51 protein-coding genes (2 of these 51 only partly in view) are annotated in these 57,671 nt (G+C 58.5%); 34 read left to right on the plus strand and 17 right to left on the minus strand.

What is annotated here, in order from left to right:
- Window positions 1-226, plus strand: partial view of a D-glycero-beta-D-manno-heptose 1,7-bisphosphate 7-phosphatase gene (gene gmhB / locus M5G26_RS15685; RefSeq protein ID WP_273915895.1) — the end only. 314 nt of this gene lie to the left of the window's left edge; only the last 226 of its 540 coding nucleotides appear in the window; its start codon lies off the left edge, out of view; its stop codon occupies window positions 224-226.
- An 83-nt stretch (window positions 227-309) separates the two neighbouring features.
- The gene (locus M5G26_RS15690; protein WP_122596849.1) at window positions 310-1,089 is read left to right on the plus strand and encodes a lysophospholipid acyltransferase family protein; all 780 of its coding nucleotides are present in this window, start codon (window positions 310-312) and stop codon (window positions 1,087-1,089) included.
- 168 nt (window positions 1,090-1,257) lie between these two features.
- Here M5G26_RS15690 and M5G26_RS15695 read toward each other — a convergent pair whose 3' ends face one another.
- Complete coding sequence (locus tag M5G26_RS15695; RefSeq protein WP_273915896.1) at window positions 1,258-2,790, minus strand: sensor histidine kinase; 1,533 nt, start codon at window positions 2,788-2,790, stop codon at window positions 1,258-1,260.
- Between the two features lie 168 nt (window positions 2,791-2,958).
- Here M5G26_RS15695 and M5G26_RS15700 point away from each other — a divergent pair, with 168 nt between their 5' ends.
- The gene (locus M5G26_RS15700; RefSeq protein WP_034152192.1) at window positions 2,959-3,678 is read left to right on the plus strand and encodes a response regulator transcription factor; all 720 of its coding nucleotides are present in this window, start codon (window positions 2,959-2,961) and stop codon (window positions 3,676-3,678) included.
- A gap of 134 nt (window positions 3,679-3,812) precedes the next feature.
- On the opposite strand, the gene gyrB is transcribed toward M5G26_RS15700, so the two are convergent.
- Genes gyrB through dnaA form a run of 4 tightly spaced genes read right to left on the minus strand, consistent with a single transcriptional unit; the run spans window position 3,813 to window position 10,023 of the window.
- On the minus strand, window positions 3,813-6,230 hold the full coding sequence (gene gyrB, locus M5G26_RS15705; protein WP_007911885.1) for a DNA topoisomerase (ATP-hydrolyzing) subunit B: 2,418 nt from the start codon (window positions 6,228-6,230) through the stop codon (window positions 3,813-3,815).
- A gap of 5 nt (window positions 6,231-6,235) precedes the next feature.
- A complete protein-coding gene (gene recF, locus M5G26_RS15710) occupies window positions 6,236-7,339 on the minus strand; it encodes a DNA replication/repair protein RecF (RefSeq protein ID WP_003220208.1) in 1,104 nt (367 codons plus the stop codon).
- A 14-nt stretch (window positions 7,340-7,353) separates the two neighbouring features.
- Complete coding sequence (dnaN, locus tag M5G26_RS15715) at window positions 7,354-8,457, minus strand: DNA polymerase III subunit beta (RefSeq protein ID WP_007911887.1); 1,104 nt, start codon at window positions 8,455-8,457, stop codon at window positions 7,354-7,356.
- Window positions 8,458-8,496: 39 nt separating this feature from the next.
- Window positions 8,497-10,023 (minus strand): chromosomal replication initiator protein DnaA, encoded by a 1,527-nt coding sequence (dnaA, locus tag M5G26_RS15720; RefSeq protein WP_134176503.1) that lies wholly within the window; start codon window positions 10,021-10,023, stop codon window positions 8,497-8,499.
- Between the two features lie 566 nt (window positions 10,024-10,589).
- On the opposite strand from dnaA, the gene rpmH reads away from it, so the two are divergent.
- The 5 genes from rpmH to mnmE all read left to right on the plus strand — a co-directional run bounded on the left by rpmH (window position 10,590) and on the right by mnmE (window position 14,517).
- Window positions 10,590-10,724 carry a 50S ribosomal protein L34 gene (gene rpmH, locus M5G26_RS15725; protein WP_003213577.1) on the plus strand — a complete coding sequence of 45 codons (135 nt, stop codon included), beginning with the start codon at window positions 10,590-10,592 and terminating at the stop codon, window positions 10,722-10,724.
- A gap of 16 nt (window positions 10,725-10,740) precedes the next feature.
- Window positions 10,741-11,142 carry a ribonuclease P protein component gene (rnpA, locus tag M5G26_RS15730; protein ID WP_016984072.1) on the plus strand — a complete coding sequence of 134 codons (402 nt, stop codon included), beginning with the start codon at window positions 10,741-10,743 and terminating at the stop codon, window positions 11,140-11,142.
- Window positions 11,135-11,380 carry a membrane protein insertion efficiency factor YidD gene (gene yidD, locus M5G26_RS15735; RefSeq protein WP_010465488.1) on the plus strand — a complete coding sequence of 82 codons (246 nt, stop codon included), beginning with the start codon at window positions 11,135-11,137 and terminating at the stop codon, window positions 11,378-11,380. Before rnpA ends, yidD begins: the two co-directional genes overlap by 8 nt.
- 2 nt (window positions 11,381-11,382) lie before the next feature.
- A complete protein-coding gene (gene yidC / locus M5G26_RS15740) occupies window positions 11,383-13,065 on the plus strand; it encodes a membrane protein insertase YidC (protein ID WP_134176502.1) in 1,683 nt (560 codons plus the stop codon).
- Window positions 13,066-13,146: 81 nt separating this feature from the next.
- Entirely contained in the window at window positions 13,147-14,517 is a 1,371-nt protein-coding gene (mnmE, locus tag M5G26_RS15745) for a tRNA uridine-5-carboxymethylaminomethyl(34) synthesis GTPase MnmE (protein WP_134176501.1), read from the plus strand.
- Between the two features lie 43 nt (window positions 14,518-14,560).
- Here the strand turns inward: mnmE and M5G26_RS15750 are convergent, their stop codons facing one another.
- The 3 genes from M5G26_RS15750 to M5G26_RS15760 all read right to left on the minus strand — a co-directional run bounded on the left by M5G26_RS15750 (window position 14,561) and on the right by M5G26_RS15760 (window position 18,569).
- A complete protein-coding gene (locus M5G26_RS15750) occupies window positions 14,561-16,996 on the minus strand; it encodes a TonB-dependent siderophore receptor (RefSeq protein WP_273915897.1) in 2,436 nt (811 codons plus the stop codon).
- A 119-nt stretch (window positions 16,997-17,115) separates the two neighbouring features.
- On the minus strand, window positions 17,116-18,063 hold the full coding sequence (locus tag M5G26_RS15755) for a FecR domain-containing protein (RefSeq protein WP_273915898.1): 948 nt from the start codon (window positions 18,061-18,063) through the stop codon (window positions 17,116-17,118).
- Window positions 18,063-18,569, minus strand: coding sequence for a sigma-70 family RNA polymerase sigma factor (locus M5G26_RS15760; protein ID WP_273915899.1), 507 nt, complete (start codon window positions 18,567-18,569; stop codon window positions 18,063-18,065). The genes M5G26_RS15755 and M5G26_RS15760 overlap by 1 nt, the downstream gene beginning before the upstream one ends.
- A gap of 572 nt (window positions 18,570-19,141) precedes the next feature.
- Here M5G26_RS15760 and mnmG point away from each other — a divergent pair.
- From mnmG to M5G26_RS15855, 19 genes are all read left to right on the plus strand, one after another.
- Window positions 19,142-21,040 carry a tRNA uridine-5-carboxymethylaminomethyl(34) synthesis enzyme MnmG gene (gene mnmG, locus M5G26_RS15765; protein WP_016984066.1) on the plus strand — a complete coding sequence of 633 codons (1,899 nt, stop codon included), beginning with the start codon at window positions 19,142-19,144 and terminating at the stop codon, window positions 21,038-21,040.
- Complete coding sequence (gene rsmG / locus M5G26_RS15770) at window positions 21,037-21,681, plus strand: 16S rRNA (guanine(527)-N(7))-methyltransferase RsmG (protein WP_007911906.1); 645 nt, start codon at window positions 21,037-21,039, stop codon at window positions 21,679-21,681. Before mnmG ends, rsmG begins: the two co-directional genes overlap by 4 nt.
- Before the next feature lie 18 nt (window positions 21,682-21,699).
- Window positions 21,700-22,497 (plus strand): ParA family protein, encoded by a 798-nt coding sequence (locus tag M5G26_RS15775; protein WP_008084406.1) that lies wholly within the window; start codon window positions 21,700-21,702, stop codon window positions 22,495-22,497.
- A gap of 9 nt (window positions 22,498-22,506) precedes the next feature.
- Window positions 22,507-23,379 (plus strand): ParB/RepB/Spo0J family partition protein, encoded by an 873-nt coding sequence (locus M5G26_RS15780; RefSeq protein ID WP_034152184.1) that lies wholly within the window; start codon window positions 22,507-22,509, stop codon window positions 23,377-23,379.
- A gap of 148 nt (window positions 23,380-23,527) precedes the next feature.
- The gene (locus tag M5G26_RS15785; RefSeq protein ID WP_003229783.1) at window positions 23,528-23,935 is read left to right on the plus strand and encodes a F0F1 ATP synthase subunit I; all 408 of its coding nucleotides are present in this window, start codon (window positions 23,528-23,530) and stop codon (window positions 23,933-23,935) included.
- 16 nt (window positions 23,936-23,951) lie between these two features.
- Window positions 23,952-24,821 carry a F0F1 ATP synthase subunit A gene (gene atpB, locus M5G26_RS15790; RefSeq protein WP_007911917.1) on the plus strand — a complete coding sequence of 290 codons (870 nt, stop codon included), beginning with the start codon at window positions 23,952-23,954 and terminating at the stop codon, window positions 24,819-24,821.
- A 133-nt stretch (window positions 24,822-24,954) separates the two neighbouring features.
- Complete coding sequence (gene atpE, locus M5G26_RS15795; protein WP_003097235.1) at window positions 24,955-25,212, plus strand: F0F1 ATP synthase subunit C; 258 nt, start codon at window positions 24,955-24,957, stop codon at window positions 25,210-25,212.
- A 59-nt stretch (window positions 25,213-25,271) separates the two neighbouring features.
- Window positions 25,272-25,742 carry a F0F1 ATP synthase subunit B gene (locus M5G26_RS15800; protein WP_003229781.1) on the plus strand — a complete coding sequence of 157 codons (471 nt, stop codon included), beginning with the start codon at window positions 25,272-25,274 and terminating at the stop codon, window positions 25,740-25,742.
- Window positions 25,743-25,754: 12 nt separating this feature from the next.
- Complete coding sequence (locus M5G26_RS15805) at window positions 25,755-26,291, plus strand: F0F1 ATP synthase subunit delta (protein ID WP_007911956.1); 537 nt, start codon at window positions 25,755-25,757, stop codon at window positions 26,289-26,291.
- A 21-nt stretch (window positions 26,292-26,312) separates the two neighbouring features.
- Window positions 26,313-27,857: a F0F1 ATP synthase subunit alpha gene (gene atpA / locus M5G26_RS15810; protein ID WP_016984064.1), complete on the plus strand. Its 1,545-nt coding sequence runs from the start codon at window positions 26,313-26,315 to the stop codon at window positions 27,855-27,857.
- Window positions 27,858-27,907: 50 nt separating this feature from the next.
- Window positions 27,908-28,768, plus strand: coding sequence for a F0F1 ATP synthase subunit gamma (gene atpG / locus M5G26_RS15815; RefSeq protein ID WP_007911960.1), 861 nt, complete (start codon window positions 27,908-27,910; stop codon window positions 28,766-28,768).
- A 27-nt stretch (window positions 28,769-28,795) separates the two neighbouring features.
- On the plus strand, window positions 28,796-30,175 hold the full coding sequence (atpD, locus tag M5G26_RS15820; RefSeq protein WP_007911961.1) for a F0F1 ATP synthase subunit beta: 1,380 nt from the start codon (window positions 28,796-28,798) through the stop codon (window positions 30,173-30,175).
- Window positions 30,176-30,220: 45 nt separating this feature from the next.
- The gene (locus M5G26_RS15825; RefSeq protein ID WP_007954164.1) at window positions 30,221-30,646 is read left to right on the plus strand and encodes a F0F1 ATP synthase subunit epsilon; all 426 of its coding nucleotides are present in this window, start codon (window positions 30,221-30,223) and stop codon (window positions 30,644-30,646) included.
- A gap of 118 nt (window positions 30,647-30,764) precedes the next feature.
- Window positions 30,765-32,132 carry a bifunctional UDP-N-acetylglucosamine diphosphorylase/glucosamine-1-phosphate N-acetyltransferase GlmU gene (gene glmU / locus M5G26_RS15830; protein ID WP_273915900.1) on the plus strand — a complete coding sequence of 456 codons (1,368 nt, stop codon included), beginning with the start codon at window positions 30,765-30,767 and terminating at the stop codon, window positions 32,130-32,132.
- Window positions 32,133-32,292: 160 nt separating this feature from the next.
- Entirely contained in the window at window positions 32,293-33,069 is a 777-nt protein-coding gene (locus M5G26_RS15835; protein WP_007911964.1) for a DeoR/GlpR family DNA-binding transcription regulator, read from the plus strand.
- A 2-nt stretch (window positions 33,070-33,071) separates the two neighbouring features.
- Window positions 33,072-34,904 (plus strand): glutamine--fructose-6-phosphate transaminase (isomerizing), encoded by a 1,833-nt coding sequence (gene glmS / locus M5G26_RS15840; RefSeq protein ID WP_134176496.1) that lies wholly within the window; start codon window positions 33,072-33,074, stop codon window positions 34,902-34,904.
- A gap of 75 nt (window positions 34,905-34,979) precedes the next feature.
- Window positions 34,980-35,906, plus strand: a complete 927-nt coding sequence (locus M5G26_RS15845; protein ID WP_273915901.1) for a LysR family transcriptional regulator — start codon at window positions 34,980-34,982, stop codon at window positions 35,904-35,906.
- A gap of 105 nt (window positions 35,907-36,011) precedes the next feature.
- On the plus strand, window positions 36,012-36,638 hold the full coding sequence (locus M5G26_RS15850; RefSeq protein ID WP_273915902.1) for a glutathione S-transferase family protein: 627 nt from the start codon (window positions 36,012-36,014) through the stop codon (window positions 36,636-36,638).
- A gap of 45 nt (window positions 36,639-36,683) precedes the next feature.
- Complete coding sequence (locus tag M5G26_RS15855) at window positions 36,684-38,714, plus strand: pyridoxamine 5'-phosphate oxidase family protein (RefSeq protein WP_273915903.1); 2,031 nt, start codon at window positions 36,684-36,686, stop codon at window positions 38,712-38,714.
- A gap of 137 nt (window positions 38,715-38,851) precedes the next feature.
- Here M5G26_RS15855 and M5G26_RS15860 read toward each other — a convergent pair whose 3' ends face one another.
- Genes M5G26_RS15860 through M5G26_RS15895 form a run of 8 tightly spaced genes read right to left on the minus strand, consistent with a single transcriptional unit; the run spans window position 38,852 to window position 47,858 of the window.
- The gene (locus tag M5G26_RS15860; protein WP_273915904.1) at window positions 38,852-39,982 is read right to left on the minus strand and encodes a glycosyltransferase family 4 protein; all 1,131 of its coding nucleotides are present in this window, start codon (window positions 39,980-39,982) and stop codon (window positions 38,852-38,854) included.
- On the minus strand, window positions 39,983-41,113 hold the full coding sequence (locus M5G26_RS15865; RefSeq protein WP_273915905.1) for a glycosyltransferase family 4 protein: 1,131 nt from the start codon (window positions 41,111-41,113) through the stop codon (window positions 39,983-39,985).
- Window positions 41,097-42,482 carry a glycosyltransferase family 4 protein gene (locus M5G26_RS15870; RefSeq protein ID WP_273915906.1) on the minus strand — a complete coding sequence of 462 codons (1,386 nt, stop codon included), beginning with the start codon at window positions 42,480-42,482 and terminating at the stop codon, window positions 41,097-41,099. The genes M5G26_RS15865 and M5G26_RS15870 overlap by 17 nt, the downstream gene beginning before the upstream one ends.
- Window positions 42,479-43,732 carry an ABC transporter ATP-binding protein gene (locus M5G26_RS15875; RefSeq protein WP_273915907.1) on the minus strand — a complete coding sequence of 418 codons (1,254 nt, stop codon included), beginning with the start codon at window positions 43,730-43,732 and terminating at the stop codon, window positions 42,479-42,481. The genes M5G26_RS15870 and M5G26_RS15875 overlap by 4 nt, the downstream gene beginning before the upstream one ends.
- Complete coding sequence (locus M5G26_RS15880) at window positions 43,732-44,529, minus strand: ABC transporter permease (protein WP_150694335.1); 798 nt, start codon at window positions 44,527-44,529, stop codon at window positions 43,732-43,734. The genes M5G26_RS15875 and M5G26_RS15880 overlap by 1 nt, the downstream gene beginning before the upstream one ends.
- Window positions 44,530-45,972 (minus strand): mannose-1-phosphate guanylyltransferase/mannose-6-phosphate isomerase, encoded by a 1,443-nt coding sequence (locus M5G26_RS15885; protein WP_273915908.1) that lies wholly within the window; start codon window positions 45,970-45,972, stop codon window positions 44,530-44,532. It abuts the gene before it with no gap.
- A gap of 3 nt (window positions 45,973-45,975) precedes the next feature.
- Window positions 45,976-46,947, minus strand: coding sequence for a GDP-mannose 4,6-dehydratase (gene gmd / locus M5G26_RS15890; protein ID WP_038359517.1), 972 nt, complete (start codon window positions 46,945-46,947; stop codon window positions 45,976-45,978).
- Window positions 46,944-47,858: a GDP-mannose 4,6-dehydratase gene (locus M5G26_RS15895; protein ID WP_273915909.1), complete on the minus strand. Its 915-nt coding sequence runs from the start codon at window positions 47,856-47,858 to the stop codon at window positions 46,944-46,946. The genes gmd and M5G26_RS15895 overlap by 4 nt, the downstream gene beginning before the upstream one ends.
- 417 nt (window positions 47,859-48,275) lie before the next feature.
- Here M5G26_RS15895 and M5G26_RS15900 point away from each other — a divergent pair, with 417 nt between their 5' ends.
- From M5G26_RS15900 to M5G26_RS15925, 6 genes are all read left to right on the plus strand, one after another.
- On the plus strand, window positions 48,276-49,856 hold the full coding sequence (locus M5G26_RS15900; RefSeq protein WP_273915910.1) for a glycosyltransferase: 1,581 nt from the start codon (window positions 48,276-48,278) through the stop codon (window positions 49,854-49,856).
- Window positions 49,850-51,154, plus strand: a complete 1,305-nt coding sequence (locus tag M5G26_RS15905; protein WP_273915911.1) for a glycosyltransferase — start codon at window positions 49,850-49,852, stop codon at window positions 51,152-51,154. Before M5G26_RS15900 ends, M5G26_RS15905 begins: the two co-directional genes overlap by 7 nt.
- Window positions 51,151-52,080: a class I SAM-dependent methyltransferase gene (locus tag M5G26_RS15910; RefSeq protein ID WP_273915912.1), complete on the plus strand. Its 930-nt coding sequence runs from the start codon at window positions 51,151-51,153 to the stop codon at window positions 52,078-52,080. Before M5G26_RS15905 ends, M5G26_RS15910 begins: the two co-directional genes overlap by 4 nt.
- Window positions 52,070-53,218, plus strand: a complete 1,149-nt coding sequence (locus M5G26_RS15915; RefSeq protein ID WP_273915913.1) for an acyltransferase family protein — start codon at window positions 52,070-52,072, stop codon at window positions 53,216-53,218. Before M5G26_RS15910 ends, M5G26_RS15915 begins: the two co-directional genes overlap by 11 nt.
- A 143-nt stretch (window positions 53,219-53,361) precedes the next feature.
- Entirely contained in the window at window positions 53,362-54,546 is a 1,185-nt protein-coding gene (locus M5G26_RS15920; protein WP_273915914.1) for a DUF3142 domain-containing protein, read from the plus strand.
- A complete protein-coding gene (locus tag M5G26_RS15925; RefSeq protein ID WP_273915915.1) occupies window positions 54,533-56,671 on the plus strand; it encodes a hypothetical protein in 2,139 nt (712 codons plus the stop codon). The genes M5G26_RS15920 and M5G26_RS15925 overlap by 14 nt, the downstream gene beginning before the upstream one ends.
- Here M5G26_RS15925 and M5G26_RS15930 read toward each other — a convergent pair.
- Window positions 56,668-57,297 (minus strand): LysE family translocator, encoded by a 630-nt coding sequence (locus M5G26_RS15930; RefSeq protein ID WP_150694326.1) that lies wholly within the window; start codon window positions 57,295-57,297, stop codon window positions 56,668-56,670. The two genes, M5G26_RS15925 and M5G26_RS15930, sit on opposite strands and share 4 nt — an antisense overlap.
- Window positions 57,298-57,441: 144 nt before the next feature.
- On the opposite strand from M5G26_RS15930, the gene M5G26_RS15935 reads away from it, so the two are divergent.
- Window positions 57,442-57,671, plus strand: the 5' end (the start) of a protein-coding gene (locus M5G26_RS15935) for an Lrp/AsnC family transcriptional regulator (protein ID WP_007960832.1). It continues 244 nt past the right edge of the window; 230 of the gene's 474 nt are visible here — the first part of the coding sequence; the start codon lies at window positions 57,442-57,444; its stop codon lies off the right edge, out of view.

Genomic DNA, 57,671 nt, shown 5'->3' on the forward strand with positions numbered 1-57,671 from the left:
ACCGGGGATGTTGAAAACCATCGCGGCGCATTACGACGTAGCGTTGACGAATGTCTGGTTCGTCGGCGACAGCCTTGGTGACCTGGAGGCCGCCAAAGCCGTCGATTCACAGCCAGTTTTGGTAAAGACCGGAAAAGGCGCAAAGACTCAGGGCAAAACCCTGCCGGTTGGCACTCTGATTTTTGACGATCTGGCGGCGATTGCCGCAGAACTTATCCACAACTAGAGTACTTCTGAAGTTCCTGACCAGGGATTGATCGGGAGTGCGCTTGAACACTCGGGCATTGCCCCGTAACGGTAAACGTCACTATGTCGATACTGCGGGCCATCAGGATTTTTCTCTTTTACCTGCTGCTGGGCACCACCTCCCTGCTGTGGTGCAGCTTGAGTTTTTTCATCGCGCCGTTTTTGCCATTCAAGGCGCGTTATCGTTTTATCAACGTGTACTGGTGCCGCTGTGCCTTGTGGTTGACCAAGGTGTTTCTCGGTATCCGTTACGAAATCAAAGGCGCGCAAAACGTGCCTGACCGGCCCTGCGTGATTCAGTCGAACCACCAGAGCACCTGGGAGACGTTTTTTCTCTCCGCTTATTTCTCGCCGCTGAGCCAAGTGCTCAAGCGCGAATTGCTTTACGTGCCGTTCTTCGGCTGGGCGATGGCCATGTTGCGGCCGATCGCGATTGACCGCGACAACCCGAAAGCCGCGCTTAAACAAGTGGCGGCCAAAGGTGATGAACTGCTCAAGGACAACGTTTGGGTGCTGATCTTCCCTGAAGGTACTCGCGTTCCCTACGGCACTGTCGGCAAATTCTCCCGCAGTGGCAGCGCTTTGGCGGTGAATGCGGCGCTTCCGGTGCTGCCGATTGCACACAATGCCGGCAAGTTCTGGCCGAAAATCGGCTGGGGCAAAAAGTCCGGAGTGATCACCGTGGTCATCGGTGAGCCGATGTATGCCGAAGGCACTGGCCCTCGCGCCGTCGCTGAGTTGAACGACCGGGTACAAGCCTGGAACGAGAAGACCCAGCGCGAAATGGGCTCACTGCCACCGGCCCCGCAGGCACCGGCCGCAAGTGATCAGATCGCTGTCTGAGATTTTGTGGATAACCTGTGTACGGTTTTGTTGAAAACGCTTGAATATTGAAATTAAGTGATTGATTTACTTATATATTTCTCAAGCTCATAAAACACCGTAAAAGGTGCATAAGTTTTTTTCGGAAGTAAAAAAACCGGCTGATATAGCCGGTTTTTTTGTGCCTGATCATTCGGGGATCAGCGGTAACTCAAGCAGGAACGTGGTGCCTTGATCAACCACGCTGCGGCATTCGATTCTGCCACCATGGTGATCGACCACCGCTTTGACCATCGACAGGCCGAGGCCAACGCCGTCGATGCCTTGTGCCGAAGAAAAACGTCGGTACTGGCTGAACAGGTCAGGCAAGTCTTGTTCGGCGATGCCTTTTCCCTGATCGGTCAGTTCGCAACATAGCCACTCCTCGTGGCAACTGACCCGCAGTTGAATCGTGGTGTCTGCCGGGCTGTACTTGATCGCATTCTCCAGCAGATTGAACAGCGCACGCGTCAGTAATCCCTGATCAGCCATGATCAGGCGCTCTTGGGATTGCTCATCCATGTCGTGCAACAGTTCGATGCGTTTCTGCTGGGCGATGGGCAATGCCTGATCCAGCACGTCCAGCACCAACATCGCGAACAGGCTCGGCTGGAACTGATAGGCCTCGGACTCGGCCCGCGCCAGCAAGACGAAACCATCGGTCAGATCCAGCGCGCGACGCACCTGCCGCTCAATCTGTTCGAACAACGGTGAATCCGCCCCGGCCTGATGGCGGTGAACATCGAGCAGGGCGAGGATTGCCGAATGCGGGGCGCGCAAATCGTGGGAAAGAAAGCGTAGCAATACTCCGCGTTGTTCCTCGGCAGCCCGTTCGGCGCTGAGATCGGTGAGGCTGAGCAGCCAACCGATCGGCGTGTCTCCGTCAACCGGCAGCAGGGCGGCACGCTCCAGACGCAGGCTGCGCTCCTTGAGATCACGAAACTCCAACAGCGGTATGGCCGACAGTGACGGGCGCAGCTCTGTGGACAACTCCGGGTAACCGAGGTTGGCCAGTTGATCGAGGACGTCATCCCCCACCAGGTTGTGATCGAATAGCTGGCGAGCCTTGCGATTGCCCAGCAGGATCTGACCTTTGGGATCGCTGATCAGCGTAGCGACGGGCAAGTACTCCAGACCGTCCGCAATAAAGCGCCGGGTATCACGGGTGCGGCTCATGGCCTGTTCCAGTGCCATGATCTGGCCCTGCAGGCGATCAGCGCCGGTGAATCGCGCGCGACGGCGTTCGGGAAACACTTTCGGCTCACTGTCCAGGCGGGCCAGTTCCCAGCCGAAATACGTCAGCACCACACTCAGACGCCGCCAGTTCCAGATCAGATAACCGAACAACATGCCCAGCACCGCCGGTGTCGGCGACCACCAGCGGCGCATTTCGGCCAGTCCGGCACTGACCAGCAGCACGCACGCCATGCCGATCAACGTTAACCAGAGTGCCCATCGCGGTCGCCAGAGCAGCAAGCCAAGCACGCAGGCCACCAACCCTACCGATAACAACGCCCCAGCAACGGGAGACACATCGTGCAAGTTGACCTGCGCGCGATACGACAACAGCGCAGTCACCGGCAATAGCACTAGACTTATCCACAACCATTCACGCACCAACTGTCGAAACAGTCGCTGCACTTGGCTCGGCTCTCGGCTTTCACGCCGACGATGATTGTTCATAGGGAAAAAGGGCAGGGCAGGGTGAATGGTTTCATGGGCCACAGGTCTGAGACGTAGACCCGAAGAATCATAGCGGACGTCGTCCAACGGCGGCCGCTTACTTTCAAGGCGATGACCAAGCGACTATGGTTGACGCCCAACTGTTCAAGCAACAAGGAACCATCGCGTATGCGCGTTGCGATACTGGACGACGAACCCGCCGAACTGCGCCGGGTCGAGCAAACCCTGCAGCAAATGGCCGATGCCGGCGAACAGCCGTGGTCACTGCACAGCTTCGAGCGTGGTGAAGACCTGCTGCGACAGCTACGCCGGGAAACCTTCGACCTGCTGATCCTCGACTGGCAATTGCCCGACCTCACTGGTCTGGCCCTGCTACGCTGGACCCGCGAACACATGGAAGCGCCTCCGGCGGCGATCATGCTGACCAGTCGCGATGGCGAGAGCGATATCGTTCAGGCATTGAATGCCGGGGCTGATGATTATGTGAGTAAGCCGTTTCGGCCGAATGAGTTGAAGGCGCGGGTGGCTGCGGTGTTGCGTCGGCATAGCCAGCAACGTGCGGCGGCGACGGAAGTGCTGAGTTTTAATGACCTGACGTTTGATGACGCCGAACTGACCGTTACTCGCGAGGGAAAGCCGATTGTCATGACCGAACGCGAGTATCGACTGGCTCGGTGTCTGTTCAGCAATCTCGGCCGGCCGTTGTCGCGGGATTATCTGTATGAGCGGTTTTGGCCGCATGAGGAGATGGCGTCGTCGCGACCATTGGATACACATATCTATCGGCTGCGTAACAAGCTGGGGCTGACTGCGGATCGGGGTTGGCAGTTGTTGACGATTTATGGGTATGGGTATCGGTTGGAGAGTGTGTCTGCAGCCTCTGAATAAAAGATCAAAAGATCGCAGCCTGCGGCAGCTCCTACATCGATCTCTGTAGGAGCTGCCGCAGGCTGCGATCTTTTGATCTGCCAATAAAAAGGCCAACGCAATGCGTTGGCCTTTTTGTTTGACGCAAACCGGGATCAGAAATCCAGGTTCGAAACCGCCAGCGCATTGCTCTCGATGAAGTCACGGCGAGGTTCGACCGCATCACCCATAAGGGTGTTGAAGATCTGGTCCGCGCCAATGGCGTCTTCGATGGTGACTTTCAGCATACGGCGCACGCTTGGGTCCATGGTGGTTTCCCAGAGCTGATCCGGGTTCATTTCGCCCAGACCTTTGTATCGCTGGATGGTGTGGCGCTTGGTGCTTTCCGCCATCAGCCAGTCCAGTGCTTCCTTGAACTCGGTGACCGCTTTTTTGCGCTCGCCACGCTGGATGTACGCGCCTTCGTCGAGCAGGGTGCTCAGTTGAGCGCCGAGGGTCACGACGGTTTTGTAGTCGTTGCTGCCGAAGAAGTCGCGGTTGAAGGTGACGTAGTTCGACAGGCCGTGGGAGATCAGTTCGACCTCTGGCAGCCAGACGCCACGTTCACGATCTTCACGCAGGCTGGCCTTGTAGACCAGACCGGATTTTTCCACGGTGCGCAGACGTGCTTCGTACTGGGCCAGCCACTCTTGCATCGCTGCATGGTCGCCGAGCTTTTCCAGGCTCACGGCCGGCAGGTAGATGAAGTGCTCGGTCAGTTCCTGCGGGTACAGGCGCGACAGACGCTTGAGAGTCTTCATCACCATGCGGAAGTCGTTAACCAGACGTTCCAGCGCTTCACCGGAAATGCCCGGGGCTTCTTCGTTCAGGTGCAGGCTCGCATCTTCCAGGGCCGACTGCGTCATGTACTCTTCCATGGCGTCGTCGTCTTTGATGTATTGCTCTTGCTTGCCTTTCTTGACCTTGTACAGCGGCGGCTGGGCGATGTAGATGTAGCCGCGCTCGATCAGCTCCGGCAACTGACGGAAGAAGAAGGTCAGCAACAGGGTACGGATGTGCGAACCGTCGACGTCAGCATCGGTCATGATGATGATGTTGTGATAACGCAGCTTGTCGATGTTGTACTCATCGCGACCGATGCCGCAGCCCAGCGCGGTGATCAAGGTGCCCACTTCCTGGGAAGAGATCATCTTGTCGAAGCGAGCTTTCTCGACGTTGAGGATCTTGCCCTTCAACGGCAGGATGGCCTGGGTCTTGCGGTTACGTCCCTGCTTGGCAGAGCCGCCCGCGGAGTCACCTTCCACCAGGTACAGTTCGGACAGCGCCGGGTCTTTTTCCTGGCAGTCAGCGAGCTTGCCTGGCAGGCCGGCGATGTCCAGCGCGCCTTTGCGGCGGGTCATCTCACGGGCCTTGCGCGCGGCTTCACGGGCACGGGCGGCGTCGATCATCTTGCCGACAACCAGCTTGGCTTCGTTCGGGTTTTCCAGGAGGAAGTCGGAGAAGTACTTGCCCATCTCCTGCTCGACCGCGGTCTTCACTTCGGAAGACACCAGCTTGTCTTTGGTCTGCGAGCTGAACTTCGGATCCGGCACTTTCACCGAAATGATCGCGGTCAGGCCTTCACGGGCATCGTCACCGGTGGTGGCGACTTTGTGCTTCTTCGCCAGACCTTCCTGCTCGATGTAGTTGTTCAGGTTACGCGTCAGTGCCGAACGGAAGCCCACCAGGTGAGTACCGCCGTCGCGCTGCGGAATGTTGTTGGTGAAGCACAACAGGTTCTCGTTGAAGCTGTCGTTCCACTGCAGGGCGATTTCCACGCCGATGCCGTCTTCACGCTGGATGTTGAAGTGGAACACCTGGTTGACCGCAGTCTTGTTGGTGTTCAGGTATTCAACGAACGCACGCAGGCCGCCTTCGTACTTGAACAGTTCTTCCTTGCCGCTGCGCTCATCCTTGAGGACGATGCCGACACCGGAGTTGAGGAAGGACAGTTCACGAATGCGCTTGGCCAGGATGTCCCAGCTGAAGTGAATGTTCTTGAAGGTTTCGCTGGAAGCCTTGAAGTGGATCTGGGTACCAGTGGTTTCGCTGTCGCCAACGATGGCCATCGGTGCCTGAGGTACGCCGTGGACGTAGGTCTGTTCCCAGATCTTGCCGCTGCGGCGAACGGTCAGTACCAATTCTTCGGACAGTGCGTTCACTACCGACACACCTACACCGTGCAGACCGCCGGATACTTTGTAGGAGTTGTCGTCGAACTTACCACCAGCGTGGAGGACGGTCATGATGACCTCGGCGGCGGAAACGCCTTCCTCTTTGTGCACGTCTACCGGGATGCCACGACCGTTGTCTTTAACGGTGATGGATTCGTCCGGGTGGATGATGATGCTGATGTCGTCGCAGTGGCCGGCGAGGGCTTCGTCGATCGAGTTGTCGACCACCTCGAACACCATGTGGTGCAGACCGCTGCCATCGTCGGTGTCACCAATGTACATACCGGGACGTTTGCGTACGGCATCCAGGCCTTTCAGCACTTTAATGCTCGTTGAGTCGTACGTATTTTCTTCGCTCAATGCCTTCACTCCCGATGGTCGTGGGTCTGGGTGATACGGCCCTGTTCCACGTGGAACAGAGCGACTGGCGTTTCCGTCTGCCAGCCTTCCCTCAATAATTCGTGATCTACACAGGTGATGAACACCTGGCAGCGTAAGTCTTCCAGCAAGCGGCACAACGCGCGACGGTGGCTCTCGTCCAGCTCGGACGGCAAGTCATCCACCAGATAAATACACTGACCGCGGCGGGCCTGGCTGACCAGGTGCCCTTGGGCAATCCGCAATGCACAGACCACCAACTTCTGCTGACCCCGGGACAAAATGTCCGCGGCATTGTGTGCGCCCAATCTAAGACGCAAATCAGCCCGTTGCGGCCCGGCCTGGGTATGACCCATTTGCTGGTCCCGTTGCACGGAACCGGCCAGTACGGCGCTCAATTCCCGGTCTTTGTCCCAGCCTCGGTAATAGCTGAGCGTCAAACCTTCGAGCTCAACCAGTTCGCTCAAGGTTTGTTCAAAGACTGGTTTCAAGGCTTTGATGTAAGCGCGGCGGTATTCATCGATTTCAGCGCTGGCCTGGCACAGTTCCCTGTCCCAAACCGCTTGCGAAACGGCGTCAAGTGTACCATGCCGCAGCCATGAGTTTCTCTGGCGCAAGGCCTTCTGCAAACGCTGCCAGGTGGCCATGAAGCGCGGTTCGACGTGGAACACGCCCCAGTCGAGAAACTGCCGACGAATCTTTGGTGCACCTTCGAGCAGACGGAAGCTGTCGGGGTTGATCAACTGCAGCGGCAGGATCTCCGCCAGTTGCGCAGCGCTGCGGGCGTTCTGGCCATCAATGCGAATCTGGAACTCGCCCTGACGATCGCGCGAGATGCCCAAAGCGCTATGCCCACCCTCGGCCAGTTCGACCTGACCGAACACGGTACAGGCGAGCTGCTCATACTGGATGACCGGCAAAAGCCGCGTGCTACGAAACGAACGGGCAAGCCCCAGCAGATGAATGGCTTCCAGAACACTGGTTTTGCCGCTGCCGTTGGCGCCGTAAAGAATGTTGATGCGGGGGGAGGGGGAGAAGGTCACCGGGTGCAAATTGCGCACCGCGGTGACCGAAACACGACTTAAGGACATCCAGGATCAGCTGATTACAGACGCATCGGCATGACAACGTAAGCCGAATCGTCGTTGTCAGACTCTTGCACCAGCGCACTGCTGTTGGAGTCGGACAGGATCAGACGAACCTGCTCGGTGGTCATCACGCCCAGCACGTCGAGCAAGTAGCTCACGTTGAAGCCGATTTCCAGGGAGCCGCCGTTGTATTCAACGCCCACTTCTTCTTCCGCTTCTTCCTGCTCCGGGTTGTTGGCCTGGATCTTCAACTGACCGCTGGCCAGTTGCAGACGGATACCACGGTACTTCTCGTTGGACAGAATCGCGGTACGGCTGAACGCTTCACGCAGGGCCTGGCGATCGCCGAGTACCAGCTTGTCACCGCCCTTCGGCAGCACGCGCTCGTAGTCCGGGAATTTGCCGTCAACCAGTTTCGAGGTGAAGGTGAATTCGCCGGTGGTGGCGCGGATGTGATGCTGGCCCAACACGATGCTGACATTGCCGTCCGGCTCGGTGAGCAGACGCGCCAGTTCGAGAATACCTTTGCGCGGCACGATCACCTGATGGCGATCCGGCTGGCCGATATCGGCTTTCATCGAGCACATGGCCAGACGGTGACCGTCGGTGGCCACGGCGCGGATGATGCCTTCGGACACTTCCAGCAGCATGCCATTGAGGTAGTAACGCACGTCCTGTTGAGCCATGGCGAAGCTGGTGCGTTCGATCAGGCGACGCAGTTTGCTTTGCTCGAGGCTGCAGGTCAGCGAGCCAGGGCCTTCTTCAACAGTCGGGAAATCGTTAGCCGGCAGAGTCGACAGGGTGAAGCGGCTACGGCCGGCCTTCACCACCAGCTTCTGCTCGTCGACCTTGATGTCGATCAGCGCATCGTTGGGCAAGCTTTTGCAGATATCCATCAGCTTGCGCGCAGGCACAGTGATGGAACCTGTTTCCGCCGGCTCCTCAAGTTGCACACGACCGACCAACTCGACTTCCAGGTCGGTACCGGTCAGCGACAGTTGCTGGCCTTCGACTACCAACAGCACGTTGGACAGTACCGGCAAGGTCTGTCGACGCTCGACGACGCCTGCGACCAGTTGCAGGGGTTTCAACAGGGCTTCGCGTTGAATGGTGAAATGCATGGTCTAGTCCCTTGCCTTAATAAGCTGCGCTGGTGTTCATCAAGTGGTCAGTGTACGCAGCAGGTTCTTGTAGTCCTCGCGGATGTCCGCGTCGGATTCCTTAAGTTCGTTGATCTTGCGGCAGGCGTGCAACACGGTGGTGTGGTCACGGCCGCCAAACACATCGCCGATTTCCGGCAGGCTGTGGTTGGTCAGTTCCTTGGACAAAGCCATGGCCACCTGACGCGGACGCGCTACCGAGCGCGAACGGCGCTTGGACAACAAGTCCGAGATCTTGATCTTGTAGTACTCGGCGACGGTGCGCTGAATGTTATCCACAGAGACCAGTTTGTCTTGCAGCGCCAACAAGTCTTTCAGGGATTCGCGAATCAGCTCGATGGTGATGTCGCGGCCCATGAAGTGCGAGTGGGCGATCACGCGTTTCAGCGCGCCTTCCAGCTCACGGACATTGGAGCGGATACGCTGGGCAATGAAGAACGCGGCATCGTGCGGCAACTCGACTTTGGCCTGGTCGGCCTTCTTCATCAAGATCGCGACGCGGGTTTCCAGCTCCGGCGGCTCGACGGCAACCGTCAGGCCCCAGCCGAAACGGGATTTGAGGCGCTCTTCAAGGCCTTCGATTTCTTTCGGGTAGCGGTCACTGGTGAGAATGACCTGCTGGCCACCTTCAAGCAGGGCGTTGAAGGTGTGGAAAAACTCTTCCTGCGAACGCTCTTTGCGGGCGAAGAACTGAATGTCGTCGATCAGCAAAGCGTCCACCGAACGGTAGAAACGCTTGAACTCGTTGATCGCGTTCAGTTGCAGCGCCTTGACCATGTCGGCGACGAAACGCTCGGAATGCAGGTACACGACCTTGGCATTCGGGTTCTTCTTTAATAGATGGTTACCCACCGCGTGCATCAAGTGGGTTTTACCCAGGCCGACGCCACCATAAAGGAACAGTGGGTTGTAGCCGTGCTTGGGGTTGTCCGCCACTTGCCAGGCCGCCGCGCGGGCGAGCTGGTTGGATTTACCTTCGACGAAGTTTTCGAAGGTAAAGGTGCGGTTCAGGTAGCTGGTGTGCTTGAGCGCGCCTTCGACCTGCACGGTGCGCTGTTCGGCGCGAACCGGCGCCTGTTGCGAAGCCGCGCCGGACATCGGATCGAAACTGTCGCGAGAAGGTTCATCGCTGACTTCGGGGCTTTTTTGCGTCGAGCGCTTGGCCGCCGGTGCTGGCGTCTGCGTGGTTGCCGGCGCGCTGACAGGCGCGGCATTTGCCTGGGCCTGGGAAACCTGCGCGGCGGCGAGCGGAGCATTCGGCGCCGCCCGCGGAGCCGAACTGCGCTTGCTACCTATTAATAAGGAGAGCGCCGGCGCCATGCCATTGCCATGCTCATCCAGCAGTTCAAGGACGCGGCCCAGGTACTTTTCGTTGACCCAGTCCAGCACAAAACGGTTCGGTGCGTAGACGCGCAACTCGTCGCCTTCGGCTTCGACCTGTAGTGGACGGATCCAGGTGTTGAATTGTTGGGCAGGCAGCTCCTCGCGCAAAAGCTCCACGCACTGCTGCCAAAGTTCCACTGACACGGATATCCCCTAAGTTGAAAGCCGGTGAGGCAAAAACAAGCGGCCATTGTAGCGGCGAGCGGTCCACTTATCCACATGCAGGTTGCCCGGTGACCATGATTTATCAATGTGTTAACCGATGAAAAAGCGACCAACGGTGTGTGAATAAGCTCTGTGGATAACCGCCTCTAAGGGCACTGGACAACTGGGGGTTGAACTCGGTGGATAACCCGCCTGTGGATAACAGCCCATTCCACACACAGGTTATCCGACAGTGCAGCACAGGCTGAACACGGTTTTCCAGCGTAGTTGTCATTCTCTGTACATCACGTGAAATGTGGGCTCATGGCACTTATCCACAGAAGATGGCTGGCCTAGCTTTTATAAGCTTTACAAAAAAGCTTTAAATAAGTCCCTTCTTTATTTTTATGTTTGGCAGACAGGCTTTCAGCCACAGAGGCCCCCGAGATCTATTTATAAGGAAACGCTGGTTGGAAATTGACCTGAAGGCTTGCTTTCTCTAGAATCCCCGGTCTCTTAAAACGGGGGCCATTCCGGCCCGTTGTGGACGAACCAGGTAACACGACATGAAACGTACTTTCCAACCAAGCACTATCAAACGCGCTCGTACCCACGGTTTCCGTGCTCGCATGGCTACCAAGAACGGCCGCGCAGTCCTGTCGCGTCGTCGCGCCAAAGGTCGTGCGCGTCTGGCAGTTTGATAATCCGGTACTGGAGGTGAGTCAGGACTTCAGTCGGGAAAAGCGTCTGCTTACTCCCCGGCATTTCAAGGCAGTCTTTGACTCCCCTACCGGCAAGGTTCCGGGGAAAAATCTCCTGCTCCTTGCACGCAACAACGATCTTGATCACCCCCGTCTAGGGCTGGTTATCGGGAAAAAGAGCGTAAAGCTCTCCGTTGAGCGCAATCGCCTCAAACGTTTGATGCGCGAATCATTCCGTCTGCACCAGGATTCACTGGTCGGCTGGGATATCGTTATCGTCGCGCGCAAAGGTCTGGGCGATGTAGAAAACCCCGAATTGATTCAGCATTTCGGCAAGCTCTGGAAGCGTCTTGCACGCAGCAAGCCAGTTCCAGAAGTCAAAACCGAAACTGTAGGGGTAGACAGTACCGATGCGTAAACTGGCCCTCGTTCCGATCCAGTTTTATCGCTATGCCATTAGTCCTTTGATGGCCAGCCACTGTCGTTTCTACCCCAGTTGTTCCTGCTACGCGTATGAAGCCATCGAAAATCATGGCCTTCTGCGCGGTGGCTGGCTGACCTTTCGTCGTTTAGGTCGCTGTCATCCGTGGAATCCCGGTGGTTATGACCCGGTTCCACCTATCCCTACCTCCCGTTCTTCTTCGATGGCCGAGTAATCATGGATATCAAACGCACGATCCTGATCGTCGCCCTGGCAATCGTGTCCTACGTTATGGTTCTTAAATGGAACCAGGACTATGGCCAGGCTGCCCTGCCGACTCAGAATGTTGCTTCCAGTACGACTACATCCGGTTTGCCGGACACCGCCACTGGCAATAATGCTGCCGCCAGTGACGATATTCCGCGCGCCGCTAGCGATACCAGCGCACCTGCCGAAACTCCGGTAGCCGCCAGCAAGGATCTGATCCAGATCAAAACCGACGTGCTCGATCTCGCGATCGATCCACAAGGTGGTGATGTTGCTCAACTGACCTTGCCTTTGTATCCACGTCGTCAGGATCGTCCTGATGTTCCGTTCCAGCTGTTCGATAACGGCGGCGAACGTGTTTATCTGGCCCAAAGCGGTCTGATCGGCACCAATGGCCCGGATGCAAATCCGGCCGGTCGTCCGGTCTACTCTGCGGAGAAGAAGACTTATCAACTGGCTGACGGTCAGGACCAACTGGTCGTCGACCTTAAGTTCAGCAAGGACGGCGTCAATTACATCAAGCGTTTCACTCTGAAACGCGGCCTGTATGACGTAGCCGTTTCCTACATTGTGGATAACCAGAGCGCTCAGCCCTGGAACGGCGCAATGTTTGCTCAGTTGAAACGCGACAACAGCGCTGATCCTTCGTCCACTACTGCTACTGGCACCGCGACTTACCTGGGCGCCGCCCTGTGGACAAGTTCGGAGCCGTACAAGAAAGTGTCCATGAAGGACATGGACAAGGCACAGCTGAAAGAAACTGTCACCGGTGGTTGGGTAGCCTGGCTGCAACACTACTTCGTGACCGCGTGGATTCCGGCCAAGGGCGAAAACAACATCGTCCAGACCCGTAAAGACAGCAAAGGCAACTACATCATCGGTTACACCGGTCCAACACTGACCGCTGCTCCGGGTGCCAAAGTTGAAACCAGCGCTGTGCTGTACGCCGGTCCGAAAAGCCAGGCTGTATTGAAAGAGTTGTCCCCAGGTCTGGAACTGACCGTCGACTACGGCATTCTGTGGTTCATTGCCCAGCCAATCTTCTGGCTGCTGCAACACATCCACGCCATTGTCGGTAACTGGGGCTGGTCGATCATCTTCCTGACCATGCTGATCAAGGGTATTTTCTTCCCTCTGTCGGCTGCCAGCTACAAATCGATGGCGCGTATGCGTGCTGTCGCGCCGAAACTGGCTGCTCTGAAAGAGCAACATGGCGATGACCGGCAGAAAATGTCGCAAGCCATGATGGAGCTGTACAAGAAAGAGAAGATCAACCCGCTGGGCGGCTGCTTGCCGATCCTCGTACAGATGCCGGTTTTCCTTTCGCTGTACTGGGTTCTGCTGGAAAGCGTGGAAATGCGCCAGGCGCCGTTCATGCTGTGGATCACTGACCTGTCGATCAAGGATCCGTTCTTCATTCTGCCGATCATCATGGGCGCAACCATGTTCATCCAGCAGCAGCTGAACCCGACTCCTCCGGATCCGATGCAGGCGAAGGTCATGAAAATGATGCCAATCATCTTCACCTTCTTCTTCCTGTGGTTCCCAGCAGGTCTGGTGCTGTACTGGGTTGTGAACAACTGCCTGTCGATTGCACAACAGTGGTACATCACGCGTAAGATCGAAGCGGCGACGAAAAAAGCCGAGGCGTAACTTGCACTGTGGATAACACCACTCAAAACGCCCCCTAGTGGGGCGTTTTGCTATCTGCCACTTTTGTCTGGATTCCGGTTTATGAGCACACCTCGTGAAACCATCGCCGCCGTCGCCACCGCTCAGGGTCGCGGCGGTGTGGGCATCGTCCGTATTTCCGGGCCGCTGGCCAGTGTTGCCGCCAAAGCCATCAGCGGCCGCGAACTGAAACCGCGTTACGCCCATTACGGGCCGTTTTTCAGTGACGACCAGCAAGTTCTGGACGAGGGCCTGGCCCTGTATTTCCCGGGTCCGAACTCGTTCACCGGCGAAGACGTGCTGGAACTGCAAGGCCACGGCGGCCCGATCGTGCTGGACATGTTGCTCAAGCGTTGCCTGGAGTTGGGTTGCCGTTTGGCCCGTCCGGGGGAATTCAGTGAACGAGCCTTCCTCAATGACAAACTCGACCTGGCCCAGGCCGAGGCGATTGCCGATTTGATCGAGGCCAGTTCGGCACAGGCTGCGCGTAATGCCCTGCGCTCATTGCAGGGTGCATTTTCCCAACGTGTGCATAACTTGACCGAGCAGCTGATCGGTTTGCGTATCTACGTCGAAGCCGCCATCGACTTCCCGGAAGAAGAAATCGACTTTCTCGCCGATGGCCATGTGCTGAGCATGCTCGACAAAGTGCGCAACGAGTTATCCACAGTACTGCGTGAAGCCGGGCAAGGCGCTTTGTTGCGCGATGGCATGACTGTGGTGATTGCCGGTCGTCCGAATGCCGGCAAGTCCAGCCTGTTAAACGCATTGGCCGGTCGCGAAGCTGCCATCGTGACGGAGATTGCCGGCACCACGCGGGATATCCTGCGCGAACATATCCACATCGACGGCATGCCGCTGCATGTTGTCGATACTGCAGGTCTGCGTGATACCGATGATCATGTGGAAAAGATCGGTGTTGAACGGGCATTGAAGGCTATTGGTGAAGCCGATCGGGTGTTGCTGGTGGTCGATGCGACCGCTCCGGAAGCGCTGGATCCATTTGCGTTGTGGCCGGAATTCCTCGAAACCCGCCCGGATCCGGCGAAAGTTACGCTGATTCGCAACAAAGCGGATCTGACCGGCGAAGCAATTGCCCTCGAAACCAGCGAAGACGGGCATGTGACGATCAGTCTGAGTGCCAGGTCGGCTGGTGAAGGGCTGGACTTGCTGCGTGACCATCTCAAAGCCTGCATGGGTTACGAGCAAACGTCGGAAAGCAGCTTCAGCGCACGTCGCCGCCATTTGGAGGCATTACGTCACGCCAGCGCCGCGCTGGAACACGGCCGCGCGCAGCTTACATTGGCCGGCGCCGGCGAATTGCTCGCTGAAGATTTGCGTCAGGCCCAGCATTCTCTGGGTGAAATCACCGGGGCGTTCAGCTCCGATGATCTGCTGGGAAGGATCTTTTCCAGCTTCTGCATCGGCAAATAACAAAAAGGGGCTGTGAGAATTTATCCACAGCCCCTTTTTCGTTTTACCAGTTGTAAGAAACCGTACCTAGCAAGGTGCGGTCTTCACCCCAGTAGCAGCGACCGGCATCGTTGCATCCCGACACATATTCCTTGTCGAACAGGTTTTTCGCGTTCAGGTCGACGCTCCAGTGCGTGTCGATCTGATAACCGATCGCCGCATCCACCAACGTGACATCGCCGGCATCGAGCTTCCCGTACAGAGAAGGAGAGGTGTAGGCAAAGGCACTGTCGAAGTAACGCACACCACCGCCGACGTACAGGCCTTTCAAGTCACCATCGAGGAATCGATATTTCGCCCAGACCGAAGCCTGATTACGTGGCACGCCAGTCATTTGATGGCCTTTGACCAATGACGTCGCGGCATCTTTGGTAATCCGCGCATCGGTGTAGGTGTAGGCCGCTGTCACATTGAGGTTCTGGGTCAGATTGCTGTTCAGTTCCAGCTCCACGCCTTTGGAACGGCTTTCGCCGACCTGGCGGTAGGTCGCTGTCGTCGAGTCTAAGTAGGTGTCGTCCTTTTTGCGCAGGTCGTACACCGAAGCAGTGAACGCGGTGTCCCAGCCGATCGGCTCGTATTTCAGGCCCACTTCGTATTGGCTGCTGGTGATCGGATCGAGCGGTGCGCCGGCATTGGAAATCTGCTGCACCGGTACGAACGAGGTGGAATAGCTGACATACGGCGTCATGCCGTTGTCGAACTGGTACATCACGCCGCCCTGATAGGTGAACTTCTTGTCCTCGGAACTGATGTCGCTCGACTGGGCGACCTTGTCGCGAAAATCACTGTCGACCCAGTCCTGACGACCGCCGAGCAAGAACAACCAGTGGTTATATTTGCTTTGGATCTGTGCATAAACACCTTTCATCTGTTGCTCGAGCAGCGTGTTTTGCACCGCGATCGGGGTGGTGGGATCGCGCAGGTAAACCGGGTTGTAGATATCGATCGGCCCGACGATGCCAGCATTCCAGTCCTGATTGAACGAAGTGCGGTCGTAGCTGGCGCCGAACAGCACGGTGTTTTCCAGCCCACCGAGCTGGAATTTGCCTTCCAGTTGGTTATCCAGCGAGTACACCATCGACTTGTTGAAGCGATCGTACGCAGTCATGTTCAGACGCGTGCCGAAACCGGCGTTGTTGAGGTTGCCCGGCCAGGTTTCGTGACGGGTGATGCGCGACTGCATGTAGCGCGAGTTCTGCCGGAACTGCCAGTCGTCGTTGAAGGAGTGGCTGAACTCGTAACCGCTGCTCCAGGTTTCCCGTTCGAAGGTGTTCCAGTCCGGGTCGCCGAGCATGGTGCCTTTGGATAACTTGCCATTGGGGTTGGTCAGCAATGTCCCGGCGGCCGGCAGGCCAAGTTCCATGTTGGTGTGATCCTTCTGGTAGTTGGCCAGCAGGGTCAGGGTATTGAAGTCATCGAAATTCAGAGACAGCGAGGGCGCGATGTAAATGCGGTCATCCGGGACGTGATCGGTCTGGGTGTCCGACTTGCGCCCGAGCATGACAACGCGCCCGAGAATGTTGCCGCTGTCGTTGAGTGGCCCGGACACATCAACGCCGATCTGCCGACGATTGTTCGAGCCATAACCCAGTTGCACTTCGCCTTGCGGTTCAGCGGTTGGCCGTTTGCTGACCAGATTGACCAGTCCCCCCGGCGCGTTTTCCCCATACAGCAGCGAGGACGGGCCACGGAAAATTTCTACCCGCTCAAGTCCATAAGGCTCGGTACTGGTGTCATAGCGGTTGCCTTGTACACGCAGTCCATCGCGCAGCAGACCGTAGCCATAATCGGTCGCGTTGAAACCGCGAATGAAAAACAGATCGCCGGCCAGACTGTCGCCGGCGGCAAACGGTGGGGCAAAGATCCCCGGGACGTAGCCGAGTACTTCGGTGAGCGTCTGAGATTTCTGATCTTTCATGCGTTGCGCGGTTACGACTGACACCGAGCGCGGCGTTTCCGACAACGGCGTGCTGGTTTTCGTACCGATCCGGCTGTTCTGCGCCTTGTAGCCAACGTCGGCGGCGTAATCGAGGTTCATCGGGTTGGCCAATTGCCCGTTGATGTTGGTCGGGGCCAGTTCCAGCGCGTCACCATTGGGCAGCGCCTGCAGAATGTAGCTGCCAGGTGCCTGCGGTATGGCTTGTAAACCCGAGCCTTGCAGCAGTTGGGCGAATCCCTGGTCGACGGTGAAATTGCCGTTCAGTGCGGCACTGCGTAAACGGCTGGTCTGCTGCGGAGAAAACGACAGAATCACATTCGCGGCTGAGGCGAACTGGCTCAACGCATTGTCCAGCGGGCCGGCAGCAATGGTGTAGCGCTGGGCTGTCGTCGCCGCGAAGGCGCTATGGGTGATGACCAGACAGGACGCGGCACTGGTCATCAGTAAGCTGTAAGTAAAGCAGTGGTGGGAAAAGCACTGACGGAACGTGGGAAGACGCATGTGTGGATAAGCCCTGAAGGTGGCGAAGAGCCGCGTTTATCGCGATTACCTGTAGGGCCGGGTCAGGGCAAAAAAAGATAACCCTGTTTTCGATTTATTTTTCCCCGGGTGATTTTCGATCAGACGTTGTGGCTGATCGAGACCCAGTAACGGGTGAAGTAGCGGACGTTGATCGGTAACGAGGCCTGAAGGTTGGCCAGCACGGCATCGGTGGAATCGAGCCGAAAGGTGCCGGATACCCGCAGATCCCGGGCGCGGCTATCGCAGTGCAGAACACCGCTGCGATAACGCCCCAGCTCTTCGATCACCTCGCCCAACCGTGCATCGAGCACAATCAGCTGGCCGTTGATCCACGCCACTGCCGAGGATTTATAGGGATGAAGGCGTCCGATGTGCCGACTATCGAAGTCAGCGCCTTCGCCTGCTTTCAAGATCATCGCGGCCGTTGATGGATCAGCGGGTTGCACGCTGACCCGCTCTTCCAGCACGCCGACCCGCGTTGAGCCCGACAGCTGATACACAGAAAAACGCGTGCCCAACCCTTGAATCCGGCCATCGCGGGTCTCGACAAAAAACGGCCGCTGATCACCAAGCTTGCCGGTTTGAATAAGGATCTCACCCGAGCGCAAGCGAATCAGGCGCTGCACCGCATCGAAGGACACATCAATGGCGGTGTCAGTGTTGAGCTGGATCTGACTGCCATCCGCCAATGAAATGCTACGACGCTGGCCAACGTCGGTTTTGTAGTCGGCCCATACATTCCCCAGGGATGTATGTTGCTGAGCGTTCCAACCGAGGAACCCTGTCCCGGTCGCGAGCAGCAACAATTTCAGTACCTGACGCCGTTGCTGGCCGGTATTCAGCGCGCGGCGTTTCAAATCCTGCGGCAGGGTGCCGAGATGACGCTGCAATTGTTCCATCTGGTTCCACGCCGACAGGTGCGCTGGATCGCTATCTATCCACAGCTGCCAGGCTTTTTGTTCAGCGAGCGTCGGCGGATCGGCCTGAAACTGCACATACCAACCGGCAGCGGCTTCGAACACTTTGCGGTTGGGGGCGATGGCCATTAGCGCTGCGCCATGATCAGGGCACATTCCGTCAAAGCGCGGATCATGTGCTTCTTTACTGTGGTCAGGGAAATCTTCAATTGCACGGCGATCTGTTGATAAGTCAGGCCGTCGATCTGCGAGAGCATGAAGATCTGCCGGCTTCGCGCGCCCAGACCGGCGAGGGCTTTATCCACAGCGACCAGGGTTTCGATGATCAGCGCCTTGTCTTCTTCGCTGATGGCGGTCGCTTCGGGTCGAGCAGCCAAGGTCTGCAAGTAGGCGACTTCGATAGCCTGTCTTCGATAACGATCAATGACCAGGCCGCGTGCAATGGTCGCCAGATAATCCCGCGGTTCGCGAATCTGCGCGGCATTCCGTGCCGCGAGGATCCGCACGAAGGTGTCATGCGCGACATCGGCAGCATCGCAGGCGTCATGCAATTTGCCCTTGAGCCATCCATACAGCCACGAATGGTGTTGCTCGTAGATTTGCTCGATCGCAGCGTTATGGGCGGTTGGGGACATGGGGAGAAACTGACGAGTTAATGATAATGGCTATTATTAGCCTCTGTTACGTTCTCTCACAATAGCCCTTTCACATCCCTCTATCGGCTTCCTGATCGTCACCGATCTTTCGATGGCGCTTTTTTTTGCGCCCGGAAAAAGCCATTTGGTCGATTTTCTGTGGATTAAGCCCTGTGAATAACTGCCACTGAGGTCGGTTGATAACAGGGCTTAAAAACTGGACATAAACCCCTCTGTGGATAACCACCCCTTTCATCCACAGGCTTACAGCGGTTATCCAAGGGCCTCATTGGCACATGAGCACAGGGTTTTAAAACTCTGTACACATTGAATATAAAGGCCTGTAGCAATCTATCCACAGAAAGGTGGCTCAGTAAGAATAAACATAAAAACAAAGGTTTTATAAATTTCTCTCTTTTTTATTCTTTTAACCTCGAGTTCTCCACAGCTGGTTAAATTTTGTGCAAAGGGTTCTTTAGGAAGGGCGAAGTCCCTATACTTGTCGACCAGGTCCAGAAACCTGATCTCAAACTATTCCTGAATTACCTACTTAAGCAGGCACGAGGTGCGTGGTGGATTTCCCTTCCCGTTTTGAAGTGATCGTCATCGGCGGCGGTCATGCCGGTACCGAGGCAGCACTGGCCTCAGCACGTATGGGGGCAAAAACCCTGTTGCTGACGCATAACGTGGAAACCCTCGGTGCCATGAGTTGCAACCCGGCCATCGGTGGCATAGGCAAAAGCCATCTGGTCAAGGAAATCGATGCCCTCGGCGGCGCGATGGCCACGGCTACCGATTTGGGCGGCATCCAGTTTCGTGTGTTGAACAGCCGTAAAGGCCCGGCCGTGCGTGCTACCCGTGCGCAAGCCGATCGGATTCTTTACAAGGCCGCTGTCCGCGAAATCCTCGAAAACCAGCCGAACCTGTGGATATTTCAACAAGCTGCTGACGACCTGATCGTCGAACAGGAACAAGTCCGTGGTGTTGTCACGCAAATGGGTCTGCGCTTTTTCGCCGATTCCGTGGTGTTGACCACTGGTACGTTCCTCGGTGGACTTATCCACATCGGTTTGCAGAATTTTTCCGGCGGTCGCGCCGGGGATCCGCCCTCGATCGCCCTGGCTCACCGTTTGCGTGAACTGCCACTGCGTGTCGGTCGCCTGAAAACCGGCACACCGCCGCGTATCGACGGCAAATCTGTGGATTTCTCGGTAATGACCGAGCAACCAGGCGATACGCCGATCCCGGTGATGTCGTTCATGGGCAACAAAGAACAGCATCCACGCCAGGTCAGCTGCTGGATTACTCACACCAACGCCCGCACCCACGAAATCATTGCCGCGAACCTCGATCGTTCGCCGATGTATTCCGCTGCCGGCGAGATCGAAGGCATCGGCCCGCGTTATTGCCCGTCGATCGAAGACAAAATCCATCGCTTTGCCGACAAGGAAAGCCATCAGGTGTTTATCGAACCGGAAGGTTTGACCACCCATGAGCTGTATCCGAACGGGATATCCACAAGCTTGCCGTTCGACGTGCAATTGCAGATCGTGCAATCGATCCGCGGCATGGAAAACGCGCACATCGTGCGTCCGGGCTATGCGATCGAGTACGACTACTTCGATCCGCGCGACCTGAAGTACAGCCTGGAAACCAAAGTCATCGGCGGTTTGTTCTTTGCCGGACAAATCAACGGCACCACCGGTTACGAAGAAGCTGGCGCCCAAGGTTTGCTGGCCGGGGCCAACGCCGCACTGCGCGCCAAGGGCAAAGAAGCCTGGTGTCCGCGTCGCGATGAAGCGTACATCGGCGTGTTAGTCGACGACCTGATCACCCTCGGTACCCAAGAGCCGTACCGCATGTTCACTTCCCGTGCCGAGTACCGCCTGATCCTGCGCGAGGACAACGCCGACCTGCGTCTGACCGAAAAAGGTCGCGAACTCGGTCTGGTCGATGACGCGCGTTGGGCGGCCTTCTGCAAGAAACGCGAAAGCATCGAACTCGAAGAGCAGCGCCTGAAAAGCACCTGGGTTCGCCCGAATACGCAGCAGGGCGATGCGATTGCCGAGAAGTTCGGCACGCCGCTGACTCACGAATACAACTTGCTCAACCTCTTGAGCCGTCCGGAAATCGACTACGCTGGTCTGGTCGAAGTGACCGGCAATGGCGCCGAAGATCCACAGGTTGCCGAGCAGGTTGAAATCAAGACCAAATACGCCGGTTACATCGACCGTCAACAGGACGAAATCGCCCGTCTGCGCGCCAGTGAAGACACGAAATTGCCTGTGGATATCGATTACACCAACATTTCCGGTCTCTCCAAGGAGATCCAGAGCAAGCTCGGCGCGACTCGACCAGAGACGCTGGGCCAGGCTTCGCGGATCCCGGGTGTGACCCCGGCAGCGATTTCGCTGTTGATGATTCATTTGAAAAAACGCGGCGCGGGCCGTCAGTTGGAGCAAAGCGCTTGAGTTCTAAGGTCACTTCGCAACACGCCGAAGAGTTATCCACAGGAGCCCGCGAGCTCGGTGTCAATCTCACTGAAACCCAGCACGAATTACTGCTGGGTTATCTGGCCCTGTTGATCAAATGGAACCAGGCCTACAACCTGACTGCTGTGCGCGATCCGGACGAGATGGTGTCGCGTCACTTGCTCGATAGTCTGAGCGTGATGTCGTTTATCGAAAACGGTCGCTGGCTCGATGTCGGCAGCGGCGGCGGCATGCCGGGAATCCCGTTGGCGATTCTGTATCCAGACTCGCAAGTGACCTGCCTGGACAGCAACGGCAAGAAAACCCGCTTCCTGACCCAGGTCAAACTCGAACTCAAACTGGATAACCTGCAAGTTATCCACAGTCGCGTCGAAGCGTTCCAGCCTGCACAGCCGTTCAACGGGATCATTTCCCGGGCGTTCAGCAGCATGGAAAACTTTACCAACTGGACTCGCCACCTCGGCGATGCCGATACACGCTGGCTGGCAATGAAGGGCGTTCATCCGGCGGATGAGCTGGTAGCATTGCCGGCAGACTTCAAACTCGATAGCGAACACGCCCTGGCCGTACCCGGTTGCCAAGGCCAACGCCATCTGCTGATACTGCGCCGCACGGCATGATTGGGAACACAAGCAAGAATGGCTAAGGTATTCGCGATAGCGAACCAGAAGGGTGGTGTGGGCAAGACCACCACCTGCATCAACCTCGCAGCATCCCTGGTCGCAACCAAGCGCCGGGTGCTGTTGATCGATCTCGATCCACAGGGCAACGCCACCATGGGTAGCGGAGTGGATAAACACGGCCTGGAAAACTCGGTCTACGACCTGCTGATCGGCGAATGCGATCTGGCCCAGGCCATGCACTATTCCGAACACGGCGGTTATCAACTGCTGCCGGCCAACCGCGATTTGACGGCGGCCGAAGTGGTGCTGCTGGAAATGCAGATGAAGGAAAGCCGCCTGCGCAGCGCGCTGGCGCCGATCCGTGAAAATTACGATTACATCCTGATCGACTGCCCGCCGTCGCTGTCGATGCTTACGCTGAACGCTTTGGTGGCCGCCGATGGGGTAATTATCCCCATGCAGTGCGAATACTTTGCGCTCGAAGGTCTTAGCGACCTTGTGGATAACATCAAACGCATTGCTGAGCTGCTGAACCCGAACCTGAAAGTCGAAGGTCTGTTGCGGACCATGTATGACCCGCGCCTGAGCCTGATGAATGACGTTTCGGCGCAGCTCAAGGAACACTTTGGCGATCAGTTGTACGACACGGTGATCCCGCGCAACATCCGTCTGGCCGAAGCGCCGAGCTACGGCATGCCGGCGCTGGCCTACGACAAGCAATCGCGCGGCGCCCTGGCTTATCTGGCCCTGGCCGGCGAGATGGTTCGCCGTCAGCGCAAAAATTCACGCATCGCCGCCGCTCAGGCAACTTAAGGAATCCCCATGGCCGTCAAGAAACGAGGTCTCGGACGTGGACTGGATGCACTGCTGAGTGGTCCGACCGTCAGCGCGCTGGAAGAACAAGCGGCGCAAGCTGACACCCGCGAACTGCAGCACTTGCCGTTGGATCTGCTGCAGCGCGGTAAATACCAGCCGCGCCGCGACATGGATCCGCAGGCGCTGGAAGAACTGGCAGCGTCGATCAAGGCGCAAGGCGTGATGCAGCCGATCGTGGTGCGCCCGATTGGCGGTGGCCGCTTCGAGATCATCGCCGGTGAACGTCGCTGGCGCGCGAGTCAGCAAGCCGGGCAGGAAACCATCCCGGCGATGGTCCGCGATGTGCCGGATGAAACCGCAATCGCCATTGCGCTGATCGAGAACATCCAGCGCGAAGACCTCAACCCGATCGAAGAAGCGGTGGCCCTGCAGCGTTTGCAGCAGGAATTCCAACTGACTCAGCAGCAAGTTGCCGAGGCTGTGGGTAAGTCCCGCGTCACTGTGGCTAACCTGTTGCGGCTTATTGCATTGCCGGAAGTCATCAAGACCATGTTGTCTCACGGTGACCTGGAAATGGGTCATGCCCGTGCTTTGCTCGGTCTGCCGGACAATCAGCAGGTGGAAGGGGCGCGACATGTTGTCGCACGCGGTCTTACCGTGCGCCAAACTGAAGCACTGGTTCGCCAGTGGTTGAGTGGCAAACCGGAGCCTGTGGAAGCGACCAAACCCGACCCGGATATCGCCCGTCTCGAACAGCGTCTGGCCGAGCGCCTAGGCTCTGCGGTGCAGATTCGCCACGGCAAGAAGGGAAAGGGGCAGTTGGTGATCGGTTACAACTCCCTAGATGAGCTTCAAGGTGTGCTCGCACACATCCGCTGAAACATTTCCTCATGTAGCGCGCAGTCGGAAATCACTACCTGACAGTTGAATAGGGGCAGAACCGCCCCTATACTCTGCGCGCATTTTGTCGGCACAAATTATGCCAAGTTATTGAATTCTGGCAGCCGACCATTGGAGAGCAAACGTGATGGAAACCCGCAAGCCAAACCGCCTGCCGTTCCATCGCCTGGCGGTTTTTCCGGTGTTAATGGCTCAATTTGTCATTTTGCTCATTGCCGCTTTGGCGCTCTGGCAATGGCACGGAGTCGTTGCCGGATACTCGGGACTTTGCGGAGGCCTGATAGCCTTGCTGCCCAATGTTTATTTTGCTCACAAGGCATTTCGGTTTTCCGGCGCCCGAGCAGCCCAGTCCATCGTCCGGTCATTTTATGCCGGCGAGGCAGGCAAACTGATTTTGACGGCAGTGCTCTTTGCACTGGTGTTTGCAGGTGTGAAGCCACTGGCGCCGATAGCTGTATTCGGCGCGTTCGTGCTGACTCAGTCGGTCAGCTGGTTCGCTCCCCTGCTGATGAGAACAAGACTTTCGAGACCTTAGGGCGTTTGAGGCAACCATGGCAGAAACAACCGCTTCGGGCTATATCCAGCACCACTTGCAGAACCTGACCTTCGGTCAGCTACCTAACGGCGGCTGGGGCTTTGCCCATACCGCAGCAGAAGCCAAAGAAATGGGCTTCTGGGCTTTCCACGTCGATACTCTCGGCTGGTCGGTCGCGTTGGGTCTGATCTTCGTTCTTCTTTTCCGCATGGCGGCAAAGAAAGCGACTTCGGGTCAGCCGGGTGCTTTGCAGAACTTCGTTGAAGTATTGGTCGAATTCGTCGATGGCAGCGTGAAAGACAGCTTCCATGGCCGTAGCCCGGTGATTGCACCGCTGGCACTGACCATCTTCGTCTGGGTGTTCCTGATGAACGCCGTCGACCTGGTACCGGTCGACTGGATTCCTCAACTGGCCATCCTGATCTCCGGTGACCACCACATCCCGTTCCGCGCCGTGTCGACTACCGACCCGAACGCGACCCTGGGCATGGCGTTCTCGGTTTTCGCACTGATCATTTTCTATAGCATCAAGGTCAAGGGCTTCGGCGGCTTCATCGGCGAACTGACCCTGCACCCGTTCGGCAGCAAGAACATCTTCGTTCAAGCCCTGCTGATCCCGGTGAACTTCCTGCTGGAATTCGTGACCCTGATCGCCAAACCGATCTCTCTGGCTCTGCGACTGTTCGGCAACATGTATGCCGGCGAGCTGGTGTTCATTCTGATCGCTGTGATGTTCGGCAGCGGTCTGCTCTGGCTGAGCGGCCTGGGCGTTGTTCTGCAGTGGGCGTGGGCTGTGTTCCACATCCTGATCATCACGCTGCAGGCGTTCATCTTCATGATGCTGACCATCGTCTACTTGTCGATGGCGCACGAAGAAAACCATTAAGACCAGTCTCGACTAGTCTGATGTCCTTCCCGGTCAAACGGGAAGGGGCTCTTCACAGGGCACCTGAAACGATTTGTTTTACCGCTTTAATCTAAAAAACCTAAACCATACGACGTAAAAGTCGGGAGGAAAGATGGAAACTGTAGTTGGTCTAACCGCTATCGCTGTTGCACTGTTGATCGGCCTGGGCGCACTGGGTACCGCAATTGGTTTCGGCCTGCTGGGCGGCAAGTTCCTGGAAGGCGCAGCGCGTCAGCCAGAAATGGTTCCAATGCTGCAAGTTAAAATGTTCATCGTTGCCGGTCTGCTCGACGCCGTAACCATGATCGGTGTTGGTATCGCTCTGTTCTTCACCTTTGCGAACCCGTTCGTTGGTCAGATCGCTGGCTAATTACCCGGATTCTTCCGAGTAATTTGATGTGATGGACAACGTAACTGCGAGGTGTTGGCGTGAACATTAATGCGACCCTGATTGGCCAGTCCGTTGCGTTCCTGATTTTTGTACTGTTCTGCATGAAGTATGTATGGCCTCCGGTCATCGCTGCTCTGCACGAACGTCAAAAGAAGATCGCTGATGGTCTGGACGCTGCCAGCCGTGCAGCTCGCGACCTGGAGTTGGCCCAAGAGAAAGCGGGTCAGCAACTGCGCGAAGCGAAAGCTCAGGCAGCTGAAATCATCGAGCAAGCCAAGAAACGCGGTAACCAGATTGTCGAAGAGGCCGTTGAAAAGGCCCGTGTCGACGCTGACCGTGTGAAGGTTCAGGCTCAAGCCGAGATCGAACAGGAACTGAACAGTGTCAAAGACAAGCTGCGCGCCCAAGTGGGTTTGCTGGCTGTCGGCGGCGCCGAGAAGATCCTGGGTGCCACAATCGATCAAAACGCGCACGCAGAGCTGGTTAACCAACTGGCTGCTGAAATCTAAGCGAGGGCGATCATGGCAGAACTGACCACGTTGGCCCGACCTTACGCTAAGGCGGCCTTCGAGCACGCTCAGGCCCACCAGCAACTGGCCAATTGGTCAGCCATGCTCGGCCTGGCTGCAGCGGTGTCGCAAGACGACACCATGCAGCGCGTGCTCAAGGCCCCGCGACTGACGAGCGCAGAAAAGGCCGCCACGTTTATTGACGTGTGCGGCGACAAGTTTGATGCCAAGGCACAGAACTTCATCAATGTCGTTGCCGAAAACGACCGTCTCCCGCTTCTGCCGGAGATTGCCGCTCTTTTCGACCTGTACAAGGCCGAACAAGAGAAGTCGGTAGACGTTGAAGTGACCAGTGCTTTTGCATTGAACCAAGAACAGCAAGACAAACTCGCCAAGGTTCTCAGTGCACGACTCAACCGGGAAGTGCGCCTGCAAGTTGCGGAGGACGCTGCCTTGATTGGTGGTGTCGTGATCCGCGCCGGCGACCTGGTTATCGATGGCTCGATTCGCGGCAAAATCGCGAAACTTGCCGAAGCATTGAAATCTTGAGTTTGAAGGGGCAGCAGAGCAATGCAGCAACTCAATCCTTCCGAAATAAGTGAAATTATCAAGGGCCGCATCGACAAGCTCGATGTGACCTCCCAAGCCCGTAACGAAGGCACTGTCGTCAGCGTATCTGACGGCATCGTGCGGATTCACGGTCTGGCCGACGTTATGTACGGCGAGATGATCGAGTTTCCGGGCGGCGTCTACGGTATGGCCCTCAACCTGGAGCAAGACTCCGTAGGTGCCGTTGTACTGGGCGCTTACCAGTCTCTGGCTGAAGGCATGAGCGCCAAGTGCACCGGCCGCATCCTCGAAGTTCCTGTTGGTAAGGAACTGCTGGGTCGCGTAGTCGACGCACTGGGTAACCCTGTTGACGGCAAAGGTCCACTGGGCAACACCGAGACCGACGCGGTCGAGAAAGTTGCACCGGGCGTGATCTGGCGTAAGTCGGTAGACCAGCCTGTACAGACTGGCTACAAGGCTGTCGATGCCATGATCCCTGTCGGCCGTGGCCAGCGTGAGCTGATCATCGGTGACCGTCAGATCGGTAAAACCGCTCTGGCGATCGACGCGATCATCAACCAGAAAGACAGCGGCATTTTCTGCGTCTACGTAGCCATCGGTCAGAAGCAATCGACCATCGCCAACGTGGTTCGCAAGCTGGAAGAAAACGGCGCCCTGGCCAACACGATCATCGTGGCTGCCAGTGCTTCGGAATCTCCTGCGCTGCAATTCCTGGCACCGTACTCCGGTTGCACCATGGGTGAATTCTTCCGCGACCGCGGTGAAGACGCGCTGATCGTTTATGACGATCTGTCCAAGCAAGCAGTGGCTTACCGCCAGATTTCCCTGCTGCTGCGCCGTCCACCAGGCCGTGAAGCTTACCCAGGCGACGTGTTCTATCTCCACTCCCGTCTGCTGGAGCGCGCATCCCGCGTTTCGGAAGAATACGTAGAGAAGTTCACCAACGGCGCAGTGACCGGCAAAACCGGTTCCCTGACCGCACTGCCGATCATCGAAACCCAGGCTGGCGACGTTTCCGCGTTCGTTCCGACCAACGTGATTTCCATCACCGACGGTCAGATCTTCCTGGAATCGGCCATGTTCAACTCGGGCATCCGTCCTGCTGTGAACGCCGGTGTTTCGGTATCCCGTGTGGGTGGTGCCGCTCAGACCAAGATCATCAAGAAGCTCTCCGGTGGTATCCGTACCGCTCTGGCTCAGTACCGTGAACTGGCGGCATTCGCCCAGTTCGCTTCTGACCTGGACGAAGCGACCCGTAAGCAACTTGAGCATGGTCAGCGCGTTACCGAGCTGATGAAGCAGAAGCAATACGCACCAATGTCGATCGCTGACATGGCGCTGTCGCTGTATGCCGCTGAGCGTGGGTTCCTGACTGACATTGAAATCGCCAAGATCGGCAGCTTCGAACAAGCGCTGATTGCTTTCTTCAACCGCGATCACGCCGATTTGATGGCCAAGATCAACGTTAAAGGTGACTTCAATGACGAAATCGACGCTGGCATGAAAGCCGGTATCGAGAAGTTCAAGGCCACCCAAACCTGGTAAGCCGCAGCGGGAGCCGCGAGGCTCCCGCTTGCTAACCTGATAGGTGTTACATGGCAGGCGCAAAAGAGATTCGCAGTAAGATTGCGAGCATCAAAAGCACGCAAAAGATTACCAGCGCCATGGAAAAAGTGGCGGTCAGCAAAATGCGCAAGGCACAAATGCGCATGGCTGCTAGCCGTCCTTATGCGGAGCGTATCCGCCAGGTTATTGGGCATCTGGCCAACGCCAACCCGGAATACCGCCACCCGTTCATGATCGACCGCGAAATCAAGCGCGTTGGTTATGTTGTGGTGAGCAGTGACCGTGGTCTGTGCGGCGGCTTGAATACCAACCTGTTCAAGGCCCTGGTCAAGGACATGGCGGTAAACCGCGAAAACGGCGTCGAGATTGATCTGTGTGTCGTTGGTAGCAAGGGTGCGGCCTTTTTCCGCAACTTCGGCGGTAACGTCGTTGCAGCTATCAGCCACCTGGGTGAAGAGCCGTCGATCAATGACTTGATCGGCAGCGTCAAGGTGATGCTGGATGCCTACCTGGACGGCCGTATTGACCGCCTGTCCGTGGTGTCCAACAAGTTCATCAACACCATGACGCAGCAGCCTACCGTGGAGCAGTTGATTCCACTGGTGGCGACCCCGGATCAGGATCTCAAGCACCACTGGGACTACCTCTACGAACCGGATGCCAAAGAGCTGCTTGACGGCTTGATGGTCCGCTACGTTGAGTCGCAGGTCTACCAGGCGGTGGTCGAGAACAACGCGGCTGAACAAGCTGCGCGGATGATCGCGATGAAGAACGCTACCGACAACGCCGGTGATTTGATCAGCGATTTGCAGCTGATCTACAACAAGGCGCGTCAGGCTGCGATCACCCAAGAGATCTCGGAAATCGTCGGCGGCGCTGCCGCGGTTTAACGGTTCAAATATTCAGAGGATCCAGCTATGAGTAGCGGACGTATCGTTCAAATCATCGGCGCCGTTATCGACGTGGAATTTCCACGCGACAGCGTACCGAGCATCTACAACGCGCTGAAAGTAGTGAGCGCGGCTGAAACCACCCTGGAAGTTCAGCAACAGCTGGGCGACGGCGTGGTTCGCACCATTGCGATGGGTTCCACCGAGGGCTTGAAGCGCGGTCTGGAAGTTACCGACTCTGGCGCAGCCATCTCCGTACCGGTCGGTAAAGCGACCCTGGGCCGGATCATGGACGTCCTCGGTAACCCGATCGACGAAGCTGGCCCGATCGACACCGAAGAGCGCTGGGGCATTCACCGTCCAGCACCTTCGTTCGCTGAACAGGCAGGCGGCAACGACCTGCTGGAAACCGGCATCAAGGTTATCGACCTGGTTTGCCCGTTTGCCAAAGGCGGTAAAGTCGGTCTGTTCGGTGGTGCCGGTGTAGGCAAAACCGTAAACATGATGGAACTGATCCGTAACATCGCCATCGAGCACAGCGGTTATTCCGTGTTCGCCGGTGTGGGTGAGCGTACTCGTGAGGGTAACGACTTCTACCACGAGATGAAGGACTCCAACGTTCTGGACAAAGTGGCACTGGTTTACGGTCAGATGAACGAGCCGCCGGGTAACCGTCTGCGCGTAGCACTGACCGGCCTGACCATGGCCGAGAAGTTCCGTGACGAAGGTAACGACGTTCTGCTGTTCGTCGACAACATCTATCGTTACACCCTGGCCGGTACTGAAGTATCCGCACTGCTGGGCCGTATGCCTTCGGCAGTAGGTTACCAGCCGACCCTGGCTGAAGAGATGGGCGTTCTGCAAGAACGTATCACTTCGACCAAGGAAGGTTCGATCACCTCGATCCAAGCGGTATACGTACCTGCGGACGACTTGACCGACCCGTCGCCAGCGACCACCTTCGCCCACTTGGACGCCACCGTCGTTCTGTCCCGTGACATCGCTTCCCTGGGTATCTACCCAGCGGTAGATCCACTGGATTCGACTTCGCGCCAGCTGGACCCGAACGTAATCGGCCAGGACCACTACGACACCGCTCGCGGCGTTCAGTACGTTCTGCAACGTTACAAAGAGCTGAAGGACATCATCGCGATCCTGGGTATGGACGAGCTGTCGGAAGCCGACAAGCAGTTGGTAAACCGTGCTCGTAAGATCCAGCGCTTCTTGTCGCAGCCGTTCTTCGTGGCTGAAGTCTTCACCGGTGCTTCGGGTAAATACGTTTCCCTGAAAGACACCATTGCTGGCTTCAAAGGCATCCTCAACGGTGACTACGACCACCTGCCAGAACAAGCGTTCTACATGGTTGGCGGCATCGAAGAAGCGATCGAGAAAGCCAAGAAACTGTAATCCCGGCGCCCGGCAACGGGCGCTCATTTAGGTTGAGGCAATCAGATGGCTATGACAGTCCATTGCGATATCGTCAGCGCGGAAGGGGAAATCTTTTCCGGCCTGGTCGAGATGGTGATTGCGCACGGTGCACTGGGTGATCTTGGTATCGCTCTGGGTCACGCGCCGCTGATCACTAATCTGAAGCCAGGTCCGATCCGCCTGATCAAGCAAGGCGGGGAAGCCGAGGTGTTCTACATCTCCGGTGGTTTCCTCGAGGTTCAGCCGAACATGGTCAAGGTGCTTGCCGATACCGTGCAACGCGCCGCCGACCTGGATGAAGCTCAAGCCCAGGCAGCTCTCAAGGCTGCCGAAGCTGCTCTGCACGAGAAGAGCGCAGATTTCGACTACGGAGCTGCGTCCGCACGTCTGGCCGAGGCTGCAGCACAGCTGCGCACCGTCCAGCAGATCCGCAAGAAGTTTGGCGGTTAATCCGTCAGCCGCTTGTTGTGCGATTGATAAAAAAGGGTAGCCTCGGCTACCCTTTTTTCTTTTCCGAATTCCCGAAACCCGGTCGCAGTTGCTGACCACCCAGGATTGGTAGCCAGTCATGTCTCTTGAAATCGTTATCCTCGCGGCCGGTCAAGGCACTCGTATGCGTTCGGCGCTGCCGAAAGTACTGCATCCGATTGCCGGCAACTCCATGTTGGGCCATGTTATCCACAGCGCCCGGCAACTTGAGCCACAACGTATTCATGTGGTGATCGGCCATGGCGCCGAAGCGGTGCGTGAACGTCTGGCCGCTGATGATCTGAATTTCGTCCTGCAAGACAAGCAACTGGGCACCGGCCACGCCACTGCGCAAGCGGTGCCGTTCATTACTGCCGACACCGTGCTGATCCTCTACGGTGACGTGCCGCTGATCGAAGTCGAAACCCTGCAGCGTCTGCTCAAACACGTAGTTCCGGGGCAGATGGGTTTGCTAACGGTTGAACTGGACGACCCGACCGGTTACGGCCGTATCGTGCGTGATGCTGACGGCAAGGTCGCTGCCATCGTTGAGCATAAAGATGCCAGCGAAGCGCAACGCGCGATCACTGAAGGCAACACCGGTATCCTCGCTGTGCCAGCCAATCGCCTGGCCGACTGGATGAGTCGCCTGTCGAACAACAATGCCCAAGGCGAGTATTACCTGACTGACGTTATCGAGATGGCAGTCAGTGATGGTCTGGTTGTCGCCACCGAACAACCGCACGACCCGATGGAAGTGCAGGGCGCCAATGACCGCAAGCAGCTCTCCGAGCTGGAGCGTCATTACCAGTTGCGCGCCGGTCGTCGTTTGATGGCGCAAGGTGTGACCCTGCGTGATCCGGCGCGTTTCGATGTGCGTGGTGAAGTGACCGTTGGTCGCGACGTTCTGATCGACATCAACGTGATCCTCGAAGGCAGCGTTGTTATCGAAGACGACGTGGTGATCGGCCCGAACTGCGTGATCAAGGACAGCACCCTGCGCAAAGGTGTTGTCATCAAAGCCAACAGTCATATCGAAGGTGCCGTTCTGGGCGAGGGCAGTGATGCCGGCCCGTTCGCGCGTCTGCGTCCAGGCACCGTGCTTGAAGCGCGCGCGCATGTGGGTAACTTTGTTGAACTGAAAAATGCCCGCATGGGCGAAGGCGCCAAGGCCGGTCACCTCACGTATTTGGGCGATGCCGAAATCGGTGCGCGCACTAACATCGGCGCCGGCACCATCACCTGCAACTACGATGGCGCCAACAAGTGGAAAACCGTGTTGGGTGCAGATGTGTTCATCGGCTCTAATAATTCGTTGGTGGCGCCTGTGGATATCTCCGACGGTGCGACCACCGCGGCTGGTTCGACTATCACGCAGAATGTGGATAACGCGCAGTTGGCCGTCGGTCGTGCACGGCAGAAAAATATCGATGGCTGGAAGCGGCCGGAGAAGATCAAGAAGAGCTGAGTTATCCACAGCGGCTTTTTGAAGATCAAAAAATCGCAGCCTTCGGCAGCTCCTACGGGACTGTTGAGGGTTGCGATTTTTTTTGGGCGACGGCTTGACGATTTATGGCCAATAGGTTTTGATTGCTTCCGTTATCTTTCGAAACGAAACTTAAGCCACCATGTCGAAACGCAACACGCCGCAACGCCGCCACAACATCCTCGCCTTGCTCAACGAGCAGGGCGAAGTCAGTGTGGATGAACTGGCCAAGCGCTTCGAAACCTCCGAAGTTACGATTCGCAAGGATCTGGCTGCGCTTGAAAGTCATGGCCTCTTGCTGCGCCGTTACGGCGGGGCGATAACCATGCCGCAGGAACTGGTCGCGGAAACCGCGCAGAGCGTTTCCAAATACAAACAGGCAATCGCTCGCGCGGCGGTAAAACGCATCCGCGAGCACGCGCGCATCATTATCGACAGTGGCAGCACCACCGCCGCGATGATTCCTGAACTTGGCCAACAGCCCGGTCTGGTGGTGATGACCAACTCCCTGCACGTCGCCAATGCCTTGAGCGAACTCGAACACGAGCCGGTGCTGTTGATGACCGGCGGCACCTGGGATCCTCATTCGGAATCCTTTCAAGGCCAGGTCGCCGAGCAGGTACTACGCTCTTACGACTTCGACCAGTTGTTCATTGGCGCCGATGGCATTGATCTGGTGCGTGGTACCACCACCTTCAATGAGCTGCTCGGTTTGAGCCGGGTCATGGCTGAAGTGGCGCGGGAAGTCATCGTCATGGTCGAGGCCGACAAGATCGGCCGCAAGATCCCCAATCTGGAACTGCCGTGGAGCAGCGTCCATACCCTAATTACCGATGATCGCCTGCCTATCGAAGCGCGCGATCAGATACAGGCCCGCGGTATCACCGTGATTTGCGCGGCTGTCAGTCAGGAGAAATAAGCATGTGTGGAATTGTCGGCGCAGTTGCTGAACGTAATATCACCGCCATCCTGCTCGAAGGCCTCAAGCGCCTTGAATACCGCGGCTACGACAGCGCCGGTGTCGCGGTCTTCACCAACGACGAAACCCTCGAGCGCATGCGTCGCCCGGGTAAAGTCAGCGAGCTCGAAGCGGCGCTGGCCGAACACCCGCTGGTGGGTCGGCTCGGTATTGCCCACACCCGTTGGGCGACTCACGGCGCGCCGTGCGAACGCAACGCCCACCCGCATTTCTCCGGCGACATCGCGGTGGTGCACAACGGCATCATCGAAAACCACGAAGCCCTGCGTGAACAACTGAAAGCGCTGGGTTACGTTTTTACTTCGGACACCGACACCGAAGTCATCGCCCATCTGCTCAGCCACAAACTCAAGGACCAACCAGACCTGAGCGTTGCACTTAAAGCGACGGTCAAGGAACTGCACGGTGCTTATGGTCTGGCAGTGATCAATGCCAAACAACCGGATCGTCTGGTCGCCGCGCGCAGTGGCAGCCCGTTGGTGATCGGTCTGGGTCTGGGCGAGAACTTCCTCGCCTCTGACCAGTTGGCCCTGCGTCAGGTCACCGACCGCTTCATGTACCTGGAAGAAGGCGATATCGCCGAAATTCGCCGCGATAACGTGCAGATCTGGGACGTCAACGGCAATGCCGTCGAGCGCCAGACTGTGCAGTACAGCGACGGTGCCGAAGCCGCCGACAAGGGTGAATATCGTCACTACATGCTCAAGGAAATCCACGAGCAACCAGCCGTAGTTCAGCGCACCCTTGAAGGTCGCCTGAGCAATGATCAGGTTCTGGTGCAAGCATTCGGCCCACAAGCAGCCGAGCTGTTCGCCAAAGTCCGCAATGTACAAATCGTCGCCTGCGGCACCAGTTATCACGCCGGTATGGTCGCGCGTTACTGGCTTGAAGAGCTGGCCGGCATTCCGTGCCAGGTCGAAGTCGCCAGCGAATTCCGCTATCGCAAAGTGGTGGTGCAGCCGGACACATTGTTCGTGACTATCTCGCAGTCCGGCGAAACCGCCGACACCCTCGCAGCCCTGCGCAACGCCAAAGAGCTGGGCTTCTTGGCCAGCCTGGCCATTTGCAACGTGGGCATCAGCTCGCTGGTGCGCGAATCCGACCTGACCCTGCTGACCCAGGCCGGCCGCGAGATTGGCGTCGCCTCAACCAAAGCGTTCACCACGCAATTGGTCGGCCTATTGCTGCTGACCCTGTCGCTGGGCCAAGTGCGCGGCACTCTGGCTGACGGTGTCGAAGCACGTCTGGTCGAAGAACTGCGTCGCCTGCCAACCCGCCTCGGCGAAGCGCTGGCCATGGACAGCACTGTAGAAAAAATCGCCGAGCTGTTCGCCGAAAAGAACCACACCCTGTTCCTCGGTCGTGGCGCGCAATTCCCGGTGGCGATGGAAGGCGCCCTGAAACTCAAGGAAATCTCTTACATCCACGCCGAAGCCTATCCGGCCGGCGAACTGAAACACGGCCCGCTGGCACTTGTGGATAACGACATGCCGGTGGTCACCGTGGCGCCGAACAACGAACTGCTGGAAAAGCTCAAGTCCAACCTGCAGGAAGTCCGCGCCCGTGGCGGTGAACTGATCGTATTCGCCGACGAAAAAGCCGGGATGACCAACGGCGAAGGCACCCACGTGGTGCAGATGCCACATATCCACGACATCCTCTCGCCGATCCTCTATACGGTTCCGCTGCAGTTGCTGTCGTACTACGTTGCGGTGCTCAAGGGCACGGACGTCGATCAGCCGCGTAACCTGGCGAAGTCGGTGACGGTGGAATAAGTTATCCACAGCTGACCTACGCACAAAAAAATCGCAGCTTCGGCTGCGATTTTTGTATCTGACTCGAGAGGCACCATGGACCGCTTCCAGGAAATGCACATCTTCACCACTGTCGCCCAGGAGCAAGGCTTCTCAGCGGCGGCGCGGCGTCTGGGTTTGTCAGCCGCCAGCGTCACGCGCGCCGTGGCGGCGCTGGAGCAGCGCATCGGTACGCAGTTGCTGATCCGCACCACGCGCAGTGTGCATTTGAGCGAAGCGGGGCAGCGTTACCTGGAAGATTGTCGGAGGATTCTCGCCGAGGTGCAGGAAGCCGAGGATTCGGCGGCGGGCAGTCATGCCGAGCCGCGTGGGCAGCTGACGGTGACGGCGCCGGTGTTGTTCGGTGATTTGTTTGTGACGCCGGTGATGGCGCGTTATCTCGCGCAGTACCCGGATGTCACGATCAACGCTGTGTTGGTTGATCGGATCGTCAACATGGTCGAGGAAGGCATCGATGTGGCGGTGCGCATCGGCGATCTGCCGGACAGCAATCAGCACGCGGTTCGGGTAGGTGAGGTGCGTAGGGTCATTTGCGGCTCGCCGGACTACTTTGCCAAATATGGCCGACCGGCTCATCCCCACGCGTTGGCGGGCGCGCCGGTGGTGGCGACTTCAGCGATCGGTCAGCAGCGCAGTTGGCCGTTTCTCGACGCGGGCGAACCGCTTAGCGTGCGTCCTGAGCCGCGTCTGATTGTGACCGCCAATCAGGCAGCGATTACCGCAGCCTGTATGGGGCTGGGCTTGACCCGAGTGTTGTCCTATCAAGTCGCCAGCAAAATCGCCACCGGTGAGCTGGAAATCGTCCTCGCCGAATTTGAGCTGGCGCCATTGCCGATCCACGTGGTGTATCAGGGTGGGCGCAAGGCGCCAGCGCGGATCCGCAGTTTTGTCGATTTCACGGCAGAAGCGTTGCGCGAGCATCCTGCATTGAAAAATTCGGATTTATTGCAGCCAATGAAATAATTGATTGCGTTTGTTGGTGATTCTGTTGTTTTCGCGATCAGCGCAAGATGGCCTCCATCGGCGCTCTCATCCCCGCAGCGGCGCCCCTGTTCAGCGGAGTCGACCATGCAAGCGATCAAACTCTACAACTTTCCACGTTCCGGCCACGCCCACCGTGTCGAGCTGATGTTGTCCCTGCTGCAATTGCCGACCGAGCTGATCTTCGTCGATCTGGCCAAAGGTGAGCACAAGCAGCCGGCGTACCTTGCTATCAATAGTTTTGGCCAGGTGCCGGCCATCGATGACGAGGGTGTGGTGCTCGCCGACTCCAACGCAATTCTGGTTTATCTCGCGCAGAAATACGGCCACGGTCGTTGGCTGCCAACGGATCCGGTCGGTGCGGCACGTGTGCAGCGCTGGTTGTCGGCTGCCGCCGGACCGATTGCTTTCGGCCCCGCCGCTGCGCGATTGGTCACGGTGTTTGGTGCCCAACTGAATGCAGAAGAAGCGATTACCCGTGCGCACAACCTGCTCAAGGTGATGGACATCGAGTTGGGCAAAACGCCGTATCTGGCCGGCGACGAACCGACCATTGCCGACGTTTCGGCCTACAGTTACATCGCCCACGCGCCGGAAGGCAACGTGTCGCTGGATGACTACGGCAACGTCCGCGCCTGGCTGGCCCGGGTTGAAGCATTGCCTGGTTTCGTCGGCATGCCGCGCACCGTCGCCGGTCTGCAAACCACCGCCTGATTTTCGCAATCCACACTGTGCCGACGGTGCAGGGGAGAGGTCGTGATGGAACGTTCACCGTGGCACGCTGGCGAGCAACAGTTGCAAGCGAAAGTCGGGGTTGCCGAACGCATGGAAGCCTTCGGGCGTAAGGTGATTCGCACCTGGATGCCGGATCAGCACCGTGAGTTCTATCAGCAATTACCCTTCATGCTGTACGGCGCAGTCGATGCAGATGGGCGCCCGTGGGCCAGTGTGCTCGAAGGCGCGCCGGGGTTTGCCCATTCGCCCGATCCTGAGCATCTGCATTTCGCCAGCCAGCCTGCTGTCGATGACCCGGCGCAACTGGGTAACGGCGAGCCGATCGGTTTGCTCGGTATCGAGTTGCACACCCGCCGGCGCAATCGCCTGAACGGTCATGTCGGCAATCTGAGCGCTCATGGTTTTGACGTGAGCGTGGATCAGGCCTTCGGCAATTGCCCGCAATACATTCAACTGCGCCAGTTTCAGCGGGTGCCCCTGACGGATCCACAGACCCGCCCGGCCGAACATCTGCACGGTCTCGATGACGCGGCCACCGCGCTGATCACAGGCGCCGATACGTTCTTCGTCGCCAGTTATGTGGATGTCGAGGGCGATCGCGCGGTGGATGTTTCCCACCGGGGCGGCCAGGCCGGTTTCGTGCGGGTGGAAGGCAATCGTCTGACCATTCCCGACTTCGCCGGCAATCTGCATTTCAACACCCTCGGCAATTTGTTGCTGAATCCCAAGGCTGGCTTGCTGTTCATCGACTTTTCCACAGGCGATCTGCTGCAACTCAGCGGGCGTACCGAGATCCTTCTCGATGACCCGCAGATCGAGGCGTTTCAAGGTGCGGAGCGGTTGTGGACATTTGAAGTGGAGAAGCTGGTGCGACGCCCCGCAGCCCTGGCGTTGCGCTGGCGCTTCGACGGCATGTCGCCGACCAGTCTGTTGACCGGCAATTGGGCGGAGGCGGATGCGCGTTTGCAGGCGCAGGCGCTGGGCAACCAATGGCGGCCGTTGCGCGTAGCGAAGATCGAAGCAGAAAGTCGCAGCATCCGTTCAATCTATCTGGAGCCAACCGATGGCGCTGGTTTGCCGGTGTTTCTCGCGGGTCAGCATTTGCCGCTGCGTTTCACGATCGATGGCGAGGTGCATATCCGCACCTACAGTCTTTCGAGTGCGCCATCGGATGGTTTCTACCGGATCAGCGTCAAGCGCGAAGGGCTGATTTCGTCGCACCTGCATGAGCAGATCCGCGTTGGCGATGTGCTCGAGGCGCGGGCGCCGCAGGGGCATTTCACCGTGGCGCCGCTGGAACAGCGACCGTTGGTGCTGCTGGCCGCCGGGGTCGGCATCACGCCGTTGCTGTCGATGCTGCGCGAGGTGGTTTACCAAGGCTTACGCACGCGGGGGATTCGTCCGACGCTGTTGTTGCAGAGTTCGCGCAGTCTGGCGGATCAACCGTTTCGCAAGGAGCTCGATCGTCTGCTCGAAACGGCGGGCGACTCTGTGCGAGTCCTGCGTCTGCTCAGCCAGCCGGAAGCGGATCTGCGAGAGGGCGAGGATTTCGATGTGCGCGGGCGCATCGACGGAATAGTGCTGAGGAACCTGCTGCAAGCCGAGGATTTTGATCAGCTCGACTTTGTGCTCTGCGGCCCCGGTGGTTTTACCCAAGGGCTTTACGACACTTTGCGCGAACTGGATGTGCGCGATGCGCAGATTCATGCGGAAACCTTTGGCCCGTCGACCCTGAAACGTCAGGCCGATCCGGACGCGATCGTGATCGAGCAACCGCCCGCAGCGACCACTTCGGTGCCGGTGGTGTTCGAGCGCTCGGCAAAAGAGGCGCGCTGGCAGCCTGATGGCGGCAGTTTGCTGGAGCTGGCGGAAAGCCGCGGATTGCGTCCGGAGTTCAGTTGCCGCGGTGGCTCGTGCGGTACCTGCAAGACCCGGCTGGTCAGTGGTGCGGTGAATTATCCACAGCCGCCGGCGGATATTCCGGAAGCGGGGCATGTGCTGATCTGCTGTGCCGTTCCGGCACAAAGTACGCAGCCTTTAGTGCTGGATCTGTAATTCCGAACCCACCACAAATACCCTGTGGGAGCGAGCCTGCTCGCGAATGCGTCGGATCAGTCAACATCATTGTTGCTGACAGTCCGCTTTCGCGAGCAGGCTCGCTCCCACAGTGGGTATGCGTTCCAAAACAGGGTTCAGGCGTAGGACAGCGATTTCTCTTCGAGTAATTCCTGAAACAGCTCTGTCCATTTGCGCCCCATTTCATCGGCTGTGAATAACTGCCGGTAACGCGCTTCAGCTTTCACCCCCATCGCTGCGGCACGCACCGGGTCTTCCCACAGCGTGCGCATCGCCTCGCGAAATGCCTGTGGATGACTGGGGGGGACCACCAGCCCGGTTTCGTTGTGAATATTAATGTAGCTGGTGCCGGTGCCGATCTCGCTGGAGATCATCGGTTTGCCATACATGGCACCTTCCAGCAGGGAGATGCCGAAAGCTTCGGAGCGCAGGTGCGACGGGAACACAATGGCGTAGCTCAGTTGCAGCAGTGCGACTTTGTCTTCGTCACCCAGGCGTCCGAGGAAATGAATATTGCGCAGGCCCAGCGCTTGCGCTTGAGCGTGCAGCTCCAGTTCCAGTGGCCCGGCACCGACGATGACGACGGGATAGTCCACGTCTTTCAGGGCCTCCAGCAATATGTGCAAGCCTTTGTAGTAACGCATCACGCCGACAAACAGAAAAAACTTATCCCCAAGCTGCTGACGCCAGCGATTCATCCGTTCGGCATCGGGCTGTGGATAACCGGCCTTGTTCAAACCGTAGGGAATCACCCGGGTCTTGTCCTGAAACTGCTGCAACACATCACTGGTGTGCAGGTAGTTCGGCGAAGCGGCAACGATGCGGTCGGCGCTGGCGAGGAAGCGGTTCATCAGTGGCCGGTAAAGTTTCAGCAAGTGCTTCTGGCGAATGATGTCCGAGTGGTAGGTCACCACAGTGGGCTTGTTCCTGGCGCTGGCGAAATGCACCAGGTCCATGAACGGCCACGGGAAGTGGTAGTTGATTACATCGGCCTCGGCCGCCATTTCGCGAAACTGCTTGAACACGCTCCAGGAAAAACCGGTGGAGGCGAATTGAACATCGAGTCTGGCCCGGTGCACTTCGTGCTGACCCAATTTCACCACCGCCGGCGTCGGATCAGCACTGAGCGTCAGTACCTGGCCGTCGATGCCGTGCTGGGCGCCGCTCTCGCACAGTTGGAAGATCACTTGCTCAATGCCGCCGACCGAGTCAGGCAGGTACGTCTTGAAAAAATGAAGAACTCGCATTCAACCTCCCATGGCCTGGCGGTAGGCACTGGCCGTAGCCTGTGCACAACGCTCCCAGGAAAAAAGCCGCGACTGCTGTAACCCGGCTTCTTGGCATGCCTGCCAATGCGCTTGATCGTCGATCAGTCGGCTCAGCGCATCACGCAGGCCTTCTGCATCGTCAGCTTCAATATAGTTGCCCGCTGCACCGGCGACTTCCGGCATCGCCGAAGAACGCGTGAGCAGCACCGGGGTACCACTGGCCATGGCCTCCAGTACCGGCAGACCAAAACCTTCATACAACGATGGAAAAATCAGCGCCCGGGCACCGGCCAACAGTTGCGCCACTTGTTCGTCGGGCAGATAACCGAGCAGGCACACATGCCCGCTGGCCAGTGCCTGACGCAACGCTTCACTGAACTGCTCGCGCTGCCACCCGGCCATGCCGACGATCAGCAGCGGAAAGCGCTGACGCAGCGCTTCCGGCAGCAGGGCATGGGCGCGCAGGGCCAGGCCAAGATTCTTGCGCGGCTCCAGCGTACCCACACACAGGAAATACTCCCGCGCCTCGACCGCGTGCGCCTTGAGCACTGCGTCAATGGCGCTCGCCTCACGCGGATGAAAGCGCGCGGCGACGCCCAGTGGGGCCACCACAAAGCGCTCGGCAGGCAGCCCGAAATACGCTTGAGCTTCGTCGGCAATCGCTTGCGAGTCGGTGAGAATCACCTGCGCCTGTTGCACCCCGACAGTCAATCGACGCTCGATTTCCTTGAGCCGTGCCGGTGGCTGAGTCTCGGGGAAATGCAGGTGGGTCAGGTCGTGCAGGGTGATCACGGTCGGGCCGTCGAAGGCCAGCGGCCACAGGCTCGGTTCGTGATAGAGGTCGATGCCTTGCGCGCGGCCCTGATCGAAGCGTTTCTGCTCCAGCCAGCGACGCGCCTGATAGGCCCCGGGAATCTGCCGCAATAGCGGCGTCAGGCGCGAGTAACCGGGCATGGCCGCCTCCGGCAGTGCCGAACTCCAGCCCCAGCCGTGGAACAATGTCACGTCAACGTCGGGCTCGTTGCGCAAGGCGTTGACCAGCTCGGCAACGTAATGGCCGATGCCGGTGCGCGGTGCCTGAAGAATGCGAGCGTTAAGCGCTATGCGCATGCTGCCTCGCTGGCGCCGCTGGCGCCGCTGGCGCCGCTGGCGCTTGCAGAACATTACGCACACAGCGCTCGGCCAGTTGCTGACTGGCTTCACGCCAGCTGATCCACTGCCAGTCCGTGACATCGCGGCCCGCAGGGAACTGGCCGTTGCGCTGGAATTGGTCGATCAGGTCGGCAAGGCTTTGCGGGTCCTGCAGATCAAAGTACGCCATGAACTCGCCGCCAATCTCCCGAAATACCGCAATATCGCTGCCCATCGCCGGCAAGCCACGCTGCATGGCTTCCACAAGGGGCAAGCCAAAGCCTTCGACGAACGAAGGGAACACCAACGCGCTGGCGTGGGCGTAGGCGTGTTCGAGGCTGGTGTCGCTGAGGTCGTTGAACATGAACAGACGCTGGTTCAGTTGCGGATGATTACGCACCCGCTCGAGCAGGGCGTCGCACTTCCAGCCGATTCGCCCGGCGATGCACAGTCGTGCCGTTGAGCCTGCGGCCCAGGCGCGTTCGAAGGCGTCGAGCAGATACGCGTGATTCTTGCGTGGCTCGATCGTGCTGACCATCAGGTAGACCGGATCTGTTGTCGTGAATAACCGCTTCAGGCGCGGTTCGACCGTTGCCTGATTGTTGTGCAGATCGAGTTCGGAACCCAGGTGAAAGAAATCGAACCAGCGCTTCTCGGTCTGCTCGCGCCCCATTCGCCGCTGTAACTCATCACGCACCTGATCGCGCACTGTGGCGGAAATCGCCATGTAGCCATCGGCCGTGCGGGTGATCCAGTCGAACCACTCGCTGAAAACTTCGACCAGACGCGTGTCGTAAAACTGTGGATGAGTCAGCGGGATCAAGTCGTAGATCACCGCAATCATGCCGACGCCGTCCTGTTTGAACCGTTCGACGTGGGCGAAAAAATCCGAGTGCCAGGAAGAATCCAGCAGCACCAGTTGATCGCCCGGCTGGTGTTGCAGGGGTGAACAACGTTTAAGCAACTGCGTGCGATTGATCCGTCGAATCAGGCGGATCGGCAGGCCGAACGCCGCGAAAATGCTCAGCCGATAACCGACATACAAAACCCGTCGCGCCAGTTTTGAGGTGCATTGTGCATCGCGCTTCTGATGCCATTGCCAGAAGCGATGGGCGAGGCGCTCGAGGCGTCCACCGAAGGTTTCCAGCCTGTTGAAAAAAGGCGTGTCGAGCGATGCCAATTGCAGCACGCGATAGAGTTCGCCATTGAGCACCACCACCGGCAGGCATTCGGCGCCTTCAGCACTGGCAGGCAGCTGCTTGATGACATTGCGAACCACGCGCTGAATACCCGAGTTGACCGTCGGGTGTTTAAACACATGGGTGCACTCCACCAGCAAGCGCGTCATGGTGTGCGCTCCACACGGCTGGCTTCGACATCACGACTGATCGTGGTCTGCGCGTTGAGCCATGAGCAACCGACGAAATCTTCGCGTCGATTGTTGATGACATGAAACACCAGACCGAGATCACGCCATTCGTAGTTTCGGTCCAGGTGCGAGTCCAGCCTCGACAGGCTCAGGGCCACCGAATAGTTGCCTTTGCCCAGACCCATGACAAACGCAAAGCGATAGCTGATGCGCTCGCCGGCCCGCAGGTTTTCCAGTGCCTGGTTCTGGCGATGGGTGTTGATGCCATACATGGGCTGGCCGAGGCGATCCTTGATCATGAACCCCAGCACCAGCCGTTCGATGTCCTGACGAATCTCGACGTCTACGGCCAGAACCACGGACTGGCCGACTTCGGCGGCTTCGATCGAGCGTTCGGATTGGTCCAGCAGGCGTACGCGCAGAATGCCCGCCTCGCCGGTGCCCGACACGGTTTGCACCTGGCCGTCGCTGAGCATTTCCTGGCGTACGGTCTGGCCCTCACGTTCAGCAAGCAAGGCGTTGTAGTAATCCATCACCGCTTCGGGTCTGTCGTGCATGGCCATGCGGCCGCCATCGAGCAGGATCGCCGAATCGCAGATCGATTGAATCGCCGAGCGGTCGTGGGACACGATCAGCAGGGTGGTACCGGCCGTACGAAAACTGCGGATGCGCTCGAAGCTTTTATGCTGGAAGTAGGCATCGCCCACGGACAGCGCTTCGTCGACGATCAGAATGTCGGGGCGGCGTGCGGTGGCGACGCTGAACGCCAGACGCATCTGCATGCCACTGGAGTAGGTGCGCACCGGATGATCAATGGCCTCGCCGATTTCAGCGAAGCTCTCGATCTGTGGCATCAAGGCGTTGATTTCTTCGAGCTGCATACCGAGCAGTTGCCCGGCCATCACGGCGTTCTGCCGGCCGGTGAAGTCCGGGTGAAAACCCATGCCCAGTTCCAGCAGTGCGGCGACCCGACCCGACAACTCAATGGTGCCGCAGGTCTGTCGGCTGGTGCCGGTAATCATCTTCAGCAACGTACTCTTGCCAGCGCCATTGACCCCGACGAGGCCCACGGCCTCGCCGGCCGGGATCTCGAAAGTCAGGTCCTTGAGTACCCAATGCTGACGGTGACGCAGCGGCGAAAAAGGAATCAGCCATTCGGCCAGGCGACTCCAGCGGCTGGGGTATTGTTTATAGGCTTTGCCCAGCCCGGTAACACGGATATGTCCCATCAGAGCTCATCCACCATTTCGCCGACCCGTTGGCGGAACAGGCGAAGACCGATTGCGCAGAACACTGCACCGATGACGAAAGCCGGCAGCAGCGAACTCCAGAGTGGCCATTGACCGTATAGGAATACATTCTGGTAGCTGGCGATCAGGCTGGTCAGCGGGTTGAATTGCAGCAGATTCTGTAACCACTCCGGCAATATGCTGATGGGGTACACGATCGGGGTCAGCCAGAACCAGAATTGCAGACAGATACCGAAGAGCTGGCCGACATCACGGAAGAATACGTTGAGCACGCCCAGGACCATGCCCAGTCCGGCGCAGAGCATCATCTGCAGGGCAATCAATGGCACCAGCGCCAGCAAGGCCATGCCCGGCCAGCGTCCGGTGACGAGCAAAAAACCGAGGAACAAGCCGATGATGATGGCGAAATTGATCCCGGCATTGATCAGCACGATCACCGGCAGACAGACCCTGGGGAAACTTATTTTTTTCAGCAGGTTGGCGTTGTCCAGAAACATGTTCTGGCTGCGCAGGGTGATTTCCGAAAACAGCCCCCACGCCAGCAGGCCGGCGCACAGGTAAATGCTGTAGGCCATGCCGTCATCCACACCGGGCAGGCGGGCGCGCATGATGTGGGAAAAGATCACCGTGTAAACGATGATCATCGACAGCGGATTGAAGATCGGCCACAGAGCACCGAGCAGCGAATTGCGGTAACGCGCTTGGAACTCTCGCTGCACGCTGCCGAGAATGAAACCTCGGTAGTCATGCAGCGAGCGGTACAGGGAAAGCAGCATTTAATCCGTCCTGCCGTATTGGTCTTCGAAGCGGACGATGTCGTCCTCTCCCAGGTATTCGCCGCTTTGCACTTCGATGATCACCAGATCGATCACGCCGGGGTTTTCCAGGCGATGCTTGTGACCGGCGGCGATGAAGGTCGACTCGTTCTTTGCCACCAGCGTCGTGCCGCTGCCATTGTTGGTGACTTTGGCCATGCCTTCGACCACCACCCAATGTTCGTTGCGGTGATGGTGCATTTGCAGCGAGAGCTTGCCGCCAGGCTTGACCACGATGCGCTTGATCTTGAAGCGCGGGCCTTCTTCGAGAACAGTGTAAGTGCCCCACGGACGGCTGACGGTACGATGCAGCCGATAGGCCTCGTGGGATTTGTCCTTGAGTTGCTTGGCCACCCGGCGCACGTCCTGCGCACGGTCGGCATGGGCCACCAGCACCGCGTCGGCGGTGTCGACCACGATCAGGTTATCCACACCGACTGTCGCGACGAGCCGACCCTCGCTCTGGACGAAGTTGTTGTGGCTGTCGATGAAGATCGCTTCGCCGCTGGCGCGGTTGTTGTCGGCATCGGCCGGCAGCAGTGCCGCGACAGCGCCCCAGGAACCAATGTCGCTCCAGTCGAAACCGGCCGGCACGACGACGACTTTTTCCGAGCGCTCCATCAACGCGTAGTCGATGGAGATGTCGGTGATTTCAGCGAACAGCGCCGGCGACAGTTCCTGTTGCAGGCAACCGACGGTTTCGATCGGCGCACTGGCGGCCATGCAGGCGCGGGTCTGTTCCAGCAGTTCGGGCGCGTGCAATTGCAGTTCGGCAATCACGCTGGCGGTGGTGAAGCAGAACATTCCCGAATTCCACAGGAAGTTGCCGCTCTCCAGATAATGCGTAGCGGTTTGCAGGTCGGGTTTCTCGACGAAACGCTGTACTTTCGCCGCGCCCTTGGCGTCCAGCGGGGCGCCGGTCTCGATGTAGCCGAAGCCGGTTTCCGGGGCGGTCGGCGTCACACCGAAGGTCACCAGATAACCGTCTTTGGCCAGATTGACCGCGTGCTCGACCGCCGTTCTCAGCGCGTCTTGGTTGACGATCAAATGGTCGGCAGGCATCACCACCATGATCGCGTCATCACCATGCAGTGCTTGCAGCGATAACGCCGCCGCAGCGATGGCCGGCGCCGTGTTACGCCCGGTCGGCTCCAGCAGGAAGTGCCCGCGATGGCGCGACACGTGGGCGGCGCAATAGTGATCCTTGCTCTGGAAGTAGTACTCGCGGTTGGTCACCGTGACAATGTCGCCCCAGCCATTAAGCAAGGCTGCCGCTCTCTGGTAGGTCTTGCCCAGCAGCGATTGGCCGTCGGGCAGATTCATGAACGGTTTCGGATGGCCCTCGCGGGACACCGGCCACAAACGGGTGCCGGCACCGCCGGACAGAATCACGGGAATCAGCATGGCCTACTCCTTGGCGACGCGTTTCATGTCCGCATCCATCATCATGCGGATCAAGGTGTCGAGGTCGGTTTTCGGTTTCCAGCCCAGCACACGTTGAGCCTTGGCCGGATTGCCGAGCAGCACTTCGACTTCGGCCGGGCGGAAGAATGCCGGGTCGATTTTCACGTAGTCGCGGTAGTTGAGGCCGACGTGATCGAAGGCGATGCGGCACATTTCACGCACGGTGGTGGTGACGCCAGTGGCGACCACAAAATCGTCAGGCTTGTCTTGTTGCAGCATCAGCCACATGGCTTCGACGTAGTCGCCGGCAAAACCCCAGTCGCGTTTCGCATCGATGTTGCCCAAGGCCAGCTCCTGCTGTTTGCCTTGCTTGATGCGAGCGGCAGCATCGGTGACCTTGCGGGTCACGAACTCGATGCCGCGCAGCGGTGATTCGTGGTTGAAGAGGATGCCGCTGCTGGCGTGCAGGTTGAAGCTTTCGCGGTAATTGACGGTGATCCAGTGACCATACAGTTTGGCCACGCCGTATGGGCTGCGCGGGTAGAACGGGGTGTTCTCGTCCTGCTGCTCGGCCTGGATCAGGCCGAACATTTCGCTGGTCGAGGCCTGATAAAAGCGTGTGTGCGGACTGAACTGACGGATCGCTTCGAGCACGTGAGTTACGCCCAGACCATCGACGATGCCGGTGGTCACCGGCTGATCCCACGAGGCGGCGACGAAGCTTTGCGCGGCGAGGTTATAGACCTCGTCCGGCGCCGACTTGATGACTGCCCGCTGCACCGAGCAGGCATCGGCCATGTCACCGTCCAGATAGACGATATCGGCTTCGATGCCCATCTCGCGCAGGCGCCAGCGCGAATCGCTGCTGCGTCGTGCGACGAGGCCGTGAACCTTGTAGCCCTTGTCGAGCAACAGCTTGGCCAGATAGGCGCCGTCCTGGCCGGTGATCCCTGTGATCAGTGCACTTTTAGTCATTCTTGTTTTACTCGCTTCTCCCAGTCGGACAGGATCGCCCGCAGGGATTGTTGTGTTGTGATTTCAGGCGTCCATCCTGTGGTGCGGGTCAGCCTGGCGTGGCTGCCGCATACGCGACGTTGATCGGCGCGGCGCATGCGCGCAGGGTCCTGAACCAGTTGCAGCTCGACTTCGGCCAGATCACCGAGCTGCTCGATCAGGCTGCGGATGCTTTGCTCTCGGCCCGAGCAGATGTTGTAGACCTGTCCCGGGGTACCTTTTTCCAGCAGCGCGAAGTAAGCCGAGATCACATCGCCGACATCGAGGAAATCCCGCGTCACGTCGATATCGCCGACTTCCAGTTGCGGTGCTTGCAGGCCTTGTTTGATGCGATTGATCTGACGGGCGGCACTGGCAATGACAAAGCTTGGGTTTTGTCCGGTGCCAATGTGATTGAACGGCCGCGCGACCAACACTGGCCAACCTTCGCTCAGGCCCCATTGCAGGCTGAGAAACTCCGCCGAGAGCTTGCTCACCGCGTACGGGTTACGGGGGCAGGGCGGTTGTTGTTCAGTGATCGGCAGGTCGCTTTCGCTGACCTGTCCGTAAACGTCACCGGAACTGACATACAGGAAGGTGCCGCAAAAGCCGCGCGTCTTGAGGGCTTGCAACAGGTTCAGCGTACCGAGCAGATTGATCTCGAGCGTACGTGCCGGATCGCGGAACGCTTCGGGGACGAAAGTCTGCCCGGCCAGATGGATGACCGCATCAGGCAGTTGCGGCCACAGGTCGGTGAGGCTGAGTGGATCGGTGAGGTCATAGGATGCTGCGGCAGGCAGTAGCTCCCACGACGAATCCGGCAACGCCAGACGCGACTGAATATGTTGTCCCACGAAGCCACTGAGACCCGTGACGAACAGACGCTTTTTCAAACAGCGACCCCTTGGTCTTTGAACTTGCGCCACTTTCCCACAGGCTTTAAGGAAGGGTCTGACAGACCGAAAGAAAAACCGGCTAAAAGACAGGCGAAGTCAGTTGTTGTATTTGTTTGTTGTCAATCTGTGCCAATTGCTCGGCAATTTCAACAGGCCAAACCGTGACTGGTCAGTTCTCGTTAGCGTAGTCGGATTTATTCTCGCCGAGCGGTTCACGAACCCTTTGCGGATGTGTTTAGAATGCGCCTTGTCACGATTGGCCGGGTTTGTCGGGATCGTCGTGCGCAAAGGTGAAACTGACCACTAAAACAAGAACAAGACGGGACCAGAGACGAAGAACGGATATCAATCCGATTTAACGCTTGGCCGTCACAGTGTGAGGCTGCCGGGATGGCAGTGTCATCGTGGAATGCCATGAATTTCATTCTTTATTCGGACATCAACGACAGTTCCATCAGCCAGAATCTGGGACATCCCGATTCCAATTATTATTTTGTGCTGAAGGCCTATCTTCCCCTGCTCGAAACGCTCGGGCGAGTCCATGTGGCAGGTGCCGTCGCCGAAGTCGATCCGCTCTACCGACAACTGCTCGCCGCTGGCCAGGAGAGTGTCTTTCTCTCTTTCACCCGACCACAGAAAACCCGGATCGATCTCGAATGCCCCACCGTCTGCGTTGTTGCGTGGGAGTACGATTCGATCCCCAATGAACAGTGGGGCAACGATCCACGCCAGGACTGGACACGGATGCTGGCTGCACATGGCCGCGTGATCACACTGTCCAGCCACACCGCCCGGGCGATCCGTCGTTCCATGGGCGAAGACTTTCCTGTGCTGGTCATGCCAGCCCCGCTGTGGGAGCACTTTGCAGCGATTCGCGAGCAGCACGTCAGCGCGCCGGTCAATCCGGGTACGACGTTGACGGTCAAAGGTTGCATCTTTGATTCTCGCCAGATGAACCTGCATCCGGATAACCTGCTGCCCGAGCCGCTGACCCCCGAAGAGCTGGCCGAAATCGAAGCACAGCTGGAGGCTTCGCGCCCGCCACCGCTGACCCTGAAGCGGCGCTTTGTCATTGCCCGGCATTATTTGCGATTGTGGGTGCTGAATCTGGGTCACGAGCAGGAACCGCCAGTGTCTCGCGTGAGGTTTCTGCAGAGCTGGTACTGGGAAGGGATTCGCGACCTGGTTCCAGAGACTTTGCATGACTGGCTCGGCAAACGTCTGCCAAACATCGCAGGCCCACAGCCTTTACCGGTAGCGGTCCAACCGCCACCCCGAGATATGCCGGACAGTTCATTAACGGTGCAAACCCGTGTGGACGGTGTGGTCTACGTGACGGTGTTCCGCCCCGATGACGGGCGCAAGAACTGGCTACAGATCCTGACGGCCTTTTGCGCAGCGTTTCGTGACACCCCCGACGCCACACTGGTGATGAAATTTACCCAGAGTGATCTGGCGGCGGTGTACGCACACTTGATGACACCGCTGGCGCAACTGGCACCATTTTCCTGCCGGGTCGTGATGATTCACGGCTATCTGGACGATGTCGAATACGCACGGCTTTACAAGTGCGCAAGTTTTTACGTCAACGCTTCGCATTGCGAAGGCCTGTGCCTGCCGCTGATGGAGTTCATGGCGAGCGGCAAACCGGTGATCGCACCCGATCACACGGCAATGCAGGATTACATCGATGAGTCCGTGGCGTTCGTGGTCGGCTCCAGTGCAGAGGTGTGCACCTGGCCCCATGACCCGCGAATGCTCTTTCGCGCACAGCGCCATCGCCCGGACTGGGGATCGTTGAAAAAGGCCTACGAAAACAGCTATCGGATGGCCAAGACACAGCCACATGAGTATCAGCGCATGTCGCTGGCAGCAGTCGAGCGCATGCACGATTACTGCGCGCAACCGCTGCTGCAAAAACGTGTCAGCGATTTTTTCGGGCTGGCATCACCGGCCGGCAACGTTGCCCCGGTTACGGATAACGCCTCATGCTGATCATCATCCATTCGGAAACCAACCAGCACACCATCAGCCGCAACCTTGGGCGTTCGGAATACAGCTATTTCTTCGTTCTCAAGGAATATCGCCCGGTGCTGGAGCGCCTTGGACGGGTGATCGAGGTCATGGACCCGAACACTGAAGTCGATGCGTTGTACGCCGACTGCCAGTCCCGTGGTGAGCCTTGTGTATTTCTATCGTTCTCGCCACCGCACCGCACCCCGGTGCATCTGGCCTGTCCGACGCTGCCAGTCTTCGCCTGGGAGTTCAGCACCATCCCCAACGAACCGTTTGCCGGCGATCCGTTGAACGACTGGCGCACGGTACTCAACGCCTGCGGTGCGGCGATCACCCATTCCACTTACACGGTCGATGCGGTGCGCGAAGCGATGAGCGCCGATTACCCGATTGTCGCCGTACCTGCCCCGGTCTGGGATCGATTCGCTGCGCGTGGCGTTCAGTTGCAGGGGCAACCTGTGGTCGATTCGTTACGATTGACGATCAAAGGTCTGGTGGTCGACAGTCGCGAGATCGATCTGGATGCCTTCGGCCCGGTGCATCTGCGCAGTGGCCCAGGTATCGATTTCCTCGCTCCGGTCACCGAGCAGACGCTGTTGCTTGAAGGCGTGGTGTACACCTCGGTGTTCAACCCGCGCGACGGTCGCAAGAACTGGGAGGACATGATCAGTGCCTTCTGCGCGACTTTCCGTGACCACGATGACGCGACACTGGTGCTCAAGCTCACGCACCACGATGCCGCAGAAGCGCTCACCGACATCCTGCATCATCTGTACAAAAACCAGCCTTATCGCTGCCGCGTCGTGCTGGTCTATGGCTATCTGGCGGACGCGGATTACGAACGGCTGGTGCAGGCGACCCGCTACGTCGTCAACACGTCCTATGGCGAAGGCCAGTGCCTGCCGCTGATGGAGTTCATGTCTTGCGGCAAACCGGCCGTGGCGCCATGCACGACGGCGATGATCGACTATCTGAATGCTGATAATGCGTTCCTGATCGAGTCGACCGAGGAGTTTACTGCCTGGCCGCACGATCCTCGCTCGGCTTACCGGACCCTGCGCTACGCGGCCAATTGGGCCTCGATTTGCTCGGCCTATCGAGCCAGCTACGAGGTGGCCAAAAACGACCCACAGCGTTATGCGCAAATGTCGGCGGAGGCTGTGCAGAGTCTGCAAGGGTTTTGCAGTCAAGCCGTGGCCGAGCAGCGCTTGCAGGTATTTTTTGCGCAACTGCTCGAGCGGCGTACTGAATTGACCAGGGAGGTGAGCGGAGCATGATACGTCGACTGCTCCAGCGCTTTTTAGCCGAGCCGCAACCGCCGCTCGCCGTTGAACCGGTCACCGAACCGGTGGTTGAGCAGACACCGGAATCTGAACCTGAACCCTTGTTCACCTGGTCCCCCCGCGATGTCGGTTTGCGTGATGCCGTCCTGGACGGCTGGTTTCTCAACGACAGCGGTGAATTGCTCAAAGGCTTCGCCATAACGCCTGAAGACACCTTGCTTGATGTCGGTTGTGGCGAGGGTGCCGCGACCTTGTTTGCGGTACGTCAGGGCGCATCGGTGATCTTCACCGACAGCGAGCACGACAAAGTGAGCGAGCTGGCGCGTCAGGTTGAAGCCAAGAGCACCAGGCCGAGTCTGGGGCTGGTCAGCAACAGCTTGCCCTTGCCATTGGCCGATGGCTGCGCGAGCCGAGTGGTGTGCATGGAGGTGTTGGAGCACGTCGACGAACCCGAGCCGTTCATGGCCGAGCTGGCGCGTATGGGGCGTCCCGGTGCGTTGTATCTGCTCAGTGTGCCGGCACCGGTGGGCGAGCATTTGCAGAAAGGCATCGCCCCTGCGAGTTATTACCAGTCACCCAACCACGTACAGATTTTCACCCCGGAGCGCTTCGAGGCGATGGTCGAGGAGGCCGGGCTGGTCATCGAGCATCGGCAAGCCACCGGGTTCTTCTGGGTGATGGGGATGATTTTCTTCTGGGCCAGCGAAAAAGCGGCCGGCAAGGATCCGGGCGGAGCGGTGCGCGATCGCATTCACGCACCGTTCCCGCATTTGATGGGAGGGTGGGCCCGAACCTGGGAAGAGATGCTTGACCGGCCCGACGGACTGGCGATCAAACAGGTACTCGACCAGTTCATGCCCAAGAGTCAGGTGATCATTGCCCGTAAACCGCTGGATGCAGGGGAGCCGGATGAGCAGTAAGCGAATCATGGACATTGAGGTGCTGCGCGCCATTGCAGTGCTCGGCGTGCTGTTTCATCACTTGCAAGGGCTGTTCAGCGACCCCGTGCCGCTGCTCGCATCCCTTCGTGCCTGGTTGGGGCTGTGGTGGGGGGTGGATGTTTTTTTTGCGATTTCCGGGTTCGTCATCGCCCGCAGTCTGATTCCTGCGCTGCGCAGTTGCCGCAACCGTCAGGAGTGCTGGGAGCAAACGCGTAATTTCTGGTTGCGGCGAGCCTTTCGCCTGCTGCCATCGGCCTGGTTGTGGCTGGCACTGATGCTGCTGCTGTGCGTTTTTTTCAATCGCTCCGGGGCGTTCGGCACGGTGCAGGCCAACGTGCAGGCCACGCTCGCGGGGGTATTCCAGTACGCCAATTTCCGCTTTGCCGATGCTATTTTTCATTACGAGTACGGCAGCAGTTTCGTCTACTGGAGTCTGGCGCTGGAGGAACAGTTCTACCTGCTGTTTCCGCTGCTGATCCTGCTCTGCCGCAAACACTTGGTGTGGGTGTTACTGGCGCTGGTAGCGGTGCAACTGTTCCTGGAGCGTACGTCGCTGTTGATGTCCGTTCGAACCGACGCGCTTGCCTTGGGTGTGTTGTTGGCCATGTGGAGTGTGCAACCGGGTTATCGACGCTGGCAGCCGACGTTTCTGCGCCGTCCGTGGGCCGGGATTTCATTGCTGGTCATTGTCGGCTTGCTGCTGAGTTACCTGGGCGCCGAGCGCTTTACTACGGCGCCCTATCGCATCGGCGCCATCGCCATTCTCAGTGCCGTACTGGTATGGATCGCCTCCTACAACGGCGATTATCTGTTACCGGCCGGGCGCTTGCAGCGGGCGATGGCGTGGGTAGGCAATCGTTCCTACGGCATCTACCTGATCCACATTCCGGTGTATTTCCTGGTACGGGAAGTGATTTTCCGTTTGCAGGGGGCAGGGCTGCCGAGCCCGGCGGGACACCCGATCATTACCTTGCTGTTGGCATGCGGCCTGATCGTATTGCTCAGCGAACTGAATTATCGCTTCATCGAAATGCCGATGCGCGACCGTGGCACCGCACTGGTAAAACGTCTCGCAACGTCCCGAGCGAACGTAGCGTCTCCTGAAGTGACCTCCTGACCGACGTGTGGGAGCGAGCCTGCTCGCGAAGAGGCTGTGTCAGACAAGATCTTGGTTGAAAGACACAACGCCTTCGCGAGCAGGCTCGCTCCCACAGGGATTTGTGTAACCTTGCAACCCTGTGGTGTCAGGGATTGGAAGGTATGCGGTTTCTCGTCGGTCTGGTTGCATTGATTGCGCTGTCTGCTTGCAAGCAGCAGGACGCGCGCCCCCTCGACCAACAACTCTACATCTGGCAACGCCAATGGACGCCAGCCCACGAGGCTGCGCTGCGTGACAGTCGCCAGGATTTCTCGACGCTACGCGTCCTCGCACTGCAAGCCTTTCCTAATGCGGGATGGCGCCGGGCGCGGATCGATGCGCAATTATTGAAAGCCGATGGTCGTCCGTTGATTGCGGTGATTCGTCTCGACGGCCAGCTCAAGTCGCTGGATCAGGATCAGGTCACTGTGCAGATTCTGCAGGTGCTTGCCGATTGGCAAGCGCAAGGCCTGACGCTGAGCGGCGTCGAAATCGACCATGACGCGGGTAATGCGCGGTTGCCGGCATACGCTGAATTCCTCAAACATCTGCGCTCGGCCTTACCGACGAATCTGCCCTTGAGCATCACGGCACTGCCGGCCTGGCTCGGCAGTGCGCAATTGCCCGAACTTCTGCAAACCGTCGACAGCAGCGTGTTGCAAGTGCACGCCGTCAGCGATCCGCGCCGCGGTTTGTTCGATCCTGATCAGGCGTTGAAATGGGCCAAGGCCTGGGCAGGTATCACCGACAAACCGTTCTATCTGGCGCTGCCGGCTTACGGCGTGGCGCTGTTGCCCGATGACGGCGGGGCGCCGGTGGTGGAAAGCGAAGTGCAACTTGAGCGGGGCGGGCAGCGCCGGGAGCTGCTGGCTGATCCGCTGCAACTGAGCCAGCTCGGTCAGGCATTGCGTGAGGACCCTCCCGCGCATCTGGCCGGTCTGATCTGGTTTCGTCTGCCGCTGGCCAATGATCGCCGCGCCTGGAGTCTGACCACCCTGCGTGCGGTGGCCCGGGGTGATCAACTCGCCAGTCAGCTCGGCGTGACGTTGAGCGAGCTCGACGGCCTCTACGACATCAAACTCGACAACCCCGGCAACCTCGACAGTGTCTGGCCAGCGCGGATCACGCTGAAGACACAAAGCTGCGAAGGCGCCGATGCACTCGCCGGTTACTCGTTGCAACAAAGCCCGGATCTGCTTACCTTCACCCGCCTGCGCGACGGCCGTTTGCCGGCGGGCGGACAACGCGCTATCGGTTGGGCGCGTTGCGCAAATATTGATCAAGGAGGTTCGCATGTTGACCCGTAACTGGCCCCGCCATCTGCTCTGCCTGAGCCTCTGCCTGCCGCTGGGTTCGGCGCTGGCCTGCGGACCAGATTTCCCGATGCGCCTGCTCGACAATCGCGGGCAGACCCTCGCGGATCTGCCTGAGGGCAACTTCAACTTCGAACTCAGCCGCCTCGGCAAAACCATCGCCGGGCTGAAGAATGTCACTGCGGCGACGTACAATCCCAACGATATGTACGGCGAAGAAAACGCGGCGGCCGAGGCTCGGGAAAAGGCTGAACAGGCCGGACTGAGCGCCGAGCAGCAAGCGTTGGTCAAACAACTGCGCGGCCTGACCGATGCGCGTCAGGTCGAGGCGCAGGGCGCCAGCCTGCCGGCGGAAATCCGTTTGTACGTGGCCGGTGCGGTGGCGTTTGCCACGGGCGATCATCAACTCGCGGTCGAGTATTTCAACAAGCTGCTGACGCTGCCGGCAGATCAGCGTCCGTTGCGCAGCACGTGGGCGGCGTATTCGATGGGCCGTACCTGGTTTGCCATGAGCAGCGAAGGCGGGGATGCGGTCGAGGCGCTGGAGCAATCGCGTGATGCGTTCCGCCAGGCCCGGCAACTGAGCATCGACGGTTTCAGCGATCCGCTGGAGTTGGGTGTTGCCAGCCTCGGTGAAGAGGCGCGGGTGTTGCGCACGGCGGGCGACTGGAGCGGCGCCATCGAATTGTACGAAGCACAGAACCTGCACGGCTCGCCCGTGGGTTACACCTCGCTCAAGCAACTGATGAATGAACTGGCGGAGTTGCCCGAGGCCGAACTCACCGAGTTGCTGCAGCACAAAGCCGTGCAGCAACTGGTCACGGCATCGCTGGTCAGCCGCCAGGGCTGGTCGTTTGGCGATGAGCCGCCGAACGAGAAGAAACTGGTCAAGCTGCTGCAAAACAGCACCCGTGGCAGCCTCGACAATGCTGATCGTCTGGCGGCGATGAGTTATCAACAGGGCGATTACGCCGGCGCCAAAGCCTTCCTCGAAAATGCCGGTGACGGCGGCCTGGCGTGGTGGCTACGAGCGAAACTGGCAGTGCGTGATGGCGATAAAAATGCTGCGGCCGCCGCCTATTCGAAAGCTGCGCAGGCCTTCCCGCAGAGCGAAGACTGGGGTTACCGGCGCACACCGGACTGGGCGTATGAAGCCGTTCAGCCGAAGTGCCGGGTCGAGGGCGAAAGCGCGATTCTCGCCTTGCAGCGCGGCGAGTATCTGCAAGCGTTCGTGCAGTTGTATCGCAGCAACAGTGTCTACTGGTTCGACGCCGCGACCGTGGCCGAGCGTGTGCTGACGGTCGATGAGCTGAAAAAATACATCGACGATAACGTCCCGGCTCCGCCCGCGCTGACTCAACAGCAGCGCGATAACTACGTGCCGCTGCCGGTCGCCGCCAGCCTGCGCAATCTGCTGGGTCGGCGCTTGCTGCGTGAAGGGCATTACGCCGACGCGGTGGCTTATTTCGACAATCCCGACCTGCAAAACAAGGCTCGCCTCTACGGCGAACAACGGCTGAAGGCTGATGCCGCGTGGTGGCCGACCAAACGCGCCAGTGCGTTGTACAACGCCGCGTGGACGGCGCGTGAATGGGGCATGGATATTCTCGGTTACGAGATGGCGCCGGACTACGCCACGTTCGGTGGCAACTACAGCCTGGAAAGTGTTGAGTTGAAAGTCGGCCCGCTGGTCAGCGAAGCCGAAGTGCAGCGTCAGGCCGCCAGCGAAGCGAAGCCGGATCAGCGCTATCACTACCGTTTCGTCGCCACCGAACTGGCCGGGCGCGCTGCTGACAACCTGCCGCACACCAGTCAGGCGTTTGCCGCTGTGCTGTGCAACGCCGCTGGCTGGAACAGCAGCCTGGAAGATCAGAGCGCGCTGTATCAGCGTTATATCAAGGAAGGGCCGTTCGTCCCGTGGGCGGTGGATTTCGGCAATCAGTGCCCGTACCCGGATTTCGAAAACGCCGACAAGCGTTATGTCACTCAGGTAACGGATGCTGTGCGTTCATCGTTGCGGCCGTATAAGTGGCCGGTGCAGATCGGCGCGGTTGTGCTGGTCGCGGGCGCTGCGTTGCTGTTGATCAGTCGTCGCCAGCGCAAGGCCCGCAAAGGCTAAGCCTGCTGGACGAAGGTCAGGCGCACGGCGAAACCGATCAGCAGGCTGCCAAACAGCCATTGTTGTACACGTTGGGCCGTTGGACTGTGTTGCAGCCAACGGCCCAGCGCGGCGCCGGTGAGGGCGTAGGCGCTGTCGAACAGCAGGCCGACGCCAACCAGCAGCATGCCAAGCACGGCAAACTGGCTTAACACCGGCGCGCCGTCGTTGACGATGAATTGCGGCAGCAGCACCGAACAGAACAACAGTGCTTTTGGGTTGAGCAGGTTGGTCAGCAAACCGCGTCGGACGGCTTCGCGCCATTGCCCGTGGGAATTGCCAGGCTCGCCAGCATTCAGGTTCGGCAGCAGGGTGCTGCGCAGGCATTGAATGCCGATCCACAACAGATACGCCGCCCCCGCCAATCGCACCGCCTCGAATGTCCACGGCGCGGCTTTGAACAGCGCCGCCAGCCCCAACGCCGCCAAGGCCACGTGACAACCACGGGCAACGCCCAGGCCGATGGCAGTGGCCAGCGCCGCACCGCGCCCCTGGCGGGCACCGGTTTGCAGCAGCAGGATCATGTCCGGGCCGGGCAACAGATAGACCACCGCCAATGCCAGGAAAAACAGCCAGAGACTCGCCACGCTACACCCCTTTCGTTGTCGATTCGGTGAGCCAAGTCTAGGGCCGAAAGGTGGGGCAGGTGCTTGCGTAGTCCGCTTCAAAAGCCTGCTGCTTTGGCATAATCTGCTGGTTTTCACCGTAACGACTATCAGGATCTGCCAAACATGAAACTCGACGCCTTTGATCGCAAGATTCTCGCGGCCCTGCAACGCAATGGACGCCTGAGCAATGTAGAGCTGGCGGACGAAATCGGCTTGTCGGCCTCACCGTGTCTGCGCCGGGTGCGCATGCTTGAAGAGGCCGGGGTGATTCGCGGTTATCAGGCCAATCTCGATCGCGATGAAGTCGGGCTGGGGCTGACGGTGTTTGTCGGGGTCAAGGTCGAGCGCCACAA

The sequence above is a fragment of the Pseudomonas sp. TNT2022 ID642 genome, assembly GCF_028656995.1.
GTDB lineage: Bacteria > Pseudomonadota > Gammaproteobacteria > Pseudomonadales > Pseudomonadaceae > Aquipseudomonas.

Excerpts from the sequence above, each read along its gene's own strand:
- M5G26_RS15690 (WP_122596849.1), top strand. The coding sequence starts at position 310 with ATGTCGATACTGCGGGCCATCAGGATTTTTCTCTTTTACCTGCTGCTG.
- M5G26_RS15695 (WP_273915896.1), bottom strand. The coding sequence starts at position 2,790 with ATGAACAATCATCGTCGGCGTGAAAGCCGAGAGCCGAGCCAAGTGCAG.
- M5G26_RS15700 (WP_034152192.1), top strand. The coding sequence starts at position 2,959 with ATGCGCGTTGCGATACTGGACGACGAACCCGCCGAACTGCGCCGGGTC.
- recF (WP_003220208.1), bottom strand. The coding sequence starts at position 7,339 with ATGTCCTTAAGTCGTGTTTCGGTCACCGCGGTGCGCAATTTGCACCCG.
- dnaN (WP_007911887.1), bottom strand. The coding sequence starts at position 8,457 with ATGCATTTCACCATTCAACGCGAAGCCCTGTTGAAACCCCTGCAACTG.
- rpmH (WP_003213577.1), top strand. The coding sequence starts at position 10,590 with ATGAAACGTACTTTCCAACCAAGCACTATCAAACGCGCTCGTACCCAC.
- yidD (WP_010465488.1), top strand. The coding sequence starts at position 11,135 with ATGCGTAAACTGGCCCTCGTTCCGATCCAGTTTTATCGCTATGCCATT.
- yidC (WP_134176502.1), top strand. The coding sequence starts at position 11,383 with ATGGATATCAAACGCACGATCCTGATCGTCGCCCTGGCAATCGTGTCC.
- mnmE (WP_134176501.1), top strand. The coding sequence starts at position 13,147 with ATGAGCACACCTCGTGAAACCATCGCCGCCGTCGCCACCGCTCAGGGT.
- M5G26_RS15750 (WP_273915897.1), bottom strand. The coding sequence starts at position 16,996 with ATGCGTCTTCCCACGTTCCGTCAGTGCTTTTCCCACCACTGCTTTACT.
- M5G26_RS15755 (WP_273915898.1), bottom strand. The coding sequence starts at position 18,063 with ATGGCCATCGCCCCCAACCGCAAAGTGTTCGAAGCCGCTGCCGGTTGG.
- M5G26_RS15760 (WP_273915899.1), bottom strand. The coding sequence starts at position 18,569 with ATGTCCCCAACCGCCCATAACGCTGCGATCGAGCAAATCTACGAGCAA.
- M5G26_RS15775 (WP_008084406.1), top strand. The coding sequence starts at position 21,700 with ATGGCTAAGGTATTCGCGATAGCGAACCAGAAGGGTGGTGTGGGCAAG.
- M5G26_RS15780 (WP_034152184.1), top strand. The coding sequence starts at position 22,507 with ATGGCCGTCAAGAAACGAGGTCTCGGACGTGGACTGGATGCACTGCTG.
- M5G26_RS15785 (WP_003229783.1), top strand. The coding sequence starts at position 23,528 with ATGGAAACCCGCAAGCCAAACCGCCTGCCGTTCCATCGCCTGGCGGTT.
- atpB (WP_007911917.1), top strand. The coding sequence starts at position 23,952 with ATGGCAGAAACAACCGCTTCGGGCTATATCCAGCACCACTTGCAGAAC.
- atpE (WP_003097235.1), top strand. The coding sequence starts at position 24,955 with ATGGAAACTGTAGTTGGTCTAACCGCTATCGCTGTTGCACTGTTGATC.
- M5G26_RS15805 (WP_007911956.1), top strand. The coding sequence starts at position 25,755 with ATGGCAGAACTGACCACGTTGGCCCGACCTTACGCTAAGGCGGCCTTC.
- atpA (WP_016984064.1), top strand. The coding sequence starts at position 26,313 with ATGCAGCAACTCAATCCTTCCGAAATAAGTGAAATTATCAAGGGCCGC.
- atpG (WP_007911960.1), top strand. The coding sequence starts at position 27,908 with ATGGCAGGCGCAAAAGAGATTCGCAGTAAGATTGCGAGCATCAAAAGC.
- atpD (WP_007911961.1), top strand. The coding sequence starts at position 28,796 with ATGAGTAGCGGACGTATCGTTCAAATCATCGGCGCCGTTATCGACGTG.
- M5G26_RS15825 (WP_007954164.1), top strand. The coding sequence starts at position 30,221 with ATGGCTATGACAGTCCATTGCGATATCGTCAGCGCGGAAGGGGAAATC.
- glmU (WP_273915900.1), top strand. The coding sequence starts at position 30,765 with ATGTCTCTTGAAATCGTTATCCTCGCGGCCGGTCAAGGCACTCGTATG.
- M5G26_RS15835 (WP_007911964.1), top strand. The coding sequence starts at position 32,293 with ATGTCGAAACGCAACACGCCGCAACGCCGCCACAACATCCTCGCCTTG.
- glmS (WP_134176496.1), top strand. The coding sequence starts at position 33,072 with ATGTGTGGAATTGTCGGCGCAGTTGCTGAACGTAATATCACCGCCATC.
- M5G26_RS15845 (WP_273915901.1), top strand. The coding sequence starts at position 34,980 with ATGGACCGCTTCCAGGAAATGCACATCTTCACCACTGTCGCCCAGGAG.
- M5G26_RS15850 (WP_273915902.1), top strand. The coding sequence starts at position 36,012 with ATGCAAGCGATCAAACTCTACAACTTTCCACGTTCCGGCCACGCCCAC.
- M5G26_RS15855 (WP_273915903.1), top strand. The coding sequence starts at position 36,684 with ATGGAACGTTCACCGTGGCACGCTGGCGAGCAACAGTTGCAAGCGAAA.
- M5G26_RS15860 (WP_273915904.1), bottom strand. The coding sequence starts at position 39,982 with ATGCGAGTTCTTCATTTTTTCAAGACGTACCTGCCTGACTCGGTCGGC.
- M5G26_RS15865 (WP_273915905.1), bottom strand. The coding sequence starts at position 41,113 with ATGCGCATAGCGCTTAACGCTCGCATTCTTCAGGCACCGCGCACCGGC.
- M5G26_RS15870 (WP_273915906.1), bottom strand. The coding sequence starts at position 42,482 with ATGACGCGCTTGCTGGTGGAGTGCACCCATGTGTTTAAACACCCGACG.
- M5G26_RS15875 (WP_273915907.1), bottom strand. The coding sequence starts at position 43,732 with ATGGGACATATCCGTGTTACCGGGCTGGGCAAAGCCTATAAACAATAC.
- M5G26_RS15880 (WP_150694335.1), bottom strand. The coding sequence starts at position 44,529 with ATGCTGCTTTCCCTGTACCGCTCGCTGCATGACTACCGAGGTTTCATT.
- M5G26_RS15885 (WP_273915908.1), bottom strand. The coding sequence starts at position 45,972 with ATGCTGATTCCCGTGATTCTGTCCGGCGGTGCCGGCACCCGTTTGTGG.
- gmd (WP_038359517.1), bottom strand. The coding sequence starts at position 46,947 with ATGACTAAAAGTGCACTGATCACAGGGATCACCGGCCAGGACGGCGCC.
- M5G26_RS15900 (WP_273915910.1), top strand. The coding sequence starts at position 48,276 with ATGAATTTCATTCTTTATTCGGACATCAACGACAGTTCCATCAGCCAG.
- M5G26_RS15905 (WP_273915911.1), top strand. The coding sequence starts at position 49,850 with ATGCTGATCATCATCCATTCGGAAACCAACCAGCACACCATCAGCCGC.
- M5G26_RS15910 (WP_273915912.1), top strand. The coding sequence starts at position 51,151 with ATGATACGTCGACTGCTCCAGCGCTTTTTAGCCGAGCCGCAACCGCCG.
- M5G26_RS15915 (WP_273915913.1), top strand. The coding sequence starts at position 52,070 with ATGAGCAGTAAGCGAATCATGGACATTGAGGTGCTGCGCGCCATTGCA.
- M5G26_RS15920 (WP_273915914.1), top strand. The coding sequence starts at position 53,362 with ATGCGGTTTCTCGTCGGTCTGGTTGCATTGATTGCGCTGTCTGCTTGC.
- M5G26_RS15925 (WP_273915915.1), top strand. The coding sequence starts at position 54,533 with ATGTTGACCCGTAACTGGCCCCGCCATCTGCTCTGCCTGAGCCTCTGC.